Source organism: Sphingomonas echinoides, from assembly GCF_029623395.1.
Taxonomy (GTDB): Bacteria; Pseudomonadota; Alphaproteobacteria; order Sphingomonadales; family Sphingomonadaceae; genus Sphingomonas; species Sphingomonas echinoides_A.
In genome coordinates this window covers 1-55108 of the sequence record NZ_JAPYKK010000019.1, presented here as the reverse complement: position 1 = coordinate 55108, position 55108 = coordinate 1, and the positions used below count along the sequence as shown (strand labels likewise).

At 66.7% G+C, this 55108-nt stretch carries 56 protein-coding genes (1 of these 56 cut by a window edge); 35 read left to right on the top strand and 21 right to left on the bottom strand.

The window, feature by feature from the left end:
* The 8 genes in view from QBJ92_RS12525 to flgB are tightly spaced (at most 41 nt apart) and all read right to left on the bottom strand, a layout consistent with a single transcriptional unit that may run on beyond the window.
* On the bottom strand, window positions 1-134 hold the 5' portion of the coding sequence (locus tag QBJ92_RS12525) for a flagellar basal body P-ring protein FlgI (protein ID WP_277970031.1). Its footprint begins 961 nt before the window's first position; 134 of the gene's 1095 nt are visible here — the first part of the coding sequence; its start codon is at window positions 132-134; its stop codon lies off the left edge, out of view.
* Between the two features lie 11 nt (window positions 135-145).
* Window positions 146-823, bottom strand: a complete 678-nt coding sequence (locus QBJ92_RS12520; RefSeq protein ID WP_277970030.1) for a flagellar basal body L-ring protein FlgH — start codon at window positions 821-823, stop codon at window positions 146-148.
* 11 nt (window positions 824-834) lie between these two features.
* On the bottom strand, window positions 835-1623 hold the full coding sequence (gene flgG, locus QBJ92_RS12515; protein ID WP_277970029.1) for a flagellar basal-body rod protein FlgG: 789 nt from the start codon (window positions 1621-1623) through the stop codon (window positions 835-837).
* 11 nt (window positions 1624-1634) lie between these two features.
* The gene (gene flgF / locus QBJ92_RS12510) at window positions 1635-2378 is read right to left on the bottom strand and encodes a flagellar basal-body rod protein FlgF (RefSeq protein ID WP_277970028.1); all 744 of its coding nucleotides are present in this window, start codon (window positions 2376-2378) and stop codon (window positions 1635-1637) included.
* A gap of 23 nt (window positions 2379-2401) precedes the next feature.
* On the bottom strand, window positions 2402-3649 hold the full coding sequence (locus QBJ92_RS12505; protein WP_277970027.1) for a flagellar hook protein FlgE: 1248 nt from the start codon (window positions 3647-3649) through the stop codon (window positions 2402-2404).
* A gap of 41 nt (window positions 3650-3690) precedes the next feature.
* The gene (locus tag QBJ92_RS12500) at window positions 3691-4377 is read right to left on the bottom strand and encodes a flagellar hook assembly protein FlgD (protein WP_277970026.1); all 687 of its coding nucleotides are present in this window, start codon (window positions 4375-4377) and stop codon (window positions 3691-3693) included.
* Between the two features lie 2 nt (window positions 4378-4379).
* Entirely contained in the window at window positions 4380-4790 is a 411-nt protein-coding gene (gene flgC / locus QBJ92_RS12495) for a flagellar basal body rod protein FlgC (protein ID WP_277970025.1), read from the bottom strand.
* Between the two features lie 3 nt (window positions 4791-4793).
* Window positions 4794-5150: a flagellar basal body rod protein FlgB gene (gene flgB / locus QBJ92_RS12490; RefSeq protein WP_277970024.1), complete on the bottom strand. Its 357-nt coding sequence runs from the start codon at window positions 5148-5150 to the stop codon at window positions 4794-4796.
* 234 nt (window positions 5151-5384) lie between these two features.
* Between flgB and QBJ92_RS12485 the strand changes: the two genes are divergently transcribed.
* The 9 genes from QBJ92_RS12485 (at window position 5385) to QBJ92_RS12445 (ending at window position 13158) form a co-directional block, all read left to right on the top strand.
* The gene (locus QBJ92_RS12485; RefSeq protein ID WP_277970023.1) at window positions 5385-6044 is read left to right on the top strand and encodes a motility protein A; all 660 of its coding nucleotides are present in this window, start codon (window positions 5385-5387) and stop codon (window positions 6042-6044) included.
* A complete protein-coding gene (locus QBJ92_RS12480; RefSeq protein WP_277970022.1) occupies window positions 6041-6622 on the top strand; it encodes a flagellar motor protein MotB in 582 nt (193 codons plus the stop codon). Before QBJ92_RS12485 ends, QBJ92_RS12480 begins: the two co-directional genes overlap by 4 nt.
* Before the next feature lie 6 nt (window positions 6623-6628).
* Window positions 6629-7168, top strand: a complete 540-nt coding sequence (locus QBJ92_RS12475; protein WP_277970021.1) for a flagella basal body P-ring formation protein FlgA — start codon at window positions 6629-6631, stop codon at window positions 7166-7168.
* A 92-nt stretch (window positions 7169-7260) separates the two neighbouring features.
* Complete coding sequence (locus tag QBJ92_RS12470) at window positions 7261-7527, top strand: flagellar biosynthesis anti-sigma factor FlgM (RefSeq protein WP_277970020.1); 267 nt, start codon at window positions 7261-7263, stop codon at window positions 7525-7527.
* Window positions 7524-7877 carry a flagellar protein FlgN gene (locus QBJ92_RS12465; protein WP_277970019.1) on the top strand — a complete coding sequence of 118 codons (354 nt, stop codon included), beginning with the start codon at window positions 7524-7526 and terminating at the stop codon, window positions 7875-7877. The genes QBJ92_RS12470 and QBJ92_RS12465 overlap by 4 nt, the downstream gene beginning before the upstream one ends.
* 122 nt (window positions 7878-7999) lie before the next feature.
* Complete coding sequence (locus QBJ92_RS12460) at window positions 8000-8884, top strand: lytic transglycosylase domain-containing protein (protein ID WP_277970018.1); 885 nt, start codon at window positions 8000-8002, stop codon at window positions 8882-8884.
* A 34-nt stretch (window positions 8885-8918) separates the two neighbouring features.
* Entirely contained in the window at window positions 8919-10970 is a 2052-nt protein-coding gene (gene flhA / locus QBJ92_RS12455) for a flagellar biosynthesis protein FlhA (RefSeq protein ID WP_277970049.1), read from the top strand.
* Window positions 10967-11704 (top strand): FliA/WhiG family RNA polymerase sigma factor, encoded by a 738-nt coding sequence (locus QBJ92_RS12450; RefSeq protein ID WP_277970017.1) that lies wholly within the window; start codon window positions 10967-10969, stop codon window positions 11702-11704. Before flhA ends, QBJ92_RS12450 begins: the two co-directional genes overlap by 4 nt.
* Window positions 11705-11892: 188 nt before the next feature.
* Complete coding sequence (locus QBJ92_RS12445; protein ID WP_277970016.1) at window positions 11893-13158, top strand: NupC/NupG family nucleoside CNT transporter; 1266 nt, start codon at window positions 11893-11895, stop codon at window positions 13156-13158.
* On the opposite strand, the gene QBJ92_RS12440 is transcribed toward QBJ92_RS12445, so the two are convergent.
* Entirely contained in the window at window positions 13155-14138 is a 984-nt protein-coding gene (locus QBJ92_RS12440) for a bile acid:sodium symporter family protein (protein WP_277970015.1), read from the bottom strand. The two genes, QBJ92_RS12445 and QBJ92_RS12440, sit on opposite strands and share 4 nt — an antisense overlap.
* A 130-nt stretch (window positions 14139-14268) precedes the next feature.
* Between QBJ92_RS12440 and QBJ92_RS12435 the strand changes: the two genes are divergently transcribed.
* The 9 genes from QBJ92_RS12435 to QBJ92_RS12395 all read left to right on the top strand — a co-directional run bounded on the left by QBJ92_RS12435 (window position 14269) and on the right by QBJ92_RS12395 (window position 20476).
* Complete coding sequence (locus QBJ92_RS12435; protein ID WP_277970014.1) at window positions 14269-15393, top strand: calcium:proton antiporter; 1125 nt, start codon at window positions 14269-14271, stop codon at window positions 15391-15393.
* Window positions 15394-15483: 90 nt separating this feature from the next.
* The gene (locus QBJ92_RS12430; protein ID WP_277970013.1) at window positions 15484-15849 is read left to right on the top strand and encodes a DUF4440 domain-containing protein; all 366 of its coding nucleotides are present in this window, start codon (window positions 15484-15486) and stop codon (window positions 15847-15849) included.
* A gap of 14 nt (window positions 15850-15863) precedes the next feature.
* Window positions 15864-16103 carry a hypothetical protein gene (locus QBJ92_RS12425; protein WP_277970012.1) on the top strand — a complete coding sequence of 80 codons (240 nt, stop codon included), beginning with the start codon at window positions 15864-15866 and terminating at the stop codon, window positions 16101-16103.
* 130 nt (window positions 16104-16233) lie between these two features.
* Complete coding sequence (locus QBJ92_RS12420; RefSeq protein ID WP_277970011.1) at window positions 16234-16908, top strand: queuosine precursor transporter; 675 nt, start codon at window positions 16234-16236, stop codon at window positions 16906-16908.
* Window positions 16909-16929: 21 nt separating this feature from the next.
* Entirely contained in the window at window positions 16930-17829 is a 900-nt protein-coding gene (gene argB / locus QBJ92_RS12415; RefSeq protein ID WP_277970010.1) for an acetylglutamate kinase, read from the top strand.
* Between the two features lie 281 nt (window positions 17830-18110).
* Window positions 18111-18413, top strand: a complete 303-nt coding sequence (locus QBJ92_RS12410) for a YggT family protein (RefSeq protein ID WP_277970009.1) — start codon at window positions 18111-18113, stop codon at window positions 18411-18413.
* A 16-nt stretch (window positions 18414-18429) separates the two neighbouring features.
* Window positions 18430-19305, top strand: a complete 876-nt coding sequence (gene folD, locus QBJ92_RS12405; RefSeq protein WP_277970008.1) for a bifunctional methylenetetrahydrofolate dehydrogenase/methenyltetrahydrofolate cyclohydrolase FolD — start codon at window positions 18430-18432, stop codon at window positions 19303-19305.
* 25 nt (window positions 19306-19330) lie between these two features.
* Window positions 19331-19951 carry a MarC family protein gene (locus QBJ92_RS12400; RefSeq protein ID WP_277970007.1) on the top strand — a complete coding sequence of 207 codons (621 nt, stop codon included), beginning with the start codon at window positions 19331-19333 and terminating at the stop codon, window positions 19949-19951.
* Between the two features lie 105 nt (window positions 19952-20056).
* Window positions 20057-20476: a hypothetical protein gene (locus tag QBJ92_RS12395; protein WP_277970006.1), complete on the top strand. Its 420-nt coding sequence runs from the start codon at window positions 20057-20059 to the stop codon at window positions 20474-20476.
* A gap of 224 nt (window positions 20477-20700) precedes the next feature.
* Here the strand turns inward: QBJ92_RS12395 and QBJ92_RS12390 are convergent, their stop codons facing one another.
* Window positions 20701-22518: an AcrB/AcrD/AcrF family protein gene (locus QBJ92_RS12390; protein WP_277970005.1), complete on the bottom strand. Its 1818-nt coding sequence runs from the start codon at window positions 22516-22518 to the stop codon at window positions 20701-20703.
* Between the two features lie 41 nt (window positions 22519-22559).
* On the opposite strand from QBJ92_RS12390, the gene QBJ92_RS12385 reads away from it, so the two are divergent.
* Together QBJ92_RS12385 and QBJ92_RS12380 are read left to right on the top strand one after the other, a co-directional pair.
* A complete protein-coding gene (locus QBJ92_RS12385; protein WP_277970004.1) occupies window positions 22560-23009 on the top strand; it encodes a GtrA family protein in 450 nt (149 codons plus the stop codon).
* Between the two features lie 33 nt (window positions 23010-23042).
* Window positions 23043-23786 (top strand): class I SAM-dependent methyltransferase, encoded by a 744-nt coding sequence (locus QBJ92_RS12380; protein WP_277970003.1) that lies wholly within the window; start codon window positions 23043-23045, stop codon window positions 23784-23786.
* On the opposite strand, the gene QBJ92_RS12375 is transcribed toward QBJ92_RS12380, so the two are convergent.
* Window positions 23705-24754: a glycosyltransferase family 2 protein gene (locus QBJ92_RS12375; protein ID WP_277970002.1), complete on the bottom strand. Its 1050-nt coding sequence runs from the start codon at window positions 24752-24754 to the stop codon at window positions 23705-23707. The genes QBJ92_RS12380 and QBJ92_RS12375 overlap by 82 nt on opposite strands.
* Window positions 24755-24900: 146 nt before the next feature.
* Window positions 24901-26721 (bottom strand): DUF885 domain-containing protein, encoded by a 1821-nt coding sequence (locus QBJ92_RS12370; protein ID WP_277970001.1) that lies wholly within the window; start codon window positions 26719-26721, stop codon window positions 24901-24903.
* Between the two features lie 261 nt (window positions 26722-26982).
* Between QBJ92_RS12370 and QBJ92_RS12365 the strand changes: the two genes are divergently transcribed.
* On the top strand, window positions 26983-28266 hold the full coding sequence (locus QBJ92_RS12365; protein WP_277970048.1) for a DEAD/DEAH box helicase: 1284 nt from the start codon (window positions 26983-26985) through the stop codon (window positions 28264-28266).
* Between the two features lie 25 nt (window positions 28267-28291).
* Here the strand turns inward: QBJ92_RS12365 and QBJ92_RS12360 are convergent, their stop codons facing one another.
* The 3 genes from QBJ92_RS12360 to QBJ92_RS12350 all read right to left on the bottom strand — a co-directional run bounded on the left by QBJ92_RS12360 (window position 28292) and on the right by QBJ92_RS12350 (window position 31940).
* Window positions 28292-29287 (bottom strand): SDR family oxidoreductase, encoded by a 996-nt coding sequence (locus tag QBJ92_RS12360; protein WP_277970000.1) that lies wholly within the window; start codon window positions 29285-29287, stop codon window positions 28292-28294.
* Between the two features lie 112 nt (window positions 29288-29399).
* The gene (locus QBJ92_RS12355; RefSeq protein WP_277970047.1) at window positions 29400-31490 is read right to left on the bottom strand and encodes a RelA/SpoT family protein; all 2091 of its coding nucleotides are present in this window, start codon (window positions 31488-31490) and stop codon (window positions 29400-29402) included.
* A gap of 132 nt (window positions 31491-31622) precedes the next feature.
* Window positions 31623-31940, bottom strand: coding sequence for a CC_3452 family protein (locus QBJ92_RS12350; protein ID WP_277969999.1), 318 nt, complete (start codon window positions 31938-31940; stop codon window positions 31623-31625).
* A 127-nt stretch (window positions 31941-32067) separates the two neighbouring features.
* Between QBJ92_RS12350 and QBJ92_RS12345 the strand changes: the two genes are divergently transcribed.
* The 6 genes from QBJ92_RS12345 to QBJ92_RS12320 all read left to right on the top strand — a co-directional run bounded on the left by QBJ92_RS12345 (window position 32068) and on the right by QBJ92_RS12320 (window position 36997).
* Window positions 32068-32604 carry a winged helix-turn-helix transcriptional regulator gene (locus QBJ92_RS12345; protein WP_277969998.1) on the top strand — a complete coding sequence of 179 codons (537 nt, stop codon included), beginning with the start codon at window positions 32068-32070 and terminating at the stop codon, window positions 32602-32604.
* Between the two features lie 73 nt (window positions 32605-32677).
* Window positions 32678-33427, top strand: coding sequence for a heme ABC transporter permease CcmC (ccmC, locus tag QBJ92_RS12340; RefSeq protein ID WP_277969997.1), 750 nt, complete (start codon window positions 32678-32680; stop codon window positions 33425-33427).
* Between the two features lie 97 nt (window positions 33428-33524).
* Window positions 33525-33959, top strand: coding sequence for a cytochrome c maturation protein CcmE (gene ccmE / locus QBJ92_RS12335; RefSeq protein ID WP_277969996.1), 435 nt, complete (start codon window positions 33525-33527; stop codon window positions 33957-33959).
* Between the two features lie 133 nt (window positions 33960-34092).
* Complete coding sequence (locus QBJ92_RS12330) at window positions 34093-36051, top strand: heme lyase CcmF/NrfE family subunit (RefSeq protein WP_277969995.1); 1959 nt, start codon at window positions 34093-34095, stop codon at window positions 36049-36051.
* Window positions 36048-36575 (top strand): redoxin family protein, encoded by a 528-nt coding sequence (locus QBJ92_RS12325; RefSeq protein ID WP_277969994.1) that lies wholly within the window; start codon window positions 36048-36050, stop codon window positions 36573-36575. Before QBJ92_RS12330 ends, QBJ92_RS12325 begins: the two co-directional genes overlap by 4 nt.
* Window positions 36576-36592: 17 nt before the next feature.
* The gene (locus QBJ92_RS12320; protein WP_431358400.1) at window positions 36593-36997 is read left to right on the top strand and encodes a cytochrome c-type biogenesis protein; all 405 of its coding nucleotides are present in this window, start codon (window positions 36593-36595) and stop codon (window positions 36995-36997) included.
* A gap of 13 nt (window positions 36998-37010) precedes the next feature.
* Here the strand turns inward: QBJ92_RS12320 and QBJ92_RS12315 are convergent, their stop codons facing one another.
* A complete protein-coding gene (locus QBJ92_RS12315; protein WP_277969992.1) occupies window positions 37011-38462 on the bottom strand; it encodes a mannitol dehydrogenase family protein in 1452 nt (483 codons plus the stop codon).
* 148 nt (window positions 38463-38610) lie between these two features.
* On the opposite strand from QBJ92_RS12315, the gene uxaC reads away from it, so the two are divergent.
* The 4 genes from uxaC (at window position 38611) to QBJ92_RS12295 (ending at window position 42644) form a co-directional block, all read left to right on the top strand.
* On the top strand, window positions 38611-40035 hold the full coding sequence (gene uxaC / locus QBJ92_RS12310) for a glucuronate isomerase (RefSeq protein WP_277969991.1): 1425 nt from the start codon (window positions 38611-38613) through the stop codon (window positions 40033-40035).
* A gap of 256 nt (window positions 40036-40291) precedes the next feature.
* Entirely contained in the window at window positions 40292-41296 is a 1005-nt protein-coding gene (locus tag QBJ92_RS12305; protein ID WP_277969990.1) for a sugar kinase, read from the top strand.
* Window positions 41293-42342 (top strand): oxidoreductase, encoded by a 1050-nt coding sequence (locus QBJ92_RS12300; protein WP_277969989.1) that lies wholly within the window; start codon window positions 41293-41295, stop codon window positions 42340-42342. Before QBJ92_RS12305 ends, QBJ92_RS12300 begins: the two co-directional genes overlap by 4 nt.
* A 116-nt stretch (window positions 42343-42458) precedes the next feature.
* Complete coding sequence (locus tag QBJ92_RS12295) at window positions 42459-42644, top strand: hypothetical protein (protein WP_277969988.1); 186 nt, start codon at window positions 42459-42461, stop codon at window positions 42642-42644.
* Window positions 42645-42659: 15 nt separating this feature from the next.
* Here the strand turns inward: QBJ92_RS12295 and QBJ92_RS12290 are convergent, their stop codons facing one another.
* Window positions 42660-43736 (bottom strand): LLM class flavin-dependent oxidoreductase, encoded by a 1077-nt coding sequence (locus QBJ92_RS12290; protein ID WP_277969987.1) that lies wholly within the window; start codon window positions 43734-43736, stop codon window positions 42660-42662.
* Entirely contained in the window at window positions 43733-44641 is a 909-nt protein-coding gene (locus QBJ92_RS12285) for an aldo/keto reductase (protein ID WP_277969986.1), read from the bottom strand. Before QBJ92_RS12285 ends, QBJ92_RS12290 begins: the two co-directional genes overlap by 4 nt.
* A 36-nt stretch (window positions 44642-44677) precedes the next feature.
* Between QBJ92_RS12285 and QBJ92_RS12280 the strand changes: the two genes are divergently transcribed.
* Window positions 44678-45754 carry a Gfo/Idh/MocA family protein gene (locus QBJ92_RS12280; RefSeq protein ID WP_277970046.1) on the top strand — a complete coding sequence of 359 codons (1077 nt, stop codon included), beginning with the start codon at window positions 44678-44680 and terminating at the stop codon, window positions 45752-45754.
* Window positions 45755-45911: 157 nt separating this feature from the next.
* Window positions 45912-48296, top strand: coding sequence for a TonB-dependent receptor (locus tag QBJ92_RS12275; RefSeq protein ID WP_347342793.1), 2385 nt, complete (start codon window positions 45912-45914; stop codon window positions 48294-48296).
* 384 nt (window positions 48297-48680) lie between these two features.
* Here QBJ92_RS12275 and QBJ92_RS12270 read toward each other — a convergent pair whose 3' ends face one another.
* Window positions 48681-49922: an MFS transporter gene (locus QBJ92_RS12270; protein WP_277969984.1), complete on the bottom strand. Its 1242-nt coding sequence runs from the start codon at window positions 49920-49922 to the stop codon at window positions 48681-48683.
* A 221-nt stretch (window positions 49923-50143) separates the two neighbouring features.
* Here QBJ92_RS12270 and QBJ92_RS12265 point away from each other — a divergent pair, with 221 nt between their 5' ends.
* Complete coding sequence (locus tag QBJ92_RS12265) at window positions 50144-51187, top strand: YeiH family protein (protein WP_277970045.1); 1044 nt, start codon at window positions 50144-50146, stop codon at window positions 51185-51187.
* 133 nt (window positions 51188-51320) lie between these two features.
* Here the strand turns inward: QBJ92_RS12265 and QBJ92_RS12260 are convergent, their stop codons facing one another.
* Entirely contained in the window at window positions 51321-52337 is a 1017-nt protein-coding gene (locus QBJ92_RS12260) for a LacI family DNA-binding transcriptional regulator (RefSeq protein ID WP_277969983.1), read from the bottom strand.
* Window positions 52338-52405: 68 nt separating this feature from the next.
* Window positions 52406-54031: an alkaline phosphatase D family protein gene (locus QBJ92_RS12255; protein WP_277969982.1), complete on the bottom strand. Its 1626-nt coding sequence runs from the start codon at window positions 54029-54031 to the stop codon at window positions 52406-52408.
* A gap of 90 nt (window positions 54032-54121) precedes the next feature.
* Here QBJ92_RS12255 and QBJ92_RS12250 point away from each other — a divergent pair.
* A partial coding sequence (locus tag QBJ92_RS12250; RefSeq protein ID WP_277969981.1) for a DUF2029 domain-containing protein occupies window positions 54122-55108 on the top strand: 987 nt, incomplete at its 3' end.

Here is a 55108-nt window from a genome sequence, read left to right as displayed (position 1 = left end):
CCGACGACGACGCCGTAGCCGGTCAGCTGGTTGGTGCGAATCCCCTGGAACCCGCCGAGATCCTTGATCCGGTCGGCGGACGCGGGGGCCGCGACGAGCAGCGAGACGAGTGCTGCGAGCAGGAGGCGGAACATCGGGCGCATCCTCAGAACGGGCTCACGACGGAGAAGAACCGGCCGAGCCAGCCCTGCCGACTGGCGCGCGCGACGTCGCCCTTGCCAGTGTAGGCGATCTGCGCGTCGGCGACGCGGGTCGAGGGGACGCGGTTGTTGGCGTCGATGTCGGCGGTGCGGATCAGGCCCTTGATCTGGACGAACTCGTCGCCGCGGTTGAGCGTGACGCGCTTCTGCCCCTGGACCAGCATCGTGCCGTTGGGGAGCACGCGGCTGACCGTGACGGTGATCTCGCCCGACAGCGTGTTCGATTGATCCGCGCCGCCGGTTCCCTTGAACCCGCGGTTCCCGCTGGTCGCGATATCGGTGCCCTGGAACAGCGCGAGTCGCCCGGTGGTCGGCGGGGTGAAGGCGAGGTTGCCCGACGAATCGAGCTTCGAACTGGCGGATTTGGAGGCGGCGGTGCGTTCGACCAGAACGATCGTGACCGGATCGCCGACGCGGCGCGCGCGCGTGCCTTCGTAGAGCGCGCCATACCCGTCCTCGACCTGGAAGATCGACCCGGTCGCCACCACCGGCGTCAGCGCCGGTTCGGGCATCGCCGACGAGAAATCGACCGGCGGCGCCTTCTTGCCGAACACGCGCGACTCGGCCGCGCTGGGCAAAAACAACGCAATTCCGACGATCAGCTGGATGGCGAACGGCTTCATGACTCTAGCCATCAGATATTTTGATTAACATATTTGAGCATTTCGTCGGTCGCGGAGATCATTTTTGAATTAACCTCATACGCGCGTTGGGTTTCGATCATGTCGACCAGCTCCTCGACGACGTTGACGTTCGACCCTTCGAGCTGCCCCTGGCGGACGTTGCCGCGCCCGTCCTGCCCGGCGACGCCGAGGTTGGCGGCACCGCTCGCGGCGGTCTCCATCAGGTAATTGTCCCCCTTGCTGAGCAAGCCCGCCGCATTGGGGAAGCTCGCGACCTGGATCTGGCCGAGTTCGCTTGGCGTGGTCTGGCCGGGGACGGTCGCCGAGACGGTCCCGTCGGTGCCGATCGTGATCGCGGTGGCGCCTTGCGGAACGGTGATGCCGGGCTGGACCTGATAGCCCTCGCTGGTGATCATCAGCCCCTCGGGCGAGCGCGAGAAATTGCCCGCGCGGGTATAGCCGAGCGTGCCGCCGGGCATCTGCACCTGGAAATACCCATCGCCGTCGAGCGCGAGGTCGAGACTATTGTTGGTCGACTGGAACGACCCCTGCGTGTCGATCCGCGCAGTACCCTGGATCTTGACGCCGGTGCCGAGGTTGAGCCCGGTCGCATATTTCGTCTCGGACGTGCTCGGCGCTCCGGGTGCCGTCACTGTCTGGTACGCGAGCGTCTCGAACGCGGCGCGATCCTTCTTGTACGCGGTCGTGTTGACGTTCGCGAGGTTGTTCGAGATGACTCGCATGCGCATGTCCTGGGCATCAAGCCCGGTCCGCGCGATATGCATGGCTGCACTGCCCATCGTCTATTCCTTCAGCCTGGAAGCCGCATCACGGATGCGGCGCTTTCGTCCATGTCCTTGGCCGACTTCATCAGATTGGCCTGGACCTCGTAGCTGCGCTGGTTCTCGATCATGTCGACCAGCGCTTGAGTCATGTTGACGTTCGATCCCTCGAGCGCGCCGCTCTCGACCTTTGCGTCCATGTCCTGCGGCAGCGTTCCGCCGCCCTTGACGTAGAGCAGATTGTCGAGCCCCTTGACCGTGGTCGTGCCCTTCGGCGTCGCCAGCTTGAGCTGGTCGAGCACCTCCGGGTTGCGTGCGTCGCCGCCCATCGGGACGATCGACACGGTGCCGTCCGCCGAGATCGAGATGCTTTGCGCGGGCGGCACGGTGATCGGGCCACCCGACCCGATCACCGGGAAACCGTCGCCGGTCTGGAGCACACCTGAGGCTGCGACCTGCAAGTCGCCGCGCCGCGTATAGGCTTCCTTCCCATCGGGCGACTGGACCGCGAGCCAGCTGTCGCCGGTCATCGCGACATCGAGCGAACGACCGGTCTGCTGGATCGCGCCGGTCGCGCGATCCGCGTCGAGCACGTCCGCCGAGGTCGGCTCGCGTGTTTCGAGCGGTGAGCCCTTGAGCGACAGCCGGTCGAACACGACGCGGTCGGCGCGAAAGCCGATCGTCGAGGCGTTCGCCATGTTGTTGGCGATCGCGGCCTGCGACGCGAGATGCGCCTTGAGCCCCGTCGCCGCCGTGTAGACCAGCTTGTCCATATCCTGCTCCCGCTCGGTTCAGGTCAGTTGCGGATGTTGAAGATGGTCTGCGAAATCTGGCCGTTGATATCGAGCGCCTTGGCATTCGCCTGGAAGTTGCGCTGCGCGGCGATCAGATCGACCAGTTCCTCGGTGATATCGACGTTCGAGCCTTCGAGCGTCCCCGCGCTGAGCGAGCCGAAGCCGTTCTCGTTCGCTGCGCCAAGCGCCGCGCCGCCCGAGATGCCGGTCGACGACCAATAGCTGTTGCCGGTCTGGCGCAGGCCCGTGGGGTTGGCGAAATTGGCGAGCGCGACCTTGCCGAGCGCGACCGTGTCGCCGTTCGAATAGTTGGCCGAGACGATCCCCTGCTTGTCGACCGACACACCCGCGAGTTCGCCGACCGAGGCACCATCGGTGACGCGGGCGTTGACCGAGAACGGGCTGGACTGTTGCGTCGTCCCCGCAAGATCGAGCTTGAGCGTCTGCGCGACGCCGCCGCTGATCGGGTTGAACGCGTCATAGGTGATTGGGCTGGACGGGGCGGAGATGTTGCCCGCAGCGTCGAAGGTGACGGGGGTGCCCGAGGTGGAACCGCTGACCTTGAGTTCCTGTTCGCCGACGAAGCTGTGGACGGTCCAGGCGTTGTTGCCGGAGTGGACGTAATAGTTGGTGAGTGTGCTCGCCTTGCCCGCCGAGTCGTAGATCGTCGTAGCGGTCGAGTTGTTGTAGCTCGACGCATTGGTCGGCGTAAACGTCGCGGTCGGCACCGATGCCGCGGCATAGAGGTTGACCTTGAGCGCCACGTTGCCGGTCGCCGCCGGCGTGCCGTTGGTTTCTGGCAAGTTGAGCGGGATTAGACCGTCCGCACCGGTGGCGGTGGTGTTGCCCTTTGCGTCGACCGGATAGCCGAGCAGTGCGGACCCCTGCGCATCGACGATGTTATGCGTAGCGGGATCGATCTGGAACGCGCCGTTGCGGGTATAGGCGGTGGCGGAATTGACGCCGCTTGTCTTGACCGAGAAGAAGCCGTCTCCCGTGATCGCGAGGTCGAGCGACGAGCCGGTCGTCTTGAGGTTGCCGACGCTGAACTGCTGCCGGTTCGATTTCACCACCGCGCCCGACCCGACGAGCTTGGTCGGATCGGTCGTGATGCTCGAGGCGATGACGTCGGCAAAGTCGGTCCGGCTCTTCTTGAAGCCGTTGGTGCCGACGTTGGCAAGGTTGTGCGACACGGTGGACAGTTCGGTCTGGGCTGCCTGCAGGCCGCTGAGCGAGGTGTAGAAGGACATGGGGGGCTCCTGTGCGTTTCGAGTTCAAGCGGGGAGGGGGATCAGCCGACCTGACGGACGGCGCTGGTGGCGACTTGCCCGATACCGGGCAAAGTGAGCATGGGGCTGCCCGTTGCGGGCATCGAAACCGCGGCGACCGGGGCCCAGACGAGGTTGCGCGCGGTAACGGCTTCGCCGCCGTCGGCCGCTTCCACCGAGACGGTGAACGGGCCGCTCCCGGCGGAGGCGCCGCTGGCATCTTTGCCGTCCCAGTCGTAGGTCGCGGTCCCGGCCTTCTGCGCGCCGAGTGACAGCGTGTTGAGCGTCTGGCCGTTGGCATCGCGGATCGAAACGGTCACGCCGGTCGCATCCTTGTCGAGCTCGACCGCGCCCGCGAGACCACCCGCTGCGCGCGCATAGGCGGTCGAGCCTTCGGTCAGCACGGTGCGCCCGACATAGCCGAGCGCATCGCCCGCAGTCGTTGCGCCGAGCTTGTCCTGGATCGCTTTCAGGGTCGTTCCCATTTCCGCGATCCCCGAGGTGCTCGAGATCTGCGCGAGCTGCGCGACCATCTGCGTATTGTCGGTCGGGGCGAAGGGATCCTGGTTGTTGAGCTGCGCGGTCATCAGCTTGAGGAAGTCCGACGCACCGAGCGACTGCGACGAGGTGGTCTTCGCGGCATTTGCCTTGGCGGTGGTCGTCGCGTTGATGCCGAGGCTGGTCAGCGTGGAATCGAAAGTGGAGGCCATGATCAGCGTCCCAGTTTGAGGGTATCGAGGATGAGCGACTTGGCGGTCTGCATGACCTCGACGTTGTTCTGGTAGCTGCGCGAGGTCTCCATCATGTCGACCAGCTCGCGCGTTTCATCGACGCCCGACTGCCAGATGTTGCCGTCCTTGTCGGCAAGCGGGTGCGACGGATCGTAGACCTTAGTCGCGCCTTCGCCCGCGGTGACGATGCTCTCGACATTGACCGTGGCGAGCCCCGAGGCCTTGTCATATTGCGTGCGGAAGACGGGCTTGATCGTCTTGTACGCGGTGTCTTCGCTGCCCGTCACCGCTCCCGCGTTGGCGAGGTTCGATGCGGTCGTGTTCATCCGCACGAGCTGCGCGGACATCGCGCGCCCGGCGACCTGGAAAATGGAAAGCGGCTGTTCGGCCATGGCTTATTCGCCCTTCAGTGCGCGGGTGATCTGGCCGATCCGCCCGTTGAGGAAGGAGAGCGTCGTCTGATAGGCGACGGCATTCTCGGCGAAGGCGGTCTGCTCGGTCGACAGCTCGACCGTATTGCCATCGAGCGAGGGCTGCGACGCGGTGCGGTAGCGCATCGAGCCGGTGACGCTGGCGTTCCCGCCCGTGTCCATTGCGGTCTCCGCGGTCGCCAGTGCGCTGTGGAAATCGATGTCCCGGGCCTTGAACCCGGGGGTCGAGGCGTTCGCGATGTTCGACGCAAGCACACCCATGCGCTGCGAGCGCACTTCGAGTGCCGCACCATGTACCCCGAACAGTCCTTCGCTGGGCATTGCCCGTCTCCAGCGCATGATTGCGCGCCGGTCGATCAGCAAAGGTCATGCCAAATGCGATGTGGGGTCGGCGCACCCGTGCAGCGGATGCAAAGCGGCAAACCCTTGCCGGGCGGCGGCAAAGCGGCTGCCGGTCCCGCGCGGGGCGGCGGATTCGGCGCCGGGGGAGGTGCACGGGACCGTTGAAGCACGTCCGTTTACCAGATTGGCCCGCCGCTTGCAGTGCCCGCTGCGATGTCCTTTACCCTTGCCCCCTTCCTCGATCCGATCGCCTTCGCCATCGTCGTCGGCGGAACTCTGGCCGCTGCGGTGCTGCGGACCCCGGCGCGCGACCTCGGGCGGGGGGTCGCGGGGTTGCGGATGCTGGGCGCGCCGCGCTTTGCCGCGGATCCGTTGCTCGATCAGATCGGGGCGCTGGGGCGGATCGCCAAGCGGCACGGCGTGCTGACGCTCGACCGGTCGGTGATCGCGGACCCGGATATCGCCGCCGCCGTCTCGGCGATCGTCGATGGCGACGCTCCGGAAGAGATCGCCGAACTGCTCCGCCAGCGCCGCCGCGCGCGGGCCGAACGCGCTTCGGCAATCGCAGACCTGTGGTCGGGCGCGGCGGACACCGCCCCCGCGATGGGCATGGTGGGAACGCTGATCGGCCTGGTCGGCATGTTCGTGAAGATGCAGGACCCGCGCGCGATCGGCGCGTCGATGGCGGTGGCGTTGCTGGCGACCCTGTACGGCGCGCTCCTCGCCAATCTCGTGCTCGCGCCGATCGCTGCACGGCTGCGGCGGATCGCGCGCGACGAGGCGGTCGAGCGGCTGCGGCTCGAACCGCCGTTGATCGCGCTAGCGACGCGCGAGCAGCCCCGCCGTCCGCTCGCCGTGGCGCAGTCGGCATGATTCCGTACGACGACGATATGCCCGACGCCGCCCCCGCGCGCCCGGCCTGGCTGATGACGCTTGCCGATCTCGCATTGCTGCTGGTCGCGTTCTTCGTCTTCATTCAGGCCAACCAGCAATTGGACGGCGGCACGCTCGCGCGCGGTATTCGTGCCGGGTTCGGTGCGGTGGACACGCCTGCCAGCGTGCCGCCCGCACCGATGCCGGTTTCCGCAAGCGCGCTCGGCGGGTTTGCGATCGGATCGGCCGCGGTGTCGGGGCCGGTCGCGCCGCTGGTCGCGTGGGCGACCGACGCGCTCCGCGATCCCCGCGCGATGGTTGCCGTGACGGGGACGGTGGACGGCTCGCCTGACGATGTCGACGGCGTGACGCAAAGCGGCGCCGTCCTCGCCGCAGACCGTGCGCGCGCGGTCGTCGGGATGTTGATCGCCCACGGCGTCGCCCCCGATCGCATCACCATCACCGCTGCCGGCCGCGCTGGCCGCCGCGGCGTCAGCGTGACGACGGGATTTGCCGGCAACCGGCAAATGCCTGCCGCACCGGTTGCCGTTCCTCCTGCCCAACCGACAAGGATCTGATTGCCCATGCGCCGCTTGCCGCTGCTCCTCCTCGGGCTCGTCGCCAGTCCACTGTCCGCCGCCCCGTTCCAGGATACGGGCGCGATCGACCGCGCCGTCGCCGCGTTCACCGGCCACGGTGTCGGCAATGAAGGCGGCGCGCGGACGCCGGTCGACGGGCGGCTCAAGCTCGCCACCTGCCCGATGGTGTCGATGGCGTGGCGCACCGAAAGCCACGATGCGGTGGTCGTCACCTGTACCGGCCCGGAGTGGCGCTTGTTCGTGCCGGTCAAGCAGGCGGCGGTTGCACCCAAGGGGGCTGCCCCGCTGGTGATCACCCCCGGCATATCGGCCGCCGCGATCCGACCCGTCTATGTAATCAAGCGCGGCGATCCGGTGACGATCAGTGCGGGATCGGCGGGATTCTCGATCACGCGCGAAGGCATTGCGGTCGGGGATGCGGTCGTCGGCGGGCGGTTCATGGTCAAGGTCGACGATCAGAAGAACCCCGTCCAGGCGGTCGCGATCGCTGCGGGGAGCGCCACGCTGCCGGGTTGGTCAGAATGATTTAAGCTTTGCCGAAGCCGGTCGTTATACCTTCCGTCATCTCTTCCAAAGGTGCTGATGTGGTGGACGCGATCGGATCCAAAACTGTCTCAATGCCCGAGCGGCTGGCCGTGCCAGCCGTCGCGGCGACCGGATCGGTCGCGTCGACGGCCAGTGCCGCGACCAAGCCGGCAACGACGGCAACCCAGCAACTGGAATTGTCGGCAATCGCGTCCGAAACCGGCAAGGGCGTGCCGGTCGACAGCCAGCATGTCGAGGATGTCCGCCGCGCGGTGCGCAACGGCACCTATCCCATCACGCCGGACACGATTGCGGACCGGATGCTCGCGCTCAAGCTCAACTGGAGCCCCTCGAAATGACGTCTCCCGCCACGCGCCGTGATGCTTTGATCGCAGTGATCGAAGCGCTTCATGCCGAGATCGCGGCGCTGAAAACCAATGACGTCCGCGCCTTGGAACGGGCGACGACCGACAAGCTGATGCGGATCGAAGCGGTTGCCGCGTTCGGGGATGTGCCGCCTGAGGTGGAGACGCGCGCGCTGGCCGAGGAAGCGCAGCGGCTGAACGACACCTGCCGGATCTACGTCAACCTGATGGCGGCAAATGTTCGCCGCCGCCTGCAAAATCTGACCGGTTCGGCGGGGATGGCGATGGGGGCGGCACCGGGGAGCGTGTATCGTGCGGGAATGGGGCTGGCGGCGTTTGCCTGAGCGGCATTTTAATAGCCCTCTCAGCTTCCCGGGCTTTGTCGGGGAAACAGCACTCTAAAAACTGGCACGTCTCTTGCTGATCACCGGCTGTCCGTCTGACGCGGACCTGAAGCCGGGGACCAATGCCTTTCAATCCGCTTTCCATCCTGAACGGAGCTGCCGGCGCGGGCGGGTCGATTCGCAACGCGATCGCCAATGCCAGCCAGAAGACCGGCATCGATTTCGGCTATCTGATGGGTCAGGCCAAGCTCGAGAGCGGAATGCGCGCCAACGCGCATTCGGGGTCCTCGAGCGCGAGCGGGCTGTATCAGTTCGTCGACCAGAGCTGGCTGCGCGTGGTCAAGGCGCATGGCGCGGAGCACGGCCTCGGCTGGGCGGCGAACGCGATCTCAACCAGCGCGAGCGGCCGTGCGGTCGTGAGCGATCCCGCGACTCGGCAGGCGATCCTGTCGCTGCGCAACGACCCCACCGCCGCCTCGCTGATGGCCGCCGAGCACGCCAGCGACAATAAGGGCGCGATCGAGGGAACGCTCGGGCGCAGCGCCACCAGCACCGATCTTTACATGGCCCATTTCCTGGGCTTGGGCGGCGCGCGGCAATTCCTCACCGCGATGCAGGCCAACCCCGATCGTAGCGGCGCGACGATGTTCCCCGCCGCCGCCAACGCCAATCGCAACGTCTTCTACGATTCGACCGGCGCGCCGCGCTCGCTCTCGCAAATCTACAATCGTTTCGCCGCCAAACTCGATGCCGCGGGCGCGCCGCAGACGATCGACGCAACCTCGGGCCTGTCCGCGACGCGGCTCGGCGAATGGGGCGCGGACGTCATCCCCGGCAATGGCGAGCAGTCGACCTCCAACGCCGCGGTCTGGGCGCAGAACACGCTCGCGCAATTGAGCGGCACAAGCAGTTTGGCGGGTACCCGCACCGAGACCGCGAGCCTTCTCCGCCCGACCCCGAATACCGCACGGCTCGCGTACATGATGCTCGCGACGATGGGAGCCTGATCCAGTGGCACTGTCCCCCAAGACCGGTGGCGTGATGCCGCTGCTGCGCTCCGCCGCGCTGCCGGTCGCGATCCTGTTGCTCGTCGTGCTGATGGTCGTGCCGATTCCGGCGGCGATGCTCGACGTGTTCTTCATCATGAATATCACGATCAGCCTCGCGGTGCTGATGGTCAGCCTCAACGCGCAGAAGCCGCTCGACTTCTCCGCCTTCCCGACCGTGCTGCTGTTCGCCACGCTGTTCCGCCTGAGCCTCAACGTCGCCTCGACCCGCGTCGTGCTGGTCCACGGGCATGAGGGCGAGAGCGCGGCGGGCAATGTGATCGAGGCGTTCGGGACCTTCCTGATCGGCGGCGATTATGTCGTCGGCCTGTTCGTCTTCGCGATCCTCGTGATCATCAACATGATCGTCGTCACCAAGGGCGCGGGCCGCGTGTCCGAAGTCAGCGCGCGCTTCACGCTCGACGCGTTGCCGGGCAAGCAGATGGCGATCGACGCCGATCTCAACGCCGGGCTGATCACCCCCGACGAAGCCAAGGCGCGCCGGATCGAGGTTTCGACCGAGGCCGATTTCTACGGGTCGATGGACGGCTCGTCCAAGTTCGTGAAGGGCGATGCGGTCGCCGGCCTGCTGATTCTCGCGGCGAACATCGTCGGCGGGCTGATCCTCGGTCCGGTCAGCCACGGGATGACGATCGCCGACGCGGCGCATAATTACGTGCTGCTCGCGATCGGCGACGCGCTCGTCGCGCAGATCCCGTCGCTGATGCTGTCGATTGCCGCCGCCGCGATCGTGACGCGCGTCACTTCCAGCATGGATCTGGCGGGCCAGATCGGCAGCCAGTTCGGCTCGGCACGCACCTGGACGCCGGTCGCGATCATCCTCGGGCTGCTCGGGGTGATGCCGGGGATGCCGCATCTGATCATCCTGCCCGCCGCCGGGCTTGCCGGGTTCGCCGCGTGGAAGATGCGCCAGGCATCGCTTCGCCCTGCACCCGTCGAAATCGTCGCGCCCGAGCCGGTCGATCATTCGAAGATCGGCTGGGACGAAGTCTCGGACCTCATGCAGGTCAACCTCGATATCGGCTACGGCCTGGTGCCGCTCGTCGACGAACGCCGCGGTGCGCCGCTGATGGGCCGGATCACCGGGGTCCGCCGCCAATTGTCGAAGGACATGGGCTTCGTCATCCCGCAGGTCCGCGTCCGCGACGACATCAATTTGCCGCCCTACACCTACCGCATCATCGTCGGCGGCGTCGTGGTCGGCGAGGACAGCGTCTCGCCCGACGAGATGCTCGCGCTCGATACCGGCCAGGCGATCGGCGGGCTGATGGGCAAACCCGCGAAGGACCCGACCTTCGGGCTCGACGCGGTGTGGATCGCGGCGGGCGACGCCGATGCCGCGACCGGCGCGGGCTATCTCGTGGTCGATCCGGGCACCGTCATGGCGACGCACCTCAACCACCAGCTGACGCAACATTCCGCCGAGCTGCTCGGCCCCGACGAAGTCCAGTCGCTGCTCGACGGGTTGAAGGACCGCGCCGCCAGCCTCGTCGCGTCGCTGTCGCCCAACCCGCTGCCGCTGACCACGCTGACGCAGGTGCTGAAGGGACTGCTCGCGGAGAACATCCCGCTCAAGGAATTCCGCCGGATTGCCGCAGCCATCGCGGTCGCCGCACAGCGGACCGCCGACGCCGAGGACATCATCGAGGCGATCCGCCCCGATCTCGGCGGGCTGATCATCGGCAAGATCTGCGGCGTGCGCGAGCCGCTGCGCGTGATGACGCTCGAGGGCGGGCTCGAGGGGCTGCTCGGCCAGGCGATGCGCGCCGATCCGTCGCGCCGCCACACGATCGAGCCCGATCTCGGCCGTCGCATCGTCGATGCGCTGCAACGCGCGGCACAGCCGCTGGTCGACGAGGCCAAGCCGTTCGCGCTCGTCGTCCAGCCCGCGATCCGCGTCGCGATCCGCAAGCTGGTCAAGACCTGCCTGCCCGACATTCCGGTGATGAGCTTCTTCGAAGTGCCGGAAGAAAAAGCCGTCGAAGTCGTCGCCGTGATCGGCGCTCCCGGAGCCCTGCCAGCATGATGCAGCTTTCGCCCACCGCCTTCTGCGACGCGCAGCCCTTGGTTTATGGTCGCAACGCCGCGCCCGACCTCAAGCTGCTCGCGAAGAAGCATCTGCCGCTGGTCCGGCGTGTCGCGTGGCACGTGCACGGCAGCATGTCGTCCTCGGTCGAGGTCGAGGATCTCGTCCAGATCGGGTTGGTCGCTTTGGTCGAGGCGGCGGGCGCGTTCGAGGAACGCGGGCAAGTGACGTTCGAGCAATATCTGATGACGCGCGTGCGCGGCGCGATGATCGATGCGCTGCGGCGTTCGGCGACGCTGACGCGCGGCGCGATGCAGCGCAAGCGGATGTATACGCAGACCGTCGCCGCGATGACGACCGAACTGGGGCGTGCGCCCGGCGAGGCGGCGGTCGCAACGCGGCTCGGCGTGTCGCGCGAGAAATTGCGGATCGATTATGCGAACGCGCAGCCGGTCCGGCTCGAACCGATCGAGGATCTCTATTCGGACGAAGGCCCGTGGTTCGCGAGCGACGAGCCCGATGCGTTCGCGCAGCTTTCGCAGAGCGAGGAACGTAATACGCTGATCGCCGCGATCACCGCTCTGCCCGAGCGCGAGGCGCTGGTGATCCAGCTCTATTACGTGGAGGAAATGAACCTCGAGGAAATCGGGCTGGTGATCGGCGTCGGGTCGGCGCGCGTCTGCCAGATCAAGGCGGCGGCGCACGCCAAGCTCAAAAAGGCGATGCTGGGGTAGAGCGTGCGCTCCGCTGCGCCGCATAGACACCAAATCGTTCCGGCCATCCTCGGGCCGCGGTAAACTGCCGTAGCGAGAACAGCCGCATTTCCCGGCCCGCCCTCTAGCCCTATCCGCCCTCACGTGTATGGTCCGCCCCCGTTGCACGCCGAATTTTTGGGGAGTGCGCGCGAAACTGCGGGGAATACGTGGACAAATTTCCGATCGGCATTCTGGGTATCGTCGTGATCCTGGGGCTTGCCGTCCTGTTGTCGACCAACCGCCGCGCAATCCCGCTGCGCGTCGTCGGCGCGGCGTTCGCGTTGCAAGTGACGATCGCGATCCTGGTCCTCCACAGCACGATCGGTCGGCAAGCGATCGAGGGCATGTCGCGCGGGGTGTGGAACCTGCTCGGCTATGCCAAGGCGGGCACCACGACGATCTTCGGCGGGCTCGCGAGCGACCCGACCTTCGGGACGGCGTTCGCCTTCTCGGCGCTTCCCGTCATCATCTTCTTCGCAGCGCTCGTGTCGATCCTCTACCATCTCGGGATCATGCAGTTCGTGATCCGCTGGGTCGGCGGCGCGATCGAGAAGGTGATCGGCGTATCCAAGGTGGAAGCGCTGTGCGCCGCCGCCAACATCTTCGTCGGGCAAAGCGAATCGCCGCTGGTGATCCGCCCCTATCTCGCCGGGCTGACCCCGCCGCAGCTGTTCGCGGTGATGACGGTCGGCATGTCGGGCGTCGCAGGGACGATCCTGCTCGCCTATGCCACCTTCCTCGGCCAGGGCGCTTTGCCCTATCTGCTCGCCGCGTCGTTCATGTCCGCGCCGGGCGGGTTGCTGATGGCCAAGATCATCATGCCCGACGAGACCACCGCGCCCGCGGGCGAACTGCCGCTCGGCGACGATCCGGAAGAAGCGGTGCTCCACGTCGCCGAAAAGGCGCTCGAAGAAGAACGCGCCGCCAACATCATCATGGCCGCCGCCAATGGCGCACAGACCGGCGTGCGGATCGCGGTCGCGGTCGGCGCGATGGTGCTCGCGTTCGTCGGGCTGGTCGCGCTGGCGAACGGGATCCTTGGCGGGATCGGCGGATGGTTCGGCTACCCCGATCTGAGCTTCCAGGGGATGCTCGGCTTCGTCTTTGCCCCCGTGATGTTCCTGCTCGACATTCCGTGGACCGAAGCGCGCGCGGCGGGCGAATTGTTCGGGCAGAAAATCGTGCTCAACGAATTCGTCGCGTTCATCGATCTCGGCAAGATGAGAAATCTGTCGCCGCACACCACCGCGGTGGTGACGTTTGCTTTGTGCGGCTTCGCCAATTTCTCGTCGATCGCGATCCAGATGGCGTCGGCCGGGAGCCTCGCGCCCAATCAGCGCCCGATGATCGCCAAGCTCGGGTTGCGCGCACTGGCGGCGGGAAGCCTCGCGAATTTGATGTCGGCGGCGCTTGCGGGGTTGTTGCTCGGCTAGTCCTCGATTGCCCGCCGCGCATAGCGCCGCGCGAGGATGGCGCAGACGAACAGCTGGATCTGGTGGAACAGCATCAGCGGCAGCACGATCAGGCTGACCGAATGCCCCGCGAACAGGATCGTCGCCATCGGCAATCCGCTCGCCATGCTCTTCTTCGACCCGCAGAAGACCAGTGCGATCTCGTCCTCGGTCGAGAAACTCAGCCAGCGGCTGATCCCGGTCGTGATGCCGAGGATCACCGCGAGGATCACGATTGCGATTACCGCTACGATCGCCAGGTCGACCGACGACAGGCTGGTCCACACCCCCGCCACCACCCCGGCGCTGAACGCGGTATAGACGACCAGCAGGATCGACCCGCGATCGATCACCGAGGTCAGGGTCTGGTGCGCGGCCAGCCAGGTACCGATCATCGGACGCGCGACCTGTCCCGCAATGAACGGCAGCAGGATCTGGAGCGCGATTCCCTCGATCGCGTGGAGCGAAAACCCGCTCCCCGCCGATTGAAGCAGTGCCGCGACGAGCAACGGCGTCACCACCACGCCTAAAAGGTTGGAGACCGACGCGCTGCACAAGGCGGCGGGCACGTTGCCCCGCGCGATCGACGTGAACGCGATCGACGACTGCACCGTCGAGGGCAGCAGGCACAGGTACAGCAACCCGATCGCGATCCCCTCGGGCAACCACCCGCGCGTACCCCAATAGGCCGCAAGGCCGATGATCGGAAACATCACGAACGTACTGGCGAGCACGAGCGACTGGAGCCGCCAGTGCGTGATCCCGGCCCAGACCGCCGCGGGCGATAATCGCGCGCCGTAGAGGAAGAACAGCAATCCGACCGCGACCAGCACGCTATCCTCGGCAATCGTCTGCCCCACGCCGTGGGCGGGGAGGACGAAGGCGAGCACCACCGTTCCGATCAGCAGCAACATATAGGGATCGATCGGCAAGCGACCGAGCAGCGAACGGATCCTGGTCATGCCGCGCCCCTACGCGGCAAGGGCGCGATGCTCAATGATCGTGACCCGGACGAACGCCGGGACGCCTCGAACGATTTCGGACCTTTCCGCGACCCAAACCATTCGTCTTTCAGTGAACAAGGGACTGCTCATGCCAATCGAAGTCGCGCACGACGGGGTCGTGCCGCAATCCAGCGCCATGTCCGACCGGCAGGCGCTGCCGTTATGGACCCTCGTCGCGCCCGCGCTCGGGCTGCTCGCGGCGCTGCTGGGCGTCGCCAAGATGGGGCTGGCGGGCACCGCCGTCGCGGTCGTCGTGCTGATCGCGAGCGTGCTCGCGGCGGTGCATCATGCCGAGGTCATCGCGCACAAGGTCGGCGAACCGTTCGGGACGCTGGTACTGGCGATCGCGGTGACCGTGATCGAAGTGTCGCTGATCGTGTCGCTGATGCTGTCGGACACCGGCGGCGCGACCGAGCTTGCGCGCGACACGGTGTTCGCCGCGATCATGATCATCCTCAATTTCATCATCGGGCTGTGTCTCGTCGCGGGTGCCGCGCGGCATGTCGAACAGCGCTTCACGCTCAGCGGCATGAACGCCGCGCTCGGCGTGCTGACCGCGATGGCGGTGCTGTCGCTGGTCCTGCCCAATTACACGTCTTCGACGAACGGGCCGACCTATGCGCCGTCGCAGCTGGTGTTCGTCGCGGTGGTGTCGCTGCTTCTGTACGGCACGTTCATCCTCGTTCAGACCGTCCGGCACCGCGATTACTTCCTGCCCGCCAGCGACGATCAGGACGATCACGCCGCCCCGCCATCGACGCGCGCGACGGGAATCGCATTCGCCGTCCTGCTCGTCGCGCTGGTCTCGGTCGTGCTGCTCGCCAAGACCCTCTCCCCGACGATCGAGGCCGCAGTGGTCGGCGCGGGACTGCCGCTGGCGGTGGTCGGCGTGGTAATCGCAGCGCTGGTGCTCGCCCCCGAGAGTCTCGCCGCGTACAAGGCCGCCAAGCGCAACCGGCTGCAGACCAGCCTCAACCTCGCGCTCGGCTCCGCGCTCGCCACGATCGGGCTGACGATCCCGAGCGTGGCGATCGTGTCGCTAGTATTGGGCCTGCCGTTGTCGCTGGGGGTCGACCCCAAGGGGATGACGCTGCTGGCGCTTTCGCTGTTCGTCGCGACCTTGTCGCTTGGCACAGGGCGGACGACGGTGTTGCAGGGTGTCGTCCATCTGGTGATCTTCGCAGCCTATCTCTTCACCACGATCGTTCCGTAAAAATCGTCGCTTTCCAGTCCCATGTCGCACGATCCTGCGGAACGTTTTGGCTCGTCCGGCCTTCCTCCATCAACCAATGGAGAGACGGACATGGACGACACCCGCTTGTGGAGCTTCGAGGAAAGCCTCTGGACCGAAGGGCCCGACAACTACCGCGAGAAGGTCGATGCCGAAGTCGTCATGGTATTGCCGCGCCCGCCGTTCGTCCTGCGCGGCACCGAGGCGATCGACGCGGTCGCGGATACACCCGTCTGGGACAGCGCGGAGCTGACCGAGCGACAGGTGTCGCGTCCGCAGGAAGGACTGATCGTGATCGGCTATCACGTCCATGCGCAGCGCGGTGACGAGGCGTATGAAGCGCATTGCAGCTCGGTCATCCGCCGTCTGGAGCATGAAGTCTGGCGCGTCGTCCAGCATCAGCAAACCCCGGTCCTGACCAAGTCGGTCGAGCAGTGAACCAGGAGGCAGCGATGCGCGACGACACCGCCGTCCAGGTCCGCCAGCGCGAGATCGCGACCGAGCATCTGCTGTTCAAGCTGATGGAATATGTCGAGGACAAGCACCCGGGGCTGCTCGACTATCTTGAGGGGAGCCTGGACCATCTGGGCGACCCCGCAACCGACGCGACGCGCGACGACGAAGGTGTGCGTGGGATCGCGAGGAAAATGATCGTGGGCGCCCGTAAGCAAGGAATGGCCACCGCCGATTGAACGAGCGAGGGGCCAGTCTGGTGCGCACTGCGCTTCGGTACCGGCCCCTTTGTTCCCCACCGAACGTGTCGGAACAGGGGGGAGGGGAAGCGATTCCCTTTTCGGCGGCGATCCGCTAGCGTCTTCGACGATGACGACACCTGCTCCCGCGATCTCGCGTTCGCTTTTCGCTTTTTCGATCTTTTACGGCGGCATGGTCTGCATCGCGGGCGTGCTTGGTAACAAGCAGGTCTCGCTCGGGCCGATCTCGCTGCTCGGGCCGCTGGTCGGGATCGGGCCGCTTGCGGTCGAATCCGGGATCTTTGCGTTCCTGCTCCTCGTCGTGGTGTCGAGCGCGGTGGCGGAGCTTCACGGGCGCAGCGTTGCCAACCGGCTGGTGCAGATCGGGTTCGTACCGCTGATCGCATCGATCCTGCTGTCGATCGCGGTGCTCGCCGCCCCCGCCGCACCCGCGATGGAGCCCGCGCGGCGTGATGCGTTCGCGCTGATGATGGGCGGCACGCCACGCATCTGGCTCGGCGGGATCGTCGCCTACGGGATTTCGCAGACGCTCAACGTCACGATCTTCAGCTGGCTCAAGCGCAATGAGAAGGGTGGGCTGTTGTGGCTGCGCGCGGGGATTTCGAGCATCCTCAGCCAGATCGTCGATACGCTGCTGTTCGTGACGATCGCCTTTTACGGGGTGTTTCCGATCGGATCGCTGCTCGCCGGACAGATGCTCGCGAAGGTGACGCTGTCGGCAGTGCTGGTGCCACCGTTGATCTATCTGGTGGTCGGGATCGGGCGGCGACTGGATCGCGACTGACTTCCGCGATAAGGCGCGCGCATGACCGATCATTCCCCCGCTCCCGCGCTCCTCGCCAAGGCCGAAACGCTGGTCGAGGCGCTGCCGTACATGCAGCGTTATGCCGGCAAGACCTTCGTCGTGAAATATGGCGGGCACGCGATGGGCGATCCCGAAGCCGCGCGCGACTTTGCCGAGGACGTCGTGCTGATGAAGGCGGTCGGGATCAACCCGGTCGTCGTCCATGGCGGCGGGCCGCAGATCGGCGCGATGCTCAAGCGATTGGGCGTCGAATCGCGCTTCGTCGACGGCCTACGCGTGACCGATGCGGAAACCGCACGGATCGCCGAAATGGTGCTGGCGGGCTCGATCAATAAGGAAATCGTCGGCTGGATCGGCCAGGCGGGCGGACGTGCGGTCGGGATTTCGGGGAAGGACGCGAACTTCGTCACCGCGGTGAAGGTCGGGCGCGAAACGCCCGATACGCTCCAGGGGATCGAGCGGCACGTCGACCTCGGTTTCGTCGGTACGCCGGTCGGCGTCGACCGGCGGATTATCGATACGCTGTCGGAGGCCGGGATTATTCCGGTGATCGCGCCGATCGCGATCGGCACCGATGGGCATACCTATAACATCAATGCCGACACGATGGCGGGCGCGATCGCCGCCGCCTTGGGCGCCGAGCGGTTGTTCATGCTGACCGATGTGGTCGGCGTGCTCGACAAACAGAAGGACCTCGTCACCGATCTCGATCCGGCGGGGGTCGCGCGGTTGCGTGCTGACGGGACAATTTCTGGCGGAATGATCCCCAAGCTCGAGACGTGCGTCCACGCGGTCGAGAGCGGCGTCGGCGCGGCGGTCATCCTCGACGGGCGCGTGCCACATGCGATGCTGCTGGAAATCTTCACCGACCGCGGGGCGGGGACGTTGGTTCGGCGCTGAGCGGACCGCACTACCCTTCGGCCGTCACCCTGAACTTGTTTCAGGGTCCACCGCGCCGCGAGTCCGGTCCGCGCCTGTTGCACGGTGGATGCTGAAACAAGTTCAGCATGACGGAAGCCAGGGGGAGACGGCGGCCCTCCCAAAGCCGCTGTCAGCATCACGGCGGGGTCCTTATGGCGTCCGCGCGCCGCGAAACGAACGCTCCTCGGCAAAACGCTAAGGGGGTGTTCGCATCTGCGGGATATCGCTAGGATCGCACCCTTCAACCCGGAGACGCCGCTTTGCACACGATCATTCAGATATTGCAGGTCCTGATCAGCGCGGTCACGACGATTGTGTTGATCCAGGTCGTCCTGTCGCTCCTGGTCTCGTTCAACATCATCAACACGCATAACGAGCTGGTGCGGTCGATCTATAACGGGCTCGAGCGCGGGACCGAGCCGCTGTATCGCCCGTTCCGCCGGATCCTCCCCGATTTCGGGCAGATCGATCTCGCGCCGTTCGCGCTGCTGCTGACGCTCAAGATCATCAGCATCATTCTCAACAATTACGACGCGCATCTGCTCGTCGGCGCGCCGCTTTAAGCTGGAGCCTCACGGCATGACCGCTACGATCATCGACGGCAAGGCCTTCGCCGCCGGCCTCCGCACGCGCATCGCGACCCAAGTCGCGACGTTCACCCAAGCCACCGGTCGTGCGCCGGGGCTCGCAGTCGTGCTGGTGGGGGAAGACGCCGCCTCCGCGGTCTACGTTCGCAACAAGGGCAAGGCGACGCGCGGCGCCGGGATGGTGAGTGTCGAGCATCGCCTGCCGGCCGACGTGACGCAGGGCGATCTGCTCGACCTGGTCGATACGCTCAACGCGGATCCCGCGATCGACGGGATCCTCGTCCAGCTTCCGCTGCCGGGCCATATCGACGAGCGCGCGGTGACTACGCGGATCGACCCCGACAAGGACGTCGACGGCTTCCACCCGGTCAATGCCGGACGGCTCGCGACCGGGATCGAAGGGTTCGTGCCGTGCACGCCGCTTGGCTGCGTGATGCTGCTCAAGGATGCGCTCGGTGACCTGACCGGGCTCGACGCGGTGGTGATCGGCCGGTCGAACATCGTCGGCAAGCCGATGGCGCAGTTGCTGATCGCCGAAAGCTGCACCGTCACCGTCGCGCACTCGCGCACGCGCGACCTGTCGAGCGTGGTCAAGCGCGCCGACATCGTCGTCGCGGCGGTCGGACGCCCCGAGATGGTCAAGGGCGACTGGCTCAAGCCCGGTGCGACCGTGATCGACGTCGGGATCAACCGGACCGAAGCGGGGCTCGTCGGCGACGTGGACTTCGCGGGCGCGATGAGCGTTGCGGGCGCGGTGACGCCGGTGCCGGGCGGAGTCGGCCCGATGACGATCGCGTGCCTGCTCCGCAACACGCTGGTGTCGGCCGCGCGGCGCGAAGGCGTAGTGCTCGACGAGGGCGCTCTGTGACGCCCGCACGGGCGGCGGCGAGCGCATGATCGAACTCTACATTTCCTCGCTCATCACCTTCTTCGTGGTGATCGATCCCCCCGGCTGCGCGCCGATCTACGCCGGGCTGACCGCGGGCGCTTCCCCGCCCCACACCCGCGCGATGGCGTTTCGCGCGGTGCTGGTGGCGTCGGGCATCCTGCTGGTGTTCGCGCTGTTTGGCGAGGCGCTGCTGCACGGCCTGGGGATCAGCCTGGCGTCGTTCCGGATCGCCGGCGGGATCATGCTGTTCCTGATCGCGCTGGAAATGGTGTTCGAAAAACGCACCGAACGCCGCGAGGACCGCGCCGCGAAGGTGGCGAGCGACCCCGAGGTCGAGGACGTGTCGATCTTCCCGATGGCGATGCCGATGATCGCGGGACCGGGGTCGATCGCCTCGGTGATGCTGCTGATGGGCCGCAACGAGGGGATCGAACGCTCGGCGGTCGTGCTGGCTGCGCTGATCACCATCCTGTTACTGACGCTTGTCGCATTGCTGGCGGCGGGGCCGATCATGCGCGTGCTCGGCGCGAAGATCGAGGCGGTGATCACGCGGTTGCTGGGCGTTCTGCTCGCGGCGTTGGCGGTGCAGTTCGTGATCGATGGGGTGCGGGTGAGTCTGGCGTAAGGGTAGCAGGGGCTGCCGCCGATCAAGGAGTCATCTCTTCGTTGCCGCACGATATGACGGCCGACTTGCCGGTCGGTAGGCTTTGGTTCACGATTCACCGGATGGATGGTTGCGGGTATTTGCTCCCTGACCGTGAGAGCGTTCGTCGGGTATCTAAAACGAGCGGCGGTGGGTGTTCTCGCTGCACTGCTGCTCGGTTTGGGTGTTGTCGGTGCGTGCGATACCGTTTGGGCGTTTTCTAGAGGCAGGCCCCTTGCAACACTTTGGGGCGCCGAGAGTCTGTCGCAGGTCCTCCTCGCGAGCGCGCCGTATCTGGCCCTTGCTGCAGGCGGTGTTGTTGCCCGTCGGCCATGGTTCGTCGGACTGGCCCTGACTTGCTCCTTCTGGGGGTTCTATCTCGTTGAAATTACCCGCCCCTACGAGGGTGGTGGGGCTAATATTGGGCTGGGCATCCTGATGCTGTATTCACCCATTCCGATTTTCGTTGGCAGTGTCATCGCGGCGTTGACCTTGCGTAGGCGGTGACCGGGCGTCACGTTCAAGGGCAGCCAATGTACGGGTTGCCGGAAAGCGGGTGACCCACGATCTACAAGTATTGCTTGTGAGGTGCTGCGTTCTCCCCCCGTTCGCCCTGAGCGAACTCGAAGGGCCTCTCGCAAGACAAACCGGAGTCTGGAGAGCGAGCGAGGCTTCGACTTCGCTCAGCCCGGACGGGCGGGAGTATACTCGCGAGGGACTGCGCGCAGCTGTTACTCCGGCTTGATCCGGAACAGCCGCAAGGGCGACCCGCGCGGCAAGTCGATCGGCTCGAGCCAGTCGAACGTCTTGCGGTGCGCGAGCTGCGCATAGAAGCCGTTCGGCGCGCGCACGCGGTAATTGGTCGACTCCGACATGTTCGGGCACACCAGCAACAGCGTCGCGCCATGCCGCTTCGCGATCGCGCGGAAGTTTTCGGGCGTTCCCTTGAACGCGTGCTGCACGTCGAGGATCGCATCGCCGTTGCGATGATAGGGTCCGGCGATCGCATTGTGATGCGTCAGCGTGATCAGCCGTGGCCCGAGATCGGTGAAGGTGAAGACGGTTGCCGCCGGGATGCGGTTGAGCGGGGTCATCGCGGTCATCGTCGGGCAGAAGGCGCTCGCGCGGTTGATCGTCTGGACGCGCTTGGTCGGGCGGTCGGGCGGGCTGTAGCGCAGGTTGAGCCCGGTCCAGCGCAAGTCGATCGGGGTCATCACCGCCCCCGCGAAACTACCCGAAGCGGCGATCACGACCGCCGCCGTCCCGAACACGCGGACGAACACGTTGCGGCTCGCGAGCATCACCGGCACCAGCCACCAGATCAGCGCGACCGACCCCGGCACCGCCAGCAACTGCGCGGCCGGCCCGGCGCGCGCCTGCCACAACAGCATCAGCGCCGCGAAGGTGACGAACAGCAACACGGGCGCCCACAACCCGCCCCGCACGGTGCCGCGCGCGCGCCAGGTCGCGAGGGCCGCGCCGATCACGCCGATGATCGGCAGCACGACGATCGGGAAAGCGGTGCGGAACGGATGGCTGTAGATCGGCTTGGCTTCGCGGACGTTGTTGAGCCAGTTCGCCGCGAGTTCTGGCGAGACCTGTTCGGGGCGGCCGAGACATTGCGGAAAGACGAGCGCGAACCCCGCGACGATCACCCCGCCCGCGAGCACGGCGAGCGCGAGCCGGACCCAGCGGTTGGCGGGATTCGCCCACGCCATCGCGAACAGCAACGCGCCCGCCACCACCATCACGCTGAGCCAAACCGGCGTCAGCGCATCGCAGCGCAAAGCGGCATTGGCGTAGGAGGCGAACGCTGCGTAGCCGATCGCGCATCCGCCGCCCAGCGTCAGCGCATAGACACTGAGGCGCTGCGCACCGTTCCGGTCCCAGATCCAGCGGAGCGCCAGAATCGCGCCCGCCATCGCGGCATAAGGGAGCATCTCCAGCCCGATCGTCAGCGACACCGCGCTCGCCAGGCCGACGATCGCGCCGCCGCGTGGCCCCCGCGGATCGCACAAACCGGCAACCGTCAGGCTGAGCATCGCGAGCTGCCAGCCGTGGTGGTCGATCCGTTCGGGCATGTACATCAGCATCGTGGCGATACAGCCGAAGACGAGCAGGCCGATCGCGAGCGGCCAGGCGACCGGGCTGACGAGCCGCCGCACGGTCGCGCCGAGCCCGAGGATCGTGATGCTCAGCGGCAGCAACGGCGCGATCCCGCACGCGAGCATCTCCGCCTCGCGCACCCCCACGAACGGGCGCAGAGCCACGATCAACGCCGCGATCGGCAGGTCGACGATGCGGCTCCAGTGGATGTCGAAGCCGGTCGGTGGATTGAGGCGATATTGCCGCAGGTCGTACCAGCCCTGCCCGCCGAGCCACGCGCGGACCTGCATCAGCCGCATGTTGTCGTCGGTGTCGCCGAGCTGGAGGAAATGGATCCCAGTCCAGCGGTTGATGACGTAATAGAGTGCGATCAGACCCCAGGCGAGCAGGCTCAGCCGAACCCAATCGCGCTCTATCGTGCGCGCCAGCGAACCGTCATTCATCCAAAACGCTTTCCTAAGCCGAGAACGCCCTCTAGTGCGGCATGCGTAAAGGGCAAGCGACCGTGACGGCACTCAACAGACAGATCCAGAGCTTACGCGAGAGCGGATTGCTCGGACAAATCATCCGCTTCGGTGTTGCCGGTGGGCTGTCCACCGTCCTCTATACGGCGGTGTATCTTCCGCTGACGCTGTATGTGTTCGATCGGCAGCACGCGGTCTATGCGGTGCCGTTCGCATTCCTGGTGGCGGTCGCGGCGGGGTATTTCCTCCACAGCCGGTGGAGCTTCAAGGGCCATGGCACGCGCGATCCGGGTGCCAAGCAGCAAGTGCAGTTCGTCCTGGTGCAGGCATCGGGCATGGCGCTCAACGCGGCGATCACGTGGTTCGGGACCGCGGTGCTGGGCTATCCGGCGTGGGTGCCGCTGTTGCCCGCGATCGTCATGGCGACCGCGCTTACCTTCTTCCTCAATCGACAGCTGGTGTTCAAATGAGCGGGATCGCTCCAACCGGGAATAGGGCTGAGCGTGGATAGAATCGTCTACGACCGCATGGCGGCGCATGATTCGACGCACTGGTGGTACCGCGCGCGGCGCGACATCCTTGCCGATTACCTGACTCGCGAGGGTGGGTTGCCCAAGGACGCGCGAATTCTCGAGATCGGCTGCGGTACCGGGCACAATCTTCCGATGCTCGCGGCTTTCGGAACGGTCGAGGCGATCGAGATCGATCCCGCCGCGCGCGCGATCGCGTCGGAACGGCTGGGCCAGCCGGTCAGCAACGCGCCGCTCCCCGCGCTGCCGGGAATCGAGCGCGGGGCGTATGATTTGATCGCAGTGCTCGACGTGGTCGAGCATATCGAGGACGACGTCGCCGCGTTGCGTGCGATGGCGGCGTGTTTGAAACCGGGCGGCAAGATCCTCGTCACCGTGCCCGCGCATCGTTGGATGTGGAGCGCGCATGACGTCGTCAACCACCACCATCGGCGCTATTCCAAGGCGACGCTCGCCAAGGCGATCGGCGATGCTGGATTGTGCTCGAACGGGTTGCGCTATTTCAATTCGCTGCTGTTCCCGCTCGCCGCCGCCGCGCGCGTGGCGGGGCGGATGACCGGGCGCGACGACAGCGACGATTCACCGCCGCCGCCCGTGCTCAACCGCCTGTTCGAGACGATCTTCCGGTTCGAGCGTCACTTGGTCGGCAGGGTCCCGCTGTCGCCGGGCGTTTCGATCGTGACATTGCTCTCGCCGGCGACGTCCTCGGCACGATAACCGAGCGTCGCGCGGCCCTGGATCGGGCCGACGACATCGCCGACGATATACAGGGGGCGGCGCTTCGATTCGACGTAGAGCCGCCCGAGATATTCGCCGATCATCCCGAGCACGAACATCTGGAACGCGCCGAGCAGCACGACGACGAGCATCGTCGAGGTCCAGCCTGCGACCGCGCTCCCGCTGAAGAAGCCGACCGCGATATAGAGGAACAGCAGCAGCGACGCCGCGGTCAGCGCAAGCCCGAGGTGGCTCGCGAACCGCAAGGGCGCGGTCGAGAAGCCGGTGACCGCGTCGAACGCGAGCCGGATCATTTTGCTCAAGGGGTAATTGGTCTCGCCCGCATGCCGCTCGGCGCGGTCATACGGGAAGGGGATCTGCTTGAACCCGACCCATGCGACCATCCCGCGAATGAACCGCGCCTGCTCCGGCATCGACAGGAACGCATCGAGCGCCCGCCGGCTCATCAGGCGGAAGTCGCCAGTATCGAGCGGGATCGCGGTGTCGGTGACTCGGTCGAGCAGGCGATAGAAAGCGGCGGCGGTGGCTTTCTTGAACAGCGTCTCGCCGTCGCGCTTGCGGCGCACGGCATAGACCACGTCCGCGCCTTGCGACGCCATTGCCGCGCGCATGTCGGTCAGCAGCTCGGGGGGATCCTGCAGATCGGCATCGATGATCAGGATCTGCGCGCCGCTGCACAGGTCGAGCCCGGCGGTCAGCGCGAGCTGGTGCCCGTGGTTGCGCGACAGGTTGATCACCACCAGTCGCGGGTCGGCGGCGGCGAGGCGTTGCATCACGCCCCAGCTGTCGTCGCGCGATCCGTCGTTGATCAGCAGAATTTCGTAATCGTCCCCGACCGCCGCACGGGCCGCGGCGGCCACCCGCGCGTGCAGCACGTCGAGGCACGCCGCTTCGTTGTAGCAGGGAATCACGATGGAAAGAGCGGGGGCCGAAACGGGACGGGTCATGCGCGCCGGTCTAGAAGTGTTTCGGTTTGAGGGGAAGCGGGCGGTTTGCGCGTGCCGTGCGCCGGCGCAGGCAGGAGCGGAAAGCAACGCGCACCTTGCCCATCAACTTGGGCGCCGGCCCGCCCCGAAGCATGACCGACGCAAAGTTACACGATCGGCGTCCCTGCAAGCTGCGCCCGCGCGCGCTCTTCGCTCAGCCGTTCGAGGATCGTCAGCGGGACCGGGCCGTCGCGCAGCACCTCGTGGAACTGCTTCTGGTCGAACTTCGCCCCCAGGATCTTCTGCGCCTTGTCGCGCGCGCGCATCCAGCTGAGATGCCCGAGCTTGTAGCTGCACGCCTGCCCCGGCATCGCGCAATAGCGCTCGATCTCGCTTTGCGAGCGTCCGCGGGTGAAGCCGACGACCTCGACGAAATAGTCGGTCGCCTTGTCGCGGCTCCAGCCCTTGGCATGAATTCCGGTATCGACCACCAGCCGCGCCGCGCGGAACAGGAACGACTGGATATAGCCAGCACGCTCGATCGGGGTCGCATAGCCGCCGAGCGGTTCGGCGAGCTGCTCGGCATAATGCGCCCAGCCTTCGCCATATGCGCTGAAGAAACCGAGCTTGCGTAGCACCGGCATGTCGAGTGCCGCCACGAGGCTGAGCTGGAGGTGATGCCCCGGTACGCCCTCGTGATAGCTGAGCGACGGCAGCGTGTATTTCGGCCAGTTCTCGATGTTCTTGAGGTTAATGAAGTAGATTGCGGGACGCGAGCCATCGAGCGCGGCGCGCTTGTAATAGCCGTTGGGCGCGCCGTCCTGAATTTCGACCGGGACCGCGCGGATGTCGAGCGGTGCGGACGGTGGGTTGAGGAACGCCTGGCCGAGCTTCTCCTGCATCGCGGCGACGCCGGTGTTGAGCCCGGCGATCAGTTCCGCACGGCCTGCGGGGGTGTCAGGGTACAGTTGTTCGGGCCGCTGGTTGAGCGCGGTCAGCCGCGCGCCGGTCGAGCCTTGCGTCAGCCCCTGCGTCTTGAGCAGCGCATCCAGTTGCGCGCTCAGGTCCGCGACTTGCTCGAGCCCGATCTTGTGGACTTCGTCGGGGGTGAAGCTCGTCGTCGTCGCGGCGGCGAGCGCGGCGGCGTAGATTTCGCTTCCGCGCGGGAGCGGGGCGATCCCTGCCGTGCTGCGCGCGGTCGCGCGGAGCTTCTTCACCAGCGCGATCTGGCGGTCGAGCGCGGGATAGACCTTGTCGGTGAGGCTCGCGGCGGTGCGTTTGTCCCAGTCCCCGATCAGGCCGCGCGCCTTGGCGCGGGTTGCGACGGAGGACACGATCGAACTTTCTGTGGCGGCGGGCGCACGCAGCTTCGCGAGTTGTCCAAGCGTCAGGTCGAGCAGGAAGTCGGGCGCGACGATCCCGCGTGCGGCTTCGCTCTGCTGCATCGCGCTGTCCTGGTCGAGCGCGGTCGCGAATGCATCGACGCGCGCGCAATAGGCGTCAGCATCCGCGGCGGTGACGATCGTATGCGTGCTGTTGAGAAAATCGGGGATCTCGTAATAGGCGCCGGATTGTTGCGACAGAACATAGGGACGATTGGGCGAGCCGAGGCCGAACTTCTCCGGCCCGACGGTGCGCTGCGTCAGCGAATAGAGAACGACCTCGCGGTTGAGCTTGCCCGCGCGCGACAGGCCGGTTGCAGGAACGGCCTGCACTGCGGCGATCGCCTTGCGGGTCCGCGCAAGCGCCTCAGCGCGATCCGCGGCGGTGCGGTCATCGAGGCGGGTTTTCAGCGCGGCGTTGGCACCCTTGTCGAGCCCGAGGCTGCTCGCCTGTTCGGGCGATTCCTGAACATTCTGCTCGAAGATCGTCTGGAAGGTCGCGTTGAGCGCAGCGTCACCCGCGGGGGCTGCGGCACCAGCGATACGGGGCGCAAGCGCGAGCGCGGCAGCGGCGCTGCTCGCGCTCAAAAATGTACGGCGTTCCAAGGGGGCTGTCCTTCCAGTGACGATCTTTCGGGGGATCGTACCAGCGTCGACCGGATCGACAAGGCACGGGCACGAGCAAAATCTGCAAACGGTAGCGGAAGCGACCGACGTGCATCCGACGTTCGGGATGCCGTCGAGAGAGAACCTCCAAGGGACGGTTTTCGAGATTGACGCAGTGCAACATAAAACCTACCTGCCCGCGCTCCTACGCTAAGCCCTATCCGGCGCAGCCTTGCTCGGCGCTGGAGGCGCCTCGTGATCATGACCCTGACCTTCGCCGATCTCGCTTTGTCGCCGCGCATTCTCGAGGCTTTGGCCGAGGAAGGTTATGCCACCCCGACGCCGATCCAGGCGCAGTCGATCCCGCTGCTGCTGCAGGGGCGCGACATGCTCGGCATGGCGCAGACCGGCACGGGCAAGACCGCTGCTTTCGCATTGCCGCTGCTCCACCGGCTTGCCGCCGATCCGCGCCCGGCCCCCACGGGCGGCGCGCGCATCCTCGTGCTCGCGCCGACGCGCGAGCTCGTGTCGCAGATCGCCGCAGGGTTCGAGAGCTTCGGGCGGCACCTGTCGTTCAACGTGACCACCATCTTTGGCGGCGTCAGCCAGTTCCATCAGGTCGCGGCACTCAAGGCGGGGGTCGACATCCTTGTCGCCGCGCCCGGGCGTTTGCTCGATCTGGTCGACCAGGGGCTGTGTGACCTGTCCGCACTCGAGGCGCTGGTGCTCGACGAGGCGGACCAGATGCTCGACATGGGCTTCGCTAAGCCGATCGAGCGGCTCGTCGCGACGCTGCCGAAGGACCGGCACACCGTGCTGTTCTCGGCAACGATGCCCAAGGCGATCGCGGCGCTCGCCGAGAGTCTCCTCACCGACCCCGCAAGCGTCGAGATCGCGCCGCCATCGACCACGGTCGACCGGATCGCGCAGTCGGTGATGTTCCTCGATGCGACGAACAAGAAGGCCGCCTTGCTGGAATTGCTGCGGACGCCGGAGATCGGCCAGGCGGTCGTCTTCACGCTCCAGAAGAACATCGCCAACGAAGTCTGCGCGTTCATTACCGAGGCGGGAATCACCGCCGAGGCGCTGCACGGCAATAAGTCACAAGGCCAACGCGAGCGCGCACTGGACGCATTCCGTGCTGGAACCGTCCAGGTTCTGGTCGCAACCGACATCGCAGCGCGCGGGATCGACGTCGATACGGTGACGCACGTGTTCAATCACGATCTGCCGAGCCTGCCCGAAAGCTATGTCCACCGGATCGGCCGTACCGGTCGCGCCGGGCGCAGCGGTCATGCGATCACGCTGTGCGATGCCGAACAGCGCGCGTGGCTCCACGACGTCGAGCGCGAAATCGGGCGGACGCTTGCCGTACACGACGATCACGCATGGCATTGCGAAGTCGCGCGGCACTCGACCAAGCGCGCGCCCGTGCTGGGCGGCGGTCCGGTCAAGCAGGTCAAGGCACCCAAGCCACCGCGCGAGCGCAAGATCTGGACCGAGGAAGAAAAGCTCGCCGCGCGCCTGGCCGCACAGGCCGCCTGAGCAAAAGCGACCCGGGCGGAAGGGGTTACGGACTCCCCTTGCCGCCATGCGCGCCGACGGAGGTGCCAGTCGAGAAGCTGGCGTCGTCCGCCGCCAGCATCACGAACAGCGACGCCAGTTCGGCGGGCTGGCCAGCGCGACCGAGCGGGGTGTCCTGCCCGAATTCGCCCATCTTTCCCGCCAATTGCCCGCCCGCGACTTGCAACGGGGTCCAGATTGGCCCGGGCGCGATCATGTTGACGCGGATGCCGCGCTTGGCGAGTTGCTTGGCGAGGCCCTTGGTGAAGATCAGGATCGCGCCCTTGGTCGACGCATAATCAAGCAGTTCCGGCCCCGGATCGTAGGAATTGACCGATCCGGTGTTGAGGATCACCGACCCCGGCGGCATGTCCTTCGCCACCGCCTTGGCGATGCGGAAATAGGCGAAGATGTTGGTTTCGAAGGTGCGGACCATCTGTTCGTCGCTGATCGCGAAGATATCCTCCTTGGATTGCTGATAGGCCGCGTTGTTGACCAGCAGGTCGATCCCGCCGAGTCCTTTCCGCGCCGCCGCGACGATCGCCTCGCAGCCTTCAAGCGTACGCAGGTCGCGCGGGATCGCGACCGCCTTGCGCCCGGCCTGGCGGATCAGGTCGACCACCTCGCGCGCATCGGGCTCCTCGTCGGGGTGATAGTTGATCGCGACGTCCGCGCCTTCGCGCGCAAAGGCGATCGCCGCGGCGCGCCCGATCCCGGAATCCGCCCCCGTCAACAACGCCTTACGACCGGCAAGCTTGCCCGACCCGCGATAGCTGCGCTCGCCACAATCGGGTTTGGGATTCATCTTGGACTGGAGCGCGGGCCACGGCTGGCGCTGTTCGGGGAAGGGCGTGTTGGTGTATTTGGTGCGGGGATCCCGCAAGGGCGCGGCACCCTGGGGGGTAGCGCTGCCTTGGGCGCTTACCCCTTGCGCCGCCGCCAGCCCGCCGATGCCGATTGCCGCCGCGCCTAGCACGCCGCGTCGTGAAGTTCCGTTGTCCATTGCCGCTGTCCCGTCGTCTTCGTCGCGGTACAAACGAGGTGCGGTGGCTTTGGTTCAGCGCGGTACGCGTCGTGAAGATTTGAAAACGCTAGAGAATTCAACGGAGGCTTGGTTATACCCGCGCGACCCCGTTGACCGCGTCCGCCGCGCGCAACGCGCCGATCACACGCATCAGATGGTGCACGTCGTGCACTTCCACGTCGATCGTGTTGGTGTGGAAACCGGTGTCGCGGTTGTCGAGCCGGAGGTTGACGATATTCGCCTTCTGCGCGCCGATGATCGTCGCGATCGTGCCGAGCGCGCCGGGTTCGTTCTTGACCTCGACCGAGATCCGCCCGGTCGCGCCTTCGGACTTGTCGCCCCACGACAGATCGACCCAATCGGCATCGTCCGCGCCGCTTAAGACAACGCAATCAATGGCATGGACTTCGATCCCCGCGTCGGGGCGGCGCAGGCCGACGATGCGATCGCCCGGAACCGGGTGGCAGCATTCCGCAAGATCGAACGCTACGCCCGGCGTCAGCCCGAGGATCGAGATCGCGCTCGATTGCGGGGGCAGGTCGCGCATCGCCTCGGTGCCGGCCGACCCCGGCATTAAAGCCTCCATTACAGACGCATCCGGGATGCGACGGCGCGCGATCGCCTCGAGCAAAGCGGCTTCGTCGGGGACCTTGAGCCGCTGGAGTGCGACCGCCTGGGCTTCGCTCGAGAGTGGGGCGGGCAGGCGCGAGACGAGCTCATCGTACATCTTGCGGCCGAGCGCCTGCGTCTCGATGCGTTCCTTTTGCCGCAAATGACGTCGAATTGCTGCACGTGCCTTGCCGGTTATTGCAAAGTTGAGCCAGTTTGGCTGCGGTTCCTGTGCCTTTGAGCGCAGAATTTGCACCTGGTCGCCATTCTCGATCGTGGTGCGGAGCGGCACCACTCGACCGTTGATCTTCGCGCCGACCGCCTGGTCGCCAAGATCTGTGTGGACCGCATAAGCGAAGTCGATCGGGGTCGCGCCCTTGGGAAGCTGGTGGAGCTCGCCCTTGGGGGTGAAAGCGAAGATCCGATCCTGGTACATCGCCATGCGGGTGTGTTCGAGCAGCTCTTCCGGGCTCTCGGCATTGTCGAGGATCTCGACCAGGTCGGTGATCCAGCTGTGCTGCGTGTCGGGGCGGACCTTGTCCTGCTTGTACGCCCAGTGCGCGGCGAGGCCCAGTTCGGCTTCCTCGTGCATCGCGGTCGTGCGGATCTGGATTTCGACGCGGGTATTGTCGGCGTGGATGATCGTCGTGTGGAGCGAGCGATAGCCGTTGCGCTTGGGGGTCGAGATGTAATCCTTGAACCGTCCGGGCACCATCGGCCAGCGGCGGTGGATCACGCCGAGCGCCTCGTAACACGCTTCCTCGCTCGACACGATTGCGCGGAACGCCATGATGTCGCTCAGCTGCTCGAAGCTGATGTGCCGCTCGGCCATCTTCTTCCAGATCGAATAGGGATGCTTTTCGCGTCCCGAAATCTCCGCTTCCAACCCGTGACGCGACAGCAACAGCTTGAGCCCCGACCCAATCTTCGCGATCCGGTCCCCGCCGCCCTCCTTGAGCTGCGCGAGCCGGATCGTGATCGATTCATACGCCTCGGGCTCGAGCTGCGCGAAGGCGAGCGTCTGCATCTCCTTCATGAATTCGTACATGCCGATCCGCTCGGCGAGCGGTGCGTAGATATCCATCGTCTCGCGCGCGATGCGTTTGCGCTTGTCGGGGTTCTTGATGAAATGCAGCGTGCGCATGTTGTGCAGCCGGTCGGCGAGCTTGACCAGCAACACGCGGATGTCGTCCGACATCGCGAGCAGGAACTTGCGCAAATTCTCGGCGGCGCGCTCGTTCTCCGTTTGCGCCTCGATCTTGGACAATTTGGTGACGCCGTCGACCAGCCGCGCGACATTCGCCCCGAACAGCCGGGTGATCTCCTCGGGCGTGGCGACGGTATCCTCGATCGTGTCGTGGAGGATCGCGGTGGCGATCGTCTCGTCGTCGAGATGCAGGTCGGTCAGGATCCCCGCCACCTCGATCGGGTGGCTGAAATACGGGTCGCCGTTCGCGCGTTTCTGGCTGCCATGCGCCTGCATCGAAAAGACATAGGCGCGATTGAGCAGGGCTTCGTTTGCCGTAGGATCGTAGTCCAGGACCCGATCGACAAGTTCATACTGACGCAACATCCGGATCAAGATGGCGTCGTGAGGGTTTGATTTGCAACCTGTTTGCGCAACAAACCGAAAAAACCCCTCCCGCGGTGCACGCGCGGGAGAGAAAACTCCACCAACGCGGAGGACTTACCGGTCAGGCAGCGATCACTTTGCGCGGGTGTTGCACTTGGCGAGGGCCTCGGGCTCGAACGCTTTTCCGCCCGCGCTGAACGCGGTGAGCTTGCCCGCGCGCTGCGCGACCATTTCGCACATGATCGCTTCGCGCTGCGGTCCCTTGGCGGCGGTGAAGGCGGGCTCGTGCCACTTCCAGAGCGTGCCGCTGGTGATCAGCGTCTCTTGTGCAGGTGCAGCACTGGGGGTCGCGACATAATAGGGGCCGGTGTCGGCGCTATGGCCGATCGTCGGCACTGCAAGGAGGGCGGGCAGCAGAAATGGCGCCGCAGCGCGGAAAAAAGACGACATGGACGACTCCCGAAGAAACGTTGCGATGCAGCAATTATCAAACTAGGTTGCTAGTTGCAACTGAAAACGGACGGACAACCGCGGATCGGTTTCCTTGTGCCGCCAAAATGGGATACGATACGGAACCATGGACGAAAAACTCCGCGCACCCTTGCGCGAACAACTGGTCAATTGCAGCTTGCCGGCCGCGCTCGAGGCGATGGGCGAACGGTGGAGCTTCATGATCCTGCGCGCCGCGTTCAACGGATTGCACCATTTCGAGGAATTCCAGTCCGAACTGGGAATCGCACGCAACATTCTCGCCAATCGGCTGGGGCGGCTGGTCGAACACGGCATCCTGACGCGCGATGCGATGGTCAAGGACCGGCGCAAGATCCATTATCAGCTGACCGAGAAGGGCGTGGCGCTGTTGCCGACGATGCTCGCACTGCGGCAATGGGGCGAGCGGTGGGAAACCGGCTTCCGCGCGTCCCCGGTGCTGGTCGATGCGCGCGACCGACGCCCGATCGGTCCGATCGAAGTGCGATCGTGGGACGGGCGCGTGCTGACCAAGCGCGATTTGCTATGGGCGTTGCCGGAGGATGTCGATGACAGCGGGGAGCACGGTCGCGGCGACGATGCGGACGACGACACAGCCACATCCGCGGTGCGTGCCGCGGAATGACGCGGTGATTGCGCAATGGGGGATGGCGCAATGACCGATGGATTCATCCCGCGATCTTGCGTATCCCTGTCGCGTGCCTAGCCTTCACGCCCTCGCCAACCCGGCGCGCTTCCTGGCGATCGCGCGGCCGTTGACGCCGGTGCTGTTCTGGGCGGGCGTCGCGCTGATCCTGTTCGGCGGCTGGGCCGGGCTGACCCAGACCCCACCCGATTATCTGCAGAAAGACAGCGTCCGCATCCTCTACATCCACGTCCCCACCGCCTGGCTGGGGATGGGCGGATGGAGCGGGATCGCGATATCGTCGCTGATGTTCCTGGTCTGGCGGCATCCGCTCGCGATGATCGCCGCGCGCGCGATCGCGCTGCCCGGGGTGACGTTCGCGGCATTGTGCCTCGCCACCGGGTCGATCTGGGGGCGTCCGACCTGGGGGACGTGGTGGCAATGGGACGGGCGGCTGACCTCGATGCTGTTGCTGTTCTTCGTCTATCTCGGTTTCATCGCTTTGGTTCGCGCCGAGGACGAGCGCGCGGGCTTCGGTGGCGGCGGGCGGATCGCCGCGCTGTACGGCGTGGCGGGGTCGATCCTGCTGCCGATCATCCGCTATTCGGTGGTGTGGTGGAACACGCTCCACCAGGGGCAGAGCATCGGGCTGACCAAATCAACGATCGACCCCGCGATCCTGTGGCCCTTGTGGTTCACCCTCAGTGGGTTCACGCTGTTCTTCGCCGCGATCGTGTTGATGCGGATGCGGACGATCCTGGCGCGGAGCAAGGCCGAGGCACGGTTGAGGCGGCGCGCGCATCATGTCGAGGTGACCGCATGAACCATTGGCCTTTCATCATCGCGGCTTATGGTCTGACTGCGGCGGGATCGATCGCGCTGGCGGTGTCGAGCTATCTGGCGATGCGGAGGGTGGAGAAGTGAAGGCCAAGCATCAGCGCCTGACGCTCGCCGCGCTCGCGGTGGCCGCGGTCGGCGGGTCGAGCGCGCTTGCGCTCTCCGCGCTTAAGGACCAGGCGGCGTTCTTCTATGCGCCGGGCGACGTGAAGAAGGACGCCTTGCCGCTCGGGCGCGCGGTGCGGCTTGGCGGGATGGTCGCGGGCGGGTCGCTCCACCGGCTCGCGGACGGCGTGACGATGCAGTTCGTCGTGACCGACGGCATCGCGCGCGTGCCGGTCGCATTCCGCGGGATCGCACCCGATCTGTTCAAGGAGAATTCGGGCGTCGTCGCCGAGGGCAAGTTCAACCCCGACGGCAGCTTCACCGCGAGCAACCTGCTGGCGAAGCATGACGAGAAATACATGCCCCCCGAAATGAAGGGCAAGATGCACGAGACGAAGACGCTTGTGCAATGAAGGTTGGTTTGACGGTTGCACCTTTGGATCTTCTGCTGTGTTCCTGCGAAGGCAGGAACGCAGGAGTTCCGCGCGCTAACGGCCGCCTCTCGGCTCGGATCTGGACTCCCGCCTTCGCAGGAGCACAGGCGGCATGATTGCCGAAGCAGGACTCGCGGCCTTGTGGTTCGCGGCAGCGCTCGCCGCGTTGCAATTGCTGCTCGCGGCGATGGGCGTGTGGCGGTCGGCGAAGCCAGCGCTGGCGGAAGCGAGCATGACCGAAGACCTGATGCGCGCGGTGCGCCCGGTCGCGGTGGTGCAGGGGGTGCTCGCGCTGGTCGCGATGCTGCTGCTGATCGTGCTGTTCGTGCGCAGCGACATGTCGGTGCTGCTCGTCGCCGAAAACAGCCATTCCGCGAAGCCGCTGATGTACAAGATCGCGGGGGCGTGGGGGAACCACGAGGGCTCGATGCTGCTGTGGGTCACGATCCTCGGCGTGGCGGGCGCGGCGGTGGCGCTGCTGGAGCGCGGGCTCGCGCGGCCGACGCTGATCGCGACGCTCGGCGCGCAGGCGGCGATCGCGCTGGGGTTCTATGCGTTCCTGCTGTTCTCGTCGAACCCGTTCGCGCGGATCGATCCGGCACCCGCAGACGGCAACGGGCTCAACCCGTTGCTCCAGGACCCCGGCTTGGCGTTCCATCCGCCGACGCTGTACATCGGCTATGTCGGCATCTCGATCGCCTTCTCCTTCGCGGTCGGCGCGATGGTGACGCGCGACGTCGGCCCCGCCTTTGCGCGCGCGATGCGGCCGTGGGTGCTGGCGGCGTGGATCTTCCTCACGCTCGGGATCACCGCGGGCTCTTACTGGGCCTATTACGAGCTCGGCTGGGGCGGCTGGTGGTTCTGGGATCCGGTCGAGAATGCGTCGCTGATGCCGTGGCTCGCCGCAACCGCGCTGCTCCATTCGGTAACGGTGCTGGCGACGCGCGATGGCCTGCGCGCCTGGACGCTGATGCTCGCGGTGGTGGCGTTCTCGATGTCGATGATCGGGACATTTTTAGTGCGATCGGGCATCCTGACCAGCGTCCATGCCTTTGCGGTCGATCCGACGCGCGGGAGCTTCATCCTTGCGTTGCTCGCGATCTATATCGGCGGCGCGTTGCTGTTGTTCGCGCTGCGCGTGGGGACGGTGCGCGCCGGCACGACGTTCGATTTCGTCAGTCGCGAAGGTGCTTTGGTCGCGAACAATCTGCTGCTGACGGTGATCCTCGGGGTGGTGCTGATCGGGACGCTGTACCCGATCGTCGCGGCGGGGTTCGGGACGCAATTGTCGGTCGGGCCTCCGTTCTTTGACAAGGCGGCGGGGCCGGTCGCGCTGGTGCTGATCGCGGTGATGGCGGTCGGGCCGTTGCTGCGCTGGCGGCGTGACAGCGCGCAGGCGGCGATCGCGCGCGTGACGATCCCGATCGCGGTGACGGGCGTCGTGCTGATCGTGGTCGCGGCGACGACCGGCGGAATCGCGTTGCTCCCGTTGTTGGGCTTAGCGCTCTCGGCGGGGCTGGCGGCGGCGAGCGTCGCGCCCTTGTGGAAGCGCAACCTGCGCCGGACGCCGCTGTTCACCTACGGGATGGTGATCGCGCATCTCGGGATCGCGGTGAGCCTTGCGGGCATGGCGTCCGACACCGCCTTCACGCAGGCGACGCTGGTCGCGGCGCGCGTCGGCGAGCCGCAGCGGGTCGGACCGTATCTGGTCACGCTCGACGGGGTGAAGCCGGTGATCGGCCCCAACTGGTCCGCGATCGAGGCACGGCTGAGCGCACGGCGCGGGAACGACGGCGGCGTCTTCTACCTGCGTCCGCAATCGCGCTTCTTCTCCAACCCCGTCACCGTGACGAGCGAATCCGCGATCGCGACGCGCTGGGACGGGCAGCTCTATACCGTGCTCGGCGAACCCGACGCGCAGGGGCGCTGGCAGTTGCGGCTGTGGTGGAAGCCGTTCGTGACGCTGATCTGGCTCGGCGGTGCGCTGGTTGCGCTCGGCGGGGCGCTGTCGCTGATCGGGCGGTTGACCCGCGGACGGCGCGAGCGCGGGCGGGGCGAGGCGTACGCATGAGTGCGCGGTTGATCTGGATCCCGTTCGCGGTTGCGCTCGGGTTGCTCGCGCTGGCCGCGTGGGGGCTGTACCAACCCGCGGACCGCACCGTGCGCTCGGCGCTGGTCGGGCAGACGCTGCCTGCGTTTGACCTGCCGCCGATCGTCCCGAGCAAGCCGGGTCTCGCGACCGCACAGTTCGCGACCGGCAAGCCAAGGTTGCTCAACATCTTCGCGAGCTGGTGCATCCCGTGCGTTGCCGAGGCGCCACAATTGCTCCGGCTGAAACAGGCGGGCGTGGTGATCGACGCGGTCGCGATCCGCGATACCCCCGCCGCAATCGCCGACTTCCTCGCGCGCAACGGCGATCCCTATGCCGCGATCGGTGACGACAAGACGAGTTCGCTGCAACTCGCGCTTGGCTCGTCGGGGGTGCCCGAGACGTTCGTGATCGACGGGCGCGGGCGGATCGTCCAGCAGCATGTCGGCGACATCCGCGAGGACGAGGTGCCGGGGCTGATCGCGCTGGTGCGGGGGTTGAAGTGAGGGCGGGCGGGTTCCTTATTCGCTGGGCAGGGCTCGCGCTTGTGCTCGCGTCCCCAGTCTTCGCCGACAGCACCCTGCCGCCCGCGCCGCTCGCCAACGTCCAGCTCAAGGACGCCGCCAAGGAGGCGCAGGCGCAGGCGTTGATGGCGACGCTGCGCTGCGTGGTGTGCCAGGGCCAGTCGATCGCGGACAGCGATGCCGAGATGGCGGGCGACATGCGCTCGCTCGTCCGCACGCGGATCGCCGCGGGGCAAAGTCCGGGGCAGATCCGCGACTGGCTGATCGCGCGCTATGGCGATTACATCAGCTACGATCCGCCGTTCAGCGCGCTGACCGCGCCCTTGTGGATCACGCCACTCGTGCTGCTCGCGCTCGGCGCGTGGCTGGCGCGCGCGAGCTTCAAGCGGCGGGGCAAGCGCTAGCCGCGCCACGCGGTTACCCGAGCAATTTGTCCCACGCGCCCGCGAACGCCGCATCCGCGGCGGTGGCGATCGCCGCCATCGTCGCGCCATCTTCGGCCAGCGCGGAGTCGAACCCGAGCCCGTCCGCGACCAACCGTGCGAGCACCGCCGCGGCATCGCCGTCCGCGGCCGCCGTGGCCAGCGCCGCGCCCGCCGGATCGAGGATCGTCACGCCACCGCGCGACCGTCGCATCAGGAAGGCGACCCAGCAGCCGAGCGCGACGATCACGCGGCGCGGCAACTCTCCGCGCGCACGGTGCCACGCGAGCGTATCCCCCAGGCGATACGGGAGCTTCTGGCTGCCATCCCCGGCGATCTGGTCGAGCCGGTGGACGATCGCGGGGTTGCGGAAGCGCGCGAGGATCTGGCGGCGATACGCATCGTGATCGAACCCGGCGACGCTCGGCAGCGTCGGCAGGATCTCGTCGCGGATCATCGCATCGACGAACGCGGCCAGCGGCGCATCCTGCATCGCTTCCGCCACGCTGGTCGCGCCGCGCAGCAATCCGGCATAAGCGAGCGTCGAATGCGATCCGTTGAGCACGCGCAGCTTCGCCTGTTCATACCCCGCGACATTGTCGGTCAGCGTCGCCCCGGCGCTGGCCAGTGCCGTGCCCGCGGCGGTGCCGAGGTCCTCGATCACCCATTGCGTAAAGGCTTCGCGCTGGACCGTCGCGCGATCGACCACGCCCAGCACGTCCGCAACGTCGCCGTAGAGCGCTTCGTCGGTCGCCGGGGTGATCGAGTCGACCATCGTCCCGGGCACACGGACTTCCCCCGCGATCCACTCCGCAAGATACGGGTCGTGTGCCCCGGCATAAGCGATCAGCGCGGCGTGGAGTTTCGCGCCGTTGTTGGCGAGATTGTCGCACGGCATCACGACGAACGCCACTTCGCCCGCCGCATGGCGCGCTTCCAGCCCAGCGACGATCCAGCCGATCACGCTGCGCGGAACCTCGGCCCCCGCGAGATCGTGCGCGATGTCGGGATGGTTGAAATCGAGACTGCCGTCCGGCGCGAGGCAATAGCCCTTTTCGGTTACGGTCGTGGTGACGAGACGGGTCGTCGGCGCGGCGAGCAAGGCGCGGATCTGCGCCGAATCGTCGGGTCCGAGGAACGCGCTGTGCGCTCCGATGATCCGGTGTGCGGACTCCGCGTCGCGGACCGCCAGCGTGTACAGCCCCTGTTGCGCAGCAAGATCGGTGACCGTTCCTTTGCTGCGCAGCGAAACCGCAGCAATGCCCCAGGTCGGATCGGTCGCCAGCAGCGTGTCGACATAGGCCGCCTGATGCGCGCGATGAAAGGCGCCCGGCCCGAAATGGACGATCCCGACCGGCGGCGGCACGCGCCAGTCGGGCCGGGAAACCGACGACGGCAGGCGATCCAGCACGGCATAGCTCAGGCGCGGGCGGTCATGCTGCATCATCAGGTCGCTTCCGTAGGGTTCAACGCGGGAGCCGAAAGCGTTAGCCTTGGCAGACGGTGCAAGGCCAGCGGCAATCGTCGCTCGCAACTTGTTCGTGCGCGCGGCAGCGCTTACCAGAAGCGGACGACGATGGTTCGAAGGGATAACGATGACGCGGCGCCTGGATCTGCACCCCGACCGATTGTTTCCCGCCGATCCGACGACGCGCACGATCGCGCGGACGCTCTACGCCGAAATCGCCGACCTGCCGATCGTCAGCCCGCATGGCCATACCGACGCGCGCTGGTTCGCGGACGACGCGCCGTGGACCGATGCGACCGGCCTGCTGCTCGCGCCCGACCACTATATCTTCCGGATGCTCTACAGCCAGGGAATCGCGCTCGACACGCTCGCGATCCCAAGCCGCGCAGGCGTTCCCGCGACCGATCCGCGCGCGGCGTGGCGCGTGTTCGCGGAGAACTATGCGCTGTTCCGCGGCACGCCGTCGCAATTGTGGCTCGATCACGTCTTTGCCGAAGTGTTCGGGTTCGACGTTGCGTTGGAGGGCGCCACCGCAGATCTGTATTTCGATACGATCGCCGAGAAACTCGCGACCCCCGCATTTCGCCCGCGCGCGTTGTTTGATCGCTTCGACATCGCGTTTCTCGCGACGACCGAGGGACCGCAGGATGATCTCGGGGCGCACCACCGGATCAAGGAGTCGGGCTGGAACGGCCGGGTCGTCACCACCTATCGTCCCGACGGCGTGATCGATGTCGAGCACGAGCAGTTTGCGCCCGCGATGCAGCGCTTCGCCGAGCTGACCGGGGAGGATGTCCATAGCTGGCAAGGCTATCTCGCGGCGCACCGCAAACGTCGCGCCGACTTCCGTGCAGCGGGGGCGACCGCGACCGATCACGGCCATGCGACCGCCGCCACCGCCAACCTGTCGGCGGTCGAGGCCGAGGCGCTGTTCGGCAAGATCGTCGGCGGCAGCTGGACCCCCGCCGACGCCGAGCTGTTCCGCGCGCAGATGCTGACCGAAATGGCGGCGATGTCGGTCGAGGACGGGATGGTGATGCAGATCCACCCCGGCAGTTTCCGCAACCACAATGCGGGCCTGTTCGCGAGCCACGGACGCGACAAGGGCGCCGACATCCCGATGCGGACCGACTATGTCCACGCGCTCAAGCCGCTGCTCGACCGGTTCGGCACCTCGACCGAACTGTCGATCATCCTCTTCACGCTCGACGAGAGCGTCTACGCGCGCGAACTGGCCCCGCTGGCCGGGCATTATCCGTGCCTCAAGCTCGGCCCGGCATGGTGGTTCCACGACAGCCCGGAAGGGATGCGGCGCTTCCGCGAGATGACGACCGAGACCGCGGGTTTCTACAACACCGTCGGGTTCAACGACGATACGCGCGCGTTCCTGTCGATTCCGGCGCGGCATGACGTCGCGCGGCGGGTCGATTGCGGGTTTCTCGCGCGGCTGGTCGCGGAACACCGGATCGCGGATTGGGAAGCGGTCGATCTGGCGCACGAGCTGACCAGCGGGTTGGTGCGGCGGGCGTATCGGATCGATGCGGCGGGGTGATTGTGGCGGCTTCCCATCCTGACGCCGTCATTCCCGCGAAGGCAGGATGTCTGCGAACCTTGGGTTACGGAACCGTCATTCGCTGTTTTCCCGCGAAGGCGGGAATCCAGAGCCAAGCAGAACAACGGCTTGCGTTTCTCGCGACTCCTGGACTCCCGCCTTCGCGGGAGAACACCTACGGAATCGCAGAGGTCATGCCTCCGCGGGGATGACGGGTAGGGGCGTCGCGAACTGCGATTCAACAAAGGACGATCTGATGACTTTCCTGGCCTTCGGCGAAATCATGCTGCGGCTATCGCCGCCCGGGCGCGAATTGCTGATGCAGACGCCCAAGCTGGACGTGTGGATCGCCGGCGCCGAAGCTAATGTCGCGGGTGCGCTGGCGCGGCTCGGGCATGCTGTCGCGATTGCATCGTCGGTGCCCGACAATGACCTGGGCCGCTCGGCGATCACCACCTTGCGCGGGGCGGGGGTCGATACGCGCGGCATCCAGCTGCGCGGCGATCGGATGGGGCTGTATTTCGTCTCCTCGGGCGCAGGAATGCGCGCGACCGAGGTGATCTATGACCGCGCCCATTCGTCCTTCGCCGAAACGCCGAGTGCGGCGTGGGATTGGGATCGGCTGCTCGACGGGGTGGACCGGCTGCACCTGTCGGGGATCACGCCCGCGCTCGGGCCCGTGCCCGCGCAGAGCGCGATCGCCGCGGCCGAGGCGGCGGCGGCACGGGGGATTCCGATCTCGTTCGATGGCAATTGGCGTGGCAAACTGTGGGAACGCTGGGACAGCGACCCGCGCGGCATCCTGACGCGGCTGGTGGAACAGGCCGACCTGCTGTTCGGCAACCACCGCGACATCGCCTTGCTGCTCGGGCGCGACTTTGCGAGCGATGGCGAGGAGCGTCGGCGTGAGGCGGTTGAGGCGGCGTTCGCGGCGTTCCCCAAGCTCCAGACGATCGCGTCGACCGCGCGGCATGTCGAGCATGTCGATCTCAACCGGCTGTCGGCGCGGGTCGATACGCGGACCGAATCGGCGCAGACCGACGAGGTCGTGCTTGCCGGGATCGTCGACCGGATCGGCGGCGGCGATGCTTTTGCTGCAGGCGTGCTGCATGCTTTGCGGCGCGGCGAAGACGTCGCTGCGGCGGCGCGGACCGGGCTCGCGCTCGCCGCGCTCAAGCATTCGCTGCCGGGGGATGCCTGCCTGTTCCGGCAGGAGGATATCGACGCGTACCTCGCGGGCGGGCTGGACGTGCGACGGTGAGCGGGAACGGCGCGGCGGCGGGGGACGGCCCGATCCGGGTCGGGCTTATCGGCTATGGTCTTTCGGGTGCGGCGTTCCATGCGCCGTTGATCACCGCGCTCGACGCCTTTGCGCTGAACGCCGTGGTGACGTCGCGCACCGATGCGGTCGCGCGCGCGCTGCCTCGCGCGCGGGTGGTGCAGGACGTGGCAGCGATGTTGGCCGATGCCACGATCGACCTGGTCGTGATCGCCGCGCCCGATGCGCAGCATGCGCCGCTTGCGCGCGCCGCGCTCGCGGCCGGGAAGCATGTTGTGGTCGACAAGCCGTTCGTGACCGATCCCGCCGACGGCGCTGCGCTGATCGCGCTGGCGGAAGCGCGTGGGCTGATGCTGTCGGTGTTCCACAACCGCCGCTGGGATGGCGATTTCCTGACCGTACGGCGGATGCTCGACGAGGAAGTGTTGGGCGTGGTCGACCTGGCGGAACTGCGGTGGGACCGGTTTCGTCCCGCGATCAAAGCCGGTTGGCGCGAGGCTCCGGGGGCGGGGCTGCTCAACGATCTTGGCCCGCATCTGATCGACCAGGCGGTGCAATTGTTCGGGATGCCCGATGCGGTGACGGGCGACCTCGCGATCCAGCGCGACGGCGCGGTGGTCGAGGACTATTTCGAGGCGACGCTGCGCTACGGTGCGCGGCGGGTGATCGTGTCGACCGCAAGCGTGGTGGCGGCGGTACGCCCCCGGTTCGCGCTGCACGGGACGAAGGGCAGTTTCGTCAAATATGGGATCGATCCGCAGGAGGCGGTGCTGCGCGGCGGCGGGTCGCCGACCGATCCGGGATACGGCGTGGACGCCGCGGCGGATCACGGCACGCTGACACGTGCCGACGGAACGACGTCCGTCGTCCCGAGCGAGCGCGGCGACTGGCGGCGCTATTACGCACTGGTCGCGACCGCGATCCGGCAGCATGGTGCACCGCCCGTCAGCGCGCGCGAGGCGCTCGACGTGATCGACCTGATCGCGCGGGTACGGCTGAGCGCGACCGATCGCCGCCCTGTGTCCTGACGCGGAAACCTCGCACTTTTGACGGACCGAGGAACCTCGGCGCGCGTTTCGGGTTAACGCTGATGGAGGGCGTCTCGTCGCACTATCAGAGGACGTCCCGCTGGAGGAGCGTCCCCATGAACGGAACCATCTATTTTCGCGCCGACCATGAACTCATCGGCCGCGTACTTGCCGAAAAGCTGCGCCGCCGGATGGAGCGGTCCGACTTCCAGGACTGCGTGCGGATCGTCCCCGCACGGTCCCCGACCACACCGGATGCCACGGGCGGTTTCGCCGATCGGAAGCGCGTGGTTCGCGGATAGGCGGGCGGTGGCGCGTCAGTCCGCGGTCAGGCGCGCATGGTCGATGTTGGGCAGGACGTGCCGCGCGAACAGATCCGCTTCGGCGGCGTGCGGATAGCCCGAGAGGATGAACGCCGCGATCCCCATGTCGCGATACGCGTTGATCTTGGCGAGCACTTGATCCGGATCCCCGACGATCGCCGCGCCACAGCCAGAGCGCGCCCGTCCGACGCCGGTCCACAGGTTCGCTTCGGCATAGCCATCGTCCGCCGCGGTCTCGCGCAGTGCCGCTTGGGCGGCGACGCCGGCGGAAGTTGAATCGAGCGATTTCGCGCGGATCGCGGCACCCTCGGCGGCATCGAGCTTGGACAATAGACGGTCGGCGGCGGTGCGCGCCTCGGTCTCGGTATCGCGGACGATGACGTGCGCGCGGTAGCCGAATTTCAGCGTTCGCCCATAAGCGGCGGCGCGCGTGGTCATGTCGGCGATGATCGCGGCGACGGTTTCCTGCCGGTCGGGCCACATCAGGAAGACGTCAGCTTCGCGTGCAGCGGCATCGCGCGCGTCGGGCGAAAGGCCGCCGAAATAGAGCAACGGTGCCTTGCCCGAGACGGTGCCGATCCGGGGCGGGTCTAGCTTCAGTTTCCAGAACTCGCCGTCATGGTCGAGCGGCTCGCCGTTGAGCATCGTCTTGAGGATCCGCATCAGCTCGACCGTGCGCGCATAGCGCGGGGCGGAGCCGAGCGTTTCGCCGGGCATGTCGGACGAGATGATGTTGACCGTCAGCCGCCCGCCGAGCAGCCGGTCGATCGTCGCGATCTGGCGCGCGAGTTGCGGCGGCCAGCTTTCGCCGACGCGGACCGCCATCAGCAACGCCATCCGCTTGAGCATCGGCGCGATCGCTGCGGCAAAGGCGGTCGTGTCGATCCCGAGCGCATAGCCCGAGGGGAGCAGGATATTGTCGAACCCGCCGCTCTCCGCCTGCAGCACGATGTCGCGGCAATGCTCCCAGCTCGACTTGAGCTTGGCATCGGGGACGCCGAGGAACTCGTAATCGTCGTCGCACAGCGCCGAGAACCAGCTGACTTCGCAAGGCACGCGGACCGCGCTCATGGCAGGCGTTCCCCGCGCGAGGCGATCAGTACGTCGTACCAGCTCTGCCGCGTGAAGCGGACCTTGTAGACGTCGGCGATCTCCGCGATGCGGGCGGTATTCTGTGTGCCGACGATCGGGATCGCGCGTGCGGGTTGCGCCATGATCCAGGCATAGGCAGCGGCGGCGCGCGAAACGCCGGCCTGCTCGGCAACGACGTCGAGCGCGGCGGCGACGGCCTTGGAGCGGTCATCCTCGGGCGACCCGATCCGTCCGCCGCCGAGCGGCGACCAGGCGAGGACCGCATGATCGCGTTCCATCGCGAGGTCGAGCAGACCGTTCTCGATCGGGCCGAGCTCTAACGGCGACAGTTCGGGCTGGAGGCTCGCGAGCGGGATGGTGAGGAACGCTTCGAGCGCGCGGATCTGCGGGATCGTGAAGTTGGACACGCCGATCGCGCGGACCTTGCCCGACGATACCATGTCCTCGAGCACGCGCGCGACTTCCTGCGGGTGGGTCAGGATGTCGGGCCGGTGGATCTGGTAGAGATCGACGCTCTCCACCCCGAGTCGCGTCAGCGACGCGTCGAGCGCTTCGGTCAAATAAGCGGTGCTCTGGTCATAGGGGAGCGGCGGGCGGATGCCGCCTTTGGTCGCGAGGATCATGCGGTCGCGCAGGGTGGCGTCTTCGGCGAAGACCTTGCCGAGCAGCGTCTCGGCGTCGCCGAACCCGTTCACCCCGTTGAATCCATAGATGTCCGCGGTGTCGAACAGCGTCACGCCAGCCACGAACGCCGCGTCGATCAGCGCGCGCCCCTCCGCCACGCTGGACTGGCCGAAACGCCACATCCCCCAGGCTATCGGGCTGACCAGCAATCCGCTCTTGCCGAGGGGACGCAATTCGGGTGTAAGGATGATCTCAGACATCGTTGTCATATAGAGGTGAACGCGTTGGTCGAGCAAGTGCGATACGGACTGGTCGGCACCGGGATGATGGGGGTGGAGCATATCACCAACCTCACCATCACGCCGGGTGCGGTGGTGACGGCGCTCGCCGATCCGGCGGAAGGGTCGCTCGGCTGGGCGCGCGACGCGCTTGGCGATCGGGCGGGGGCGGCGACTGCGTTCGATTCCGTCGAGGCGCTGGCGGCGAGCGGGCTGTGCGATGCGGTGATCGTCTCGAGCCCCAATTTCACGCATCGCAGCGTGCTCGAACCGTTGTTTGACGCAGGCCTGCACATCCTGTGCGAAAAGCCGCTGGCGACGACGCTGGACGATTGCCGCTGGATCGTGGACCGCGCCGAACGCAGCGACCGCGTGTTCTGGACCGCGATGGAATATCGCTACATGCCCCCCGCCGCGGCATTCATCGAGGAAATCCGCAAGGGGGCGATCGGCCGGTTGCAGATGCTGTCGATCCGCGAGCATCGCTTCCCGTTCCTGGTCAAGGTCGCCGACTGGAACCGCTTCAACCGCAATACCGGCGGCACGATGGTCGAAAAATGCTGCCATTTCTTCGATCTGATGCGGCTGATCACGCAAAGCGAGGCGGTGCGGGTCTATTGCTCGGGTGCGATGGACGTGAACCATCTCGACGAAAGCTATAGCGGCGAGCGGCCCGACATCATCGACAACAGCTACACCACGGTGGATTTCGCCAATGGCGTGCGCGCGATGCTCGACCTGTCGATGTTTGCGGATGGTGCGGAAAACCAGGAGGAGATCACCGCGGTCGGCGACCAGGCGCGGCTCGACGTGCTGATTCCCGAGGGCGCGCTGGTCCATTCGCCGCGCGTAGGATTCCGTAATCCCAAGCAGGCGACGCGGCGTGTAGTCGAGGTCGATCAGGCCGCGCTCGATGCGGGGAGCCATCACGGATCGACCTTCTACGAGCATCAGCGGTTCAATGCCGCGGTGCGTGGTACAGGGCCGGTCGAAGTGACTGCGCGCGACGGGATGCTCGCGGTCGCGATCGGCACCGCGGCGGAGATCAGTGCGCGCGAGAAGCGCGTGGTGGAGATGAAGGAACTGGGGTTCTGATACTTTAAGCCCACTCCCCCTCCCGTTCGTTTCGAGCGAAGGCGAACGGTCAGGACGCGACAAGCACAGCTTTACGCCGGGCAAGACTGACAGCGGTGTCCGGGACCGCAAAAGAGCAATACCCACCAAAGAAGTGGGATTACTGTACAGGGAGGGAATGATGATGACCAAGGGACGCTATCTGGCGGGGGCCGCAGGCTTCGCGCTGTTCGCCGCGACTCCGCTCTGGGCCCAGACCGCAGCACCCGCGTCCGCGCCGGTTGCTGAGCCGACCGCGCCGGTGCCGAATGCCCCCGACGAGGCACCCCCCGGCGACATCATCGTCACCGCGCAGAAACGCTCCGAGCGGTTGCAGGACGTCCCCGTCGCGGTCAGCGTCATCTCGGGCGATGCGCTGGCGAGCCAGGGCAAGGTCAGCCTAGAGGGCGCGCAATATCTCGTTCCCACGCTCAACTTCCTGAAATCGGGGACGACGCTCAACCAGTCGCTGTTCCTGCGCGGGGTCGGCACGTCGACCTTCTCGATCGCGGGCGAGCCGTCGATCTCGACCGTGGTCGACGGCGTCGTGTTCGCGCGCGCGGGCGAGGCGTTCGGCGACCTCGTCGACGTCGACCAGATCGAAGTGCTGCGCGGGCCGCAGGGCACACTGTTCGGCAAGAACGCGAGCGCCGGCGTCATCAACATCATTTCCAAGAAACCGACGCAGACCTTCGGCGGCTATCTCGAGGCGGGGTTCTTCACCGACAGCGAATATCGCGGGCGCGCGGCGATCAACGTACCGCTGGGCGAGAGCGTGCGGTCGCGACTGACGGGCTATTACACCAATTACGACGGCAACATCCGCAACACCGCGGTGAACAAGATCGTCAACGGGTTCGAACATTATGGCGGCCGGTTGCAGGTGGATGCGGATGCCGGGCCGAACGTCAAGCTCGCCTTCATCGCGGATTATCACCGCAATGACGACGATTGCTGCGGCGAGGTGATCGCGACAGGGCCGATCAACACCGCGACCGGCGCGGTCGTCACCAATGCATCGACGGGCGCGCTGCCGACCCCGCGTGGCACCGACACGCGCTCGATCGCGCAGGATCTCGTCACGCGGACCAAGGAGACCGGCTACGGCTTCTCGCTCCAGGCGGATCTGACCGCGGGGACGCAGACCGTCACCTCGATCACCGCCTATCGCAATTACAAGAACACCGAGATCCGCGACGGCGATTTCCTGCCGGGCGCCTATGTCGGGTTCAACCAGCTGCATGATTTCGGGCCGCAGACCGGCGACACGTTCAGCCAGGAACTGCGGCTGACCTCGCCGGGTGATCAGTTCCTGACCTATGTGCTGGGTGCCTATTATTCGCGCGCGGCGAGCGAGCGGATCTTCACGCGCAACGACGTGGTCTGCAACACGACGCCGGGGACGACCCCCAACCCGCTGGTGCCGTGCGGCAGCGCGGGTGCGCCGCGCACCACCTCGCCGAGCGGCACCGCCGATTTCGGATCGGTGTTCAAGAACATGGCGCTGTTCGGGCAGGGCACGATCAATCTGGCGGAGCGGTTCCGGCTTATCGGCGGCTTACGCTACACGATCGACCAGCTCGACGTGTTCCATTCGCGCGTGACCGCGCTCGCCGGGCCTGGGATCAACCCGAACTTCGACCAGGGCGTGTTCAACGGCGGTCGGGGCGGGGGCGTCTCCAACGGCATCCCGTTCCGCGCCAAGGCGACCAACGAGAATCTGTCGGGCAAGGCGGGCGTCCAGTTCGACATCAACCGCGGGTCGACCGCCTATGCGACCTTTGCGCGCGGCTATAAGGGGCCGGCGTTCAACGTCTTCTACAATCTGACCGCGACCGGCACCAACACGATCGCGCCCGAAACGTCGGATGCCTATGAACTGGGCCTCAAGAACACCTTCTTCGACGGCAAGCTGACGCTCAACCTCGCGGCTTATTATGCGAAATATCGCAATTTCCAGGCGAACAATCCGGATCTGGTCGCGGGCGTGGTGGTCACGCGCTTCACCAATGCGGGCGACGTGTCGACCCGCGGCGGCGAGCTTGATGCGACGTTCCGGCCGATCCGCGACCTGAGCTTTACCGGCGGCGTTGCTTACACCGACGCGCATGTCGATCAGTTCAGGGCGCCGGCGGGGGCTGCGGTAGTGCCGTCGGGAACGCCGCTGGGGTTTGCGCCCAAGTGGAAGGGCAATCTCAGCGCGGATTACCGCGTGCGGACCGGCGGGTTCGCGGATATCTTCCTCGGCGCGCAAGGGTCGTATCAGAGCAGCCAGTTGTCGCTGTTCTCGGCGGATGCCGTGCAGCGGCGGCTGGGGACGATCGGCGCGTACGGGCTGGTCAATCTGAGCGTCGGGATGGCGACGCCGGACGATCGGTACAAGCTGACCTTCCAGGTGCGCAACCTGCTCGACCAGAGCTTCGCCGCGTCGATCATCAACGGCGGGCCGGGGCAGGCGTATCGCTACCAGATCCCGCGCGATGCGGACCGGTATTTCGGGGTGACCGGGCGGGTGACGTTCTGATCTCTTGATCCTCCCCGGGGACGGGGAGGGGGACCGCCAGCCTTCTTCAGGCTGGTGGTGGAGGGGGGCTCTCCGCGAGTGGAACGTGTGTGGCGGGCCCCCTCCACCATTCGCTGAATGCTCATGGTCCCCCTCCCGGTGCCGGGGAGGATTATGGGTTCTTACCCTTGTTCTCCCGCGGAGGCGGGAGCCTAGGGTTACAGGCGGGGCGCGTGAGTTCTGGGCTCCCGCTTTCGCGGGAGAACGGTGGCTTGTGGTGCGGGCGCTTACACAAACCGTTCGGGCTGAGCGAAGTCGAAGCCCCTTGCGCAGCACGAGGTCCTTCGACTTCGCTCAGGACGAACGGAGGGGGTGCATGGCGCGCCCGTCGAGCAGCCCGCTCCCTCAATGCGCGACCACCAGCCCATCCCCGCGTTCGCTTTCGTCGATCGGCACGATCCGCGGGATCAGCAGGTGGATCGCGAGCAGCGCCGCCAGATACGACCCCGCGCAGATCGCCAGCGCGGGCGCATAGCCCCAGCCCTGCGCGAGCGCATAGGCCTGGAACTGGATCATCCCGATCGAGCACAGATTGCCGCAGAACGCCGCGATCCCGATGCGCGAACCGACCGAGCGCGCGGGCGTGATGTCGGTCACCACGCCGAAGACGTTGGTCGAGAACCCCTGGTGCGCGAACAGCACGAGGCCAAGCAGCAATGCCGCCGACCACGGGCTGCTAACGCTCTGCACGAACACCACCGGCAGCACGAGCAGCGCATAGCCAAGCATCGTCAGCTTGCGCGCGCGGTTGACGCTCCACCCCGCCGCCATCAGCCGCGAGGGGAGGAACCCGCCGGTCAGCGCACCGCAGGCCGCGAGCAGATAGACCAACGCCACCGGCAACCCGAGCTTGCCCTGTTCCATCCCGAACAGCCGGTGGAACAGATCGGGCAGCCACAGCAGCATGAAGAACCACACCTGATCCGACAGCACCTTGGCGATCGCGATCGCCAGAGTCCCGCGCGTCCACAGCACCTTGAGCCACGGCACGGGGGCGGGCGCAACGGCGTCGAGCGCGACCGGCTGGACTCGGATCGCAAACCACACGACGACCCACAGCACACCGAGGCCGCCCGCGACGAGAAACGCCGACTGCCACCCGAACGCGAGCGCAAGTGCCGGAATGAACAGGGGTGTGACGATCGCGCCGATATTGGGCGCGGTGTTGCCGATCCCCAGAGCGATCTGGCGGTCCTTGTGGTTGAAATAGGTCGCCGCCGATTTGACCGCGGCGGGGGTGCCGACCGACTCCGCGATCCCGAGCAGGATCCGCGCGGCAAAGAAGGCGGGAACGGTCGTCGCAAAGGCATGCGCCATACCGGCGAGGCTCCACACCAAGACGCCGAGCGCGAAGCCGATCCGCAAGCCCACCCGGTCGAGGAACCAGCCGGTGCCGAGAAAGGCGAACGCGGTCGCGACCTGGAAGGCGGTGCCCATGTTGGCATAATCCTGGTCGGACCAGCGGAACTGCGCTTCCAGCGTGGGCTTGAGCAGCGCGAGGATCTGCCGGTCGACGTAATTGAGCATCACCGCGACGAACACCATCGCGACGATGATCCACCGCGCCGACCCGCCTCGCATTGCCATGAGCGCTTCCCTCCTGTCTTTTTGTTGAGACAGCGGTGTCAGATATCGTGACGTTCGGCTAGACTCGTTCGCTGTCCGTCACCCCGGACTTGTCCCGGGGTCCGCTGCGCCGCATGACGGCGGGGTGCTGTGTGCGGCACGGGGAACCCCGGGACAAGCCCGGGTGACGTAGAGGGTTGGAACGCACGATGGAGATCTCCCGCCAATCCCGTCCGCTGCCGATGGCGGCCGATCTCTATGGCGACCTGTACGGCGACGTTTCGGCAGGTCCCAAGCGCGATTGGCGCGGTTATCTGCCCGGGCTTGTGGTGGTGGTGATGGGGACGCTCGCCGCGGGGTTCCTGTCGGATCATTACGGCGTGCCGCTGACGCTGATGGCGTTGCTGATCGGGCTGGCGCTCAATTTCCTCAGCGCGGATTCGCGGCTGACCCCGGGGCTGGCGTTCGCGTCGCGCTCGTTGTTGCGCTGGGGGATCGTGCTGGTGGGCGTGCGGATCACGTTCGGGCAGATCGTTGCGTTGGGGCCGGTCGCGTTGCTGTGCGTCGTCGGGATCGTCGTGCTGACGATGGCGGCGGGGGTGTTCGCGGCGCGGCGCTTCGGGTTCGATACCGCGTTCGGGTTGCTTGCGGGCGGGTCGGTCGCGATTTGCGGCGCGAGCGCGGCGATGGCGCTGGCGACGACGCTGGGCGAGAAACGCATGACGCAGGCGCAGCTGACGCTGGTGCTGGTCGGGATTTCCGCGATGAGCGCGTCGGCGATGATGCTGTATCCTTTGGTCGCGCACGCGCTCCACATGAGCGACCTCAAGGCGGGGTTCCTGCTCGGTGCGGCGATTCATGACGTCGCGCAGGCGTTGGGCGCGGGCTATTCCTACAGCGACGGCGCGGGCGGGATCGCGGCGATCGTCAAGCTGACGCGGGTGGCGTTGCTCGCGCCGGTGCTGGCGGTGGTCGCGGTGGGGCTGGCGCGGTTCGATCCGAACGGCGGGGCGGGCAAGGCCAAGGGGCCGGGCGTGCCGTGGTTCGTGGTCGGGTTCTTCGTGCTGGCGGGGATCAATTCGTTCGGGGTGATCCCGCCGATCGTCGCGACGGGGGCGGAGAAGGCGGCGGCGGCGATGCTGGCGGCGGCGGTAACCGCGACCGCGATCCGCTCGCCGCTTGCGCAATTGCTCGAGGCGGGGCCGAAGCCGTTGCTGGTGATTTTGATTGCGACGGTGGCGGCGTTTGCGCTCGCGCTGGGGGCGGCGGTGTTTCTGATCGGGTGAGGGGGCTGGTGCCCCATACCGCCGTCATGCTGAACTCGTTTTAGCATCCACCCCTCCGACTGGCCAGTGAGCCCGCGTAGCGCGGTGGACCCTGAAACGCGTTCAGGGTGACGGCGGTGAAATTGGCGACGGTTCAGCGCCTCCCCGCCACCACCCCGGTCGACTCCCGCATCACCAGCTCGAACGGCAGCTCGCGCTGTTCCGCCGGAGCCTCCGCATCGACCGGTGCGAGCAGCAAGTCCGCCGCCTGATACGCCATCTGCCGCGTCGGCTGGCGGATCGTGGTGAGCGGGGGCCAGACGAACCCGGCCATCTCGGTATCGTCGAACCCCGCGACCGACAGCTGTTCTGGCACCTTCAGCCCGCGACGGTGCGCGGTGGTCAGCGCGCCCGCCGCCATGTCGTCGCTCGACGCGAAGATCGCGGTCGGCGGATCGGGCAGGTCGAGCAACACCGCCGCCGCCGCCGCGCCCGAGGCGAAGTCGTAGCTGCCCTCGCGCACCAGTGCGGGATCGAACGCCACGTCCGCCGCCTCCAGCGCGTGCGTGTAGCCGCGCAGCCGCTGCGCGCTGGTCGCATAGCTCGGGTGCCCCGCGATAAAGCCGATCCGGCGATGCCCGAGCGAAAGTAGATGCGTGGTCATCACCGCCGCCGCCGCCGCATTGTCGATGAAGGTCGCTGGCCCGAGCGCGGGGTCGCTCCCGGGCGAGACCCGCACGAACCGCACGCCCCTGCGTGCGAGCAGGTCGAGTACATCGGGGTTGTCCGACACCGGCGGGGTGAGGATCAGCCCGTCGACGTGCGTCGCATCGACCAGGCTTTCGAGCTCGTCGAGCAAGGTGGTGGCGTTGCGATCATAGGGCTGCGCGATCATCCGCACCCCGTCGAGCACGCAGCGGTCGCGGATGCCCGATTGCATCTCGTAAACGTAATAGGGGCTGGGATTGTCGCAGATCAACGCGATCTGGAAGCTGCGCCGCCCGGCGAGCGAGCGTGCGGCGGTGCTCGGGCGGAACTTCAACTCCGCGACTGCCGCCTGGACGCGCGCGCGGGTTTCCGCGCCGACATAGCGTTCGTTGTTGAGCACGCGCGAGACGGTCTTGATCGACACGCCCGACAGTCGCGACACATCCTTGATCGTTACGCGCAACCTTCATGCCCCCTGCGGCTGCCTCGCGCCGCCATTGGTTTGCCGCAGGGAGCCGGTGACGGCAACCGTCACGCCATGATATTGCGTCCGCGCGCGATGGTCGCGGTGTGGCCAACCCGGCCGGCGGGGGACTTTGCCTTGATCGTGTCGACCATGATCCAGTCGTTGCTGACGCTGGCGGGTGTCAGCGTCATCGCCATATAGCCGCGGCGGCTGGTGTCGCACCATTTGAGCTCGGGGTTGGCCTTGACCAGCGCCGCCGCGATGACCTTGGGGTCGGTCTTGCTGGCGGATTCATAGCCGGGCGAGGTGACCGCATGGCCCGCGAACTCGACCCCGGCAGGCTTGCCGTCCTGCCCGAGATCATACGCCCAGGCATTGTGGCTGTCGCCCGACAGCACGACGAGGTTCGCGCCGAGCCCCTGCGCCTTGCGCAGGAAGCGTGCGCGCGCAGCGGGATAGCCGCCCCAATTGTCGTAATTGAACGGCAGCCCGACCTTGGCCGCCGCGACGCCGGAGAGCAGATAGCCGCGCGCGCGCTCGGGGGAATCGGGGGAGAGCCAGCTCATCGCTTCGGCGGGCATCACGGTCTGGCCCATGATCGTGCCGAAGCCGACAATCTGCCATTGCTGCCCCTGCCGCACCGATTGCGCCATCGCATGATTAAGCCAGCTTTCCTGCTGCGACCCCATCATCGTGACGGCGGGGTCCATCCAAACGCCGTCGCGGAACGCTTTCAGCGCGGTGGACGAGTCGCTCGACGCGAACAGCGGCGCGACATCGGGTTGCTTGGTGCGCGCGAGCAGCCGCGTTTCGGTGCGGAACAGCGTGGCGAGCGTGCCGATCTCATAGGATTTCCACGGCTCGTCCGAGACCGGCATCCATTCGCGATACGCCTGGATCGACGCGGCGCGGCGGGCATTCCAGTCGCCTTCGTTCGGCTGGTGGTTCTGCGCGCCGCCTTCCCAGCTGTCGTTGGCCGATTCATGATCGTCCCACTGAACGATCATCGGATGCTTGGCGTGGAGCGCCATCAGGTCGGGATCGCTGCGATAGCTGCCATAGCGCAGCCGATAATCCGCGAGATGGAGCAGCTCGCCCGCGGGGAGCGGGACGCGGCCGGCGACCTGGTCCTTCACCGCGGGATAATCGCCAGTCTCATATTCGTAGAAATAGTCGCCCAAGTGGATCGCCAGATCGACATCGTCGCGTGCGGCGGCGTGGGCATAAGCGTTGAAATAGCCGTACGGCATGTTCGAGCAGGAGAAGGTGACGGTACGGAAGCGATCGACCGGGCCGACCGGGAGCGTCTTGGTCGTGCCGACGGGGGAGAAGCTGCCGTCGGGCGCGACGAAGCGGTAGTGATAGCGGGTATTGGGCTTGAGGTTGTCGACCGTGATCTTCGCCGTGAAATCGCGCCACACCCCCGTGATCTGCGAACCGCCCGAGATGACGCGTGCAAAGTCCGGCGTTTCGGCGATTTCGGCGCGGAGTTCGGCGGTGTCGCCGGTCGCGGGAACGTAGCGCGTCCACAACAGCATCGTGTCGCTGCCGGGCTCGCCGCTTGCGACGGAATGGGTGAAGCCGCGCGCCTGCGTGACGTTGGGGCTCTGCGCGAAGCCCGGCACCGCGAACGCGCCAAGGCCGAGCGAGCCGGTGAGGAGGAGCGAGCGGCGGTCGATCTGAACGGTCATTGGGAGGCTCCTGCGGATACCGCGCTCCCTTGCCGCGCGGATATGGCGTGTTCGTGACAGTCCCGAAACTGCATGCTAGGCGCTCGCGCGATGGAGCCCATCGTTCCCGTACGTATCGGTCTGCCCGTCCGGCTGCTGGCCGTTACGATCGTTCTGTTCGCGGTGCTCGCGCTGCTGCGCGGAATCGACCATGACGAGAGCCAATATGTCGCGGCGGCGCTGCTGAGCGCGCACGGCGATCTGCCGTACCGCGATTACGCCTATCTCCAGACACCGCTCCAGCCATTGCTGTTCGCACCGCTCGTGTGGATCGCGGGGGCGCTGACATGGCCGGTGTTGCGGCTGGCGAATGTGGTGCTGGGGGTGGCGCTAGTCGGGTGCGTCTGGCGCGCGAGCCGCGAGGCGGGGGCGGGGCCGCGCGCTTCGCTATCGGCCGCGGCGTTGTTCGCGACGTGTGACGCCTTCTTGTTCAGCATCGCCACCGCGCGGAACGATGCCTTGCCTGCCGCGCTGCTCGGCGGCGCGCTGGTGTTGATCGTCCGCGCGGGCGCCGGGCGGGGCAGCACGACCGGTGCTGCAATCGTGGGGGCACTGCTCGCGGGGGCGGCGGCGGCGAAGATTTCCTATGCGCTGCCGGCGGTTGGTTATGGGATGTATGCGCTGGTCGATCGGCGGCATCGACCTCTTGCGGTTTTGGCGGGGGCGCTGCCGATCGTCGCATTGGTCGGCTGGACCTGGGTGCAGGCGCCCGCTGGTTTCGTGTTCGGCACGCTCACCTTTCCCGCGCGTGCGCCTGCGGAATATTTCCGCGCTGCTCCGTGGAAGCTGTCGTGGTTGGCCAAGGTCGTCGATGTGCTCAAGTTCCTCGCACTCGGGCCGGCGTTGATCGCGCTGGTGGTTGCGGGGCGTGGGGGATGGCGGCGGTCGCCGGTCGTAGCCGTGGTCGCCGTGGCGGGGTTCGTCGCGGCGCTGCTGCCGTTTCCGACCTGGCGGCAATATCTGCTCCCGATGCTGCCGCCGCTATTCGTGCTGCTTGCGCTGGCATGGCAGCAGCGGCCGCCCGGGCGGCGGGTTCGG

Excerpts from the sequence above, each read along its gene's own strand:
- QBJ92_RS12520 (WP_277970030.1), bottom strand. The coding sequence starts at position 823 with ATGAAGCCGTTCGCCATCCAGCTGATCGTCGGAATTGCGTTGTTTTTG.
- flgG (WP_277970029.1), bottom strand. The coding sequence starts at position 1,623 with ATGGGCAGTGCAGCCATGCATATCGCGCGGACCGGGCTTGATGCCCAG.
- flgF (WP_277970028.1), bottom strand. The coding sequence starts at position 2,378 with ATGGACAAGCTGGTCTACACGGCGGCGACGGGGCTCAAGGCGCATCTC.
- QBJ92_RS12505 (WP_277970027.1), bottom strand. The coding sequence starts at position 3,649 with ATGTCCTTCTACACCTCGCTCAGCGGCCTGCAGGCAGCCCAGACCGAA.
- QBJ92_RS12500 (WP_277970026.1), bottom strand. The coding sequence starts at position 4,377 with ATGGCCTCCACTTTCGATTCCACGCTGACCAGCCTCGGCATCAACGCG.
- flgC (WP_277970025.1), bottom strand. The coding sequence starts at position 4,790 with ATGGCCGAACAGCCGCTTTCCATTTTCCAGGTCGCCGGGCGCGCGATG.
- flgB (WP_277970024.1), bottom strand. The coding sequence starts at position 5,150 with ATGCCCAGCGAAGGACTGTTCGGGGTACATGGTGCGGCACTCGAAGTG.
- QBJ92_RS12485 (WP_277970023.1), top strand. The coding sequence starts at position 5,385 with ATGTCCTTTACCCTTGCCCCCTTCCTCGATCCGATCGCCTTCGCCATC.
- QBJ92_RS12480 (WP_277970022.1), top strand. The coding sequence starts at position 6,041 with ATGATTCCGTACGACGACGATATGCCCGACGCCGCCCCCGCGCGCCCG.
- QBJ92_RS12475 (WP_277970021.1), top strand. The coding sequence starts at position 6,629 with ATGCGCCGCTTGCCGCTGCTCCTCCTCGGGCTCGTCGCCAGTCCACTG.
- QBJ92_RS12470 (WP_277970020.1), top strand. The coding sequence starts at position 7,261 with ATGCCCGAGCGGCTGGCCGTGCCAGCCGTCGCGGCGACCGGATCGGTC.
- QBJ92_RS12465 (WP_277970019.1), top strand. The coding sequence starts at position 7,524 with ATGACGTCTCCCGCCACGCGCCGTGATGCTTTGATCGCAGTGATCGAA.
- QBJ92_RS12460 (WP_277970018.1), top strand. The coding sequence starts at position 8,000 with ATGCCTTTCAATCCGCTTTCCATCCTGAACGGAGCTGCCGGCGCGGGC.
- flhA (WP_277970049.1), top strand. The coding sequence starts at position 8,919 with ATGCCGCTGCTGCGCTCCGCCGCGCTGCCGGTCGCGATCCTGTTGCTC.
- QBJ92_RS12450 (WP_277970017.1), top strand. The coding sequence starts at position 10,967 with ATGATGCAGCTTTCGCCCACCGCCTTCTGCGACGCGCAGCCCTTGGTT.
- QBJ92_RS12440 (WP_277970015.1), bottom strand. The coding sequence starts at position 14,138 with ATGACCAGGATCCGTTCGCTGCTCGGTCGCTTGCCGATCGATCCCTAT.
- QBJ92_RS12435 (WP_277970014.1), top strand. The coding sequence starts at position 14,269 with ATGCCAATCGAAGTCGCGCACGACGGGGTCGTGCCGCAATCCAGCGCC.
- QBJ92_RS12430 (WP_277970013.1), top strand. The coding sequence starts at position 15,484 with ATGGACGACACCCGCTTGTGGAGCTTCGAGGAAAGCCTCTGGACCGAA.
- QBJ92_RS12425 (WP_277970012.1), top strand. The coding sequence starts at position 15,864 with ATGCGCGACGACACCGCCGTCCAGGTCCGCCAGCGCGAGATCGCGACC.
- QBJ92_RS12420 (WP_277970011.1), top strand. The coding sequence starts at position 16,234 with ATGACGACACCTGCTCCCGCGATCTCGCGTTCGCTTTTCGCTTTTTCG.
- argB (WP_277970010.1), top strand. The coding sequence starts at position 16,930 with ATGACCGATCATTCCCCCGCTCCCGCGCTCCTCGCCAAGGCCGAAACG.
- folD (WP_277970008.1), top strand. The coding sequence starts at position 18,430 with ATGACCGCTACGATCATCGACGGCAAGGCCTTCGCCGCCGGCCTCCGC.
- QBJ92_RS12400 (WP_277970007.1), top strand. The coding sequence starts at position 19,331 with ATGATCGAACTCTACATTTCCTCGCTCATCACCTTCTTCGTGGTGATC.
- QBJ92_RS12395 (WP_277970006.1), top strand. The coding sequence starts at position 20,057 with ATGGTTGCGGGTATTTGCTCCCTGACCGTGAGAGCGTTCGTCGGGTAT.
- QBJ92_RS12390 (WP_277970005.1), bottom strand. The coding sequence starts at position 22,518 with ATGAATGACGGTTCGCTGGCGCGCACGATAGAGCGCGATTGGGTTCGG.
- QBJ92_RS12385 (WP_277970004.1), top strand. The coding sequence starts at position 22,560 with ATGCGTAAAGGGCAAGCGACCGTGACGGCACTCAACAGACAGATCCAG.
- QBJ92_RS12375 (WP_277970002.1), bottom strand. The coding sequence starts at position 24,754 with ATGACCCGTCCCGTTTCGGCCCCCGCTCTTTCCATCGTGATTCCCTGC.
- QBJ92_RS12365 (WP_277970048.1), top strand. The coding sequence starts at position 26,983 with ATGACCCTGACCTTCGCCGATCTCGCTTTGTCGCCGCGCATTCTCGAG.
- QBJ92_RS12360 (WP_277970000.1), bottom strand. The coding sequence starts at position 29,287 with ATGGACAACGGAACTTCACGACGCGGCGTGCTAGGCGCGGCGGCAATC.
- QBJ92_RS12355 (WP_277970047.1), bottom strand. The coding sequence starts at position 31,490 with ATGTTGCGTCAGTATGAACTTGTCGATCGGGTCCTGGACTACGATCCT.
- QBJ92_RS12350 (WP_277969999.1), bottom strand. The coding sequence starts at position 31,940 with ATGTCGTCTTTTTTCCGCGCTGCGGCGCCATTTCTGCTGCCCGCCCTC.
- QBJ92_RS12345 (WP_277969998.1), top strand. The coding sequence starts at position 32,068 with ATGGACGAAAAACTCCGCGCACCCTTGCGCGAACAACTGGTCAATTGC.
- QBJ92_RS12330 (WP_277969995.1), top strand. The coding sequence starts at position 34,093 with ATGATTGCCGAAGCAGGACTCGCGGCCTTGTGGTTCGCGGCAGCGCTC.
- QBJ92_RS12325 (WP_277969994.1), top strand. The coding sequence starts at position 36,048 with ATGAGTGCGCGGTTGATCTGGATCCCGTTCGCGGTTGCGCTCGGGTTG.
- QBJ92_RS12315 (WP_277969992.1), bottom strand. The coding sequence starts at position 38,462 with ATGATGCAGCATGACCGCCCGCGCCTGAGCTATGCCGTGCTGGATCGC.
- uxaC (WP_277969991.1), top strand. The coding sequence starts at position 38,611 with ATGACGCGGCGCCTGGATCTGCACCCCGACCGATTGTTTCCCGCCGAT.
- QBJ92_RS12305 (WP_277969990.1), top strand. The coding sequence starts at position 40,292 with ATGACTTTCCTGGCCTTCGGCGAAATCATGCTGCGGCTATCGCCGCCC.
- QBJ92_RS12295 (WP_277969988.1), top strand. The coding sequence starts at position 42,459 with ATGAACGGAACCATCTATTTTCGCGCCGACCATGAACTCATCGGCCGC.
- QBJ92_RS12290 (WP_277969987.1), bottom strand. The coding sequence starts at position 43,736 with ATGAGCGCGGTCCGCGTGCCTTGCGAAGTCAGCTGGTTCTCGGCGCTG.
- QBJ92_RS12285 (WP_277969986.1), bottom strand. The coding sequence starts at position 44,641 with ATGTCTGAGATCATCCTTACACCCGAATTGCGTCCCCTCGGCAAGAGC.
- QBJ92_RS12275 (WP_347342793.1), top strand. The coding sequence starts at position 45,912 with ATGATGATGACCAAGGGACGCTATCTGGCGGGGGCCGCAGGCTTCGCG.
- QBJ92_RS12270 (WP_277969984.1), bottom strand. The coding sequence starts at position 49,922 with ATGGCAATGCGAGGCGGGTCGGCGCGGTGGATCATCGTCGCGATGGTG.
- QBJ92_RS12265 (WP_277970045.1), top strand. The coding sequence starts at position 50,144 with ATGGCGGCCGATCTCTATGGCGACCTGTACGGCGACGTTTCGGCAGGT.
- QBJ92_RS12255 (WP_277969982.1), bottom strand. The coding sequence starts at position 54,031 with ATGACCGTTCAGATCGACCGCCGCTCGCTCCTCCTCACCGGCTCGCTC.